This is a genomic window from Desulfuromonas carbonis (genome assembly GCF_054658035.1).
Map to the genome: position 1 here is coordinate 1 of NZ_BAAHXR010000004.1, position 45,266 is coordinate 45,266.

Below are 45,266 nucleotides of genomic sequence, written 5' to 3' on the forward strand. Positions count from 1 at the left end.
CTACTGGGGAATTATAAAATTCAATAAATTGGCTTTCCGGGGTTTCAAACGGCATCGGGCCGAAAATCAGGAGATTATACGGATCCGTATATATGCTGTTTGGCAGATTACCGATCATGACTATCTCAAGCATCGCGAAATACCTTGCCGCGTGGTTCGTCATGTTGCTCGTTTCCATCGCAAATGGCGCCGTTCGGGACTTCACCTATGGCAAGCTAATGAGCGAACTTTCTGCTCATCAACTGTCAACTCTCACGAGCGTTCTGCTGCTGGGCGCGATTATCTTCGCCTTTGTCCACTTCTTCCCGCCCTCTTCTGACCTGGAAGCCGTTTGCATTGGTCTGCTTTGGATGTCACTTACCATCGCGTTCGAGTTTCTCTTTTTCCATTTTGTCGGCGGCCACTCCTGGGCGAAATTGCTGGCCAATTACAACATTCTGGAAGGGCGCGTCTGGGTTGTCGTTCTGGCCTGGGTAGCGGTTGCTCCATACGTTTTCTTCCGACTCCGCCGACCGACCTAACACTTATCAGGCCCCCGGCCGTCAAGGGTAAAAAAGTCCGATAACGAAAAAGGTTTTCCCTCCCGTTCTTTGACATGCGACTGATCACTTAAGAGCCAACCGGGTTCCGGCTTGGGATTCTCTTCTGGCTGCAGACGAATTCTGCTCCAAACACTTATCGAGGCTCTTGATGCAGGGGCCGGTCTTTGTCGACCTGGTTCTCCCTGCCGCCTGGAATCACGCTCGTGCCCTCATGCCGTCCCAATCAAAATAGCGAGGTCCATCTTGGTGCCGATGGCCGCAGTTAGGTGCGGGATCGGGGAAGGGGCAGAATCCGGCGCGGGCCCTTTGGACCATCGCGCAAGCTGTTGGAGCGGGGCGGACCTCCAATCAAAACAAACCGGCTGGCGGAAGTTGGCGGATGATGCGGCCCAAGTCGGGCTGTTGGCCCAGAAGTCTGCGCTTGCTTATGGCCGCCGAGCTTATCTCGCCGCTGTGGTTGCCTCCAGTTAGACGGTCTGGCTGATCCGCCCCCTCCGCGTCAGGCGGCCTTGCGCAGGAACCTGTCCTGGTCGAAGGGCACCTGATTTTTGAGCATGTAATAGACGGCACGACCGAGACGATGGGCCAGGATGGCCAGGGCTTTCCCCTTGCCGTGCTTGCTGGCCAGGCGTTGCAGCATGGTTTGAGCCGGCTTGTTCCCTTTGAGCATCAGCACCACGGCCTCGCCAAAAGCCCAGCGCAGATGGGCGTTGCCGATCTTCTTGCCCGAATGGCCATAATGCTTGCCGTTCGATTCCTTGCCCGGCTTGACCAGCCGGCAATAGGAGGCAAAGTCCTGCTCGCGGGGGAAGCGGGCGATGTCCTCGATCTCGTAGAGCATCACCATGCCGAGGATCTTGCCGACCCCGGGAATCGATTTGAGCAGCGCCAGGTTGATCGGATCATGACCGGTGGCGATGCGCTCCAGTTCCCGCTCCAGTCGATCCAGCAGCTGTTCGTAATGTTCGATGGTGAGCAGGTCGACCTCGACCATGCGACGTACCACCGAATCGGGAAACTTTTTGAGCAGATCACCGCGCTCGCTCGGTTTGGCGATACGTCCCAGCGGCTCGGGGAGGTTGTACTGGGTGGCGGTGTTCTGGATGTGGGCGAAGAGTTCGCCCCGTTTGCGGGCGAGATGATTGCGGCGGCGCAGCAAGTCCCTCGTCGCCCGCATCGGCTTGGGGTAGGTATAGGCCAGCGGAAAAGAACCGCCGCGCAGCAGTACGGCGATCTTGTGGGAATCGATGCGATCGTTCTTGGCCTTGCCGCCGTGAATTGCCTTCATGTAGAGGGCATGACCGAGGACGAAGTCAATCTCCTGCTCGGTGCACAGATCGGCCAGCCAGTACCAGGTAAACATGCACTCGCAGCCGACCACGATGCCGGAGCGGTAGGGTTTGATCAGTCGCAGGAAGTTTTTCGGTTTGGTCGGGATGTTCTGATGAACCACCACCTCGCCGGTCGCATCAAGGATGCAGACGTACATGGCGTCTGCATGCAGATCGACGCCGCAATAGAATTGGTGCTGTTTCGTGTAGAATTTCATGGTGCAGGCTCCTTTCTTTGAGAGGGTTTCTTGTTTCTCAAAGGATACCGGATGGTCCGGTATCTATGGAGGGGGCCTGCACTAGTATCAAATCGTGTAGCGGAACCGGTTCCTTGGACACAAGTTTAGATTATGCCGCCTGACGGATTTCGTCGGGCGACCGGAAGCCATTTTTCTCGACTCGCCATTCGCTGTTGTAGAGTTCGACGAAGGTTTTCACGGCCTCGCGAACATCATCGATGGTACGGAATATTCGGCCATAGATGGCTTGCTCTTTCAAGGTGCGGTTGAATCGTTCAGCAACTCCGTTGGTCTGTGGTTCGGCAACGAAGGCAAAGCTGGGGGTGATTCCCCAGAACTTGATCTGGTTCAGAAAATGGTCTGAGAGGTACTGGGTGCCGTGATCCATACGCAGAGACAACCCTCGGGCAATATCTTTCTCTACGCCCCCATAGATGTTGTCTAACGCCATGGAAAGTGGTTGAAGAGCAGCATAACGGTCGCCGGTCTTGCAAACATGCCAGCCGACACATTCGGCGTTCCAGTGCTCGACGGCGCTAAAGATCCAGACCCAGCCTTCGTCGAGAGTGAATACGCGGGTGCCATCGGTGCCCCACATTAGATTCGGAGCCATGGTGATGATTTTACCATCATGCGCCTTGGCTGCTTTGGGCCAACCCCGGTGAGGTGACAACAGATGATTCTCGCGCATCAACCGCAGAACCCGCTTGCGTGCGATGCGCACGCCGTCACAAATCCGCAGCCTGGCCCAGACCTTGCGGTGTCCTTCGCCGGTGAACGGGGACGTGGCCAGATCGTGACGGATCATGGCGAGAAGATCCTCATCACTGATTGACGGACGTGGGCCACGACGCTTGGGAGTTGATTGCGGAATCTGGCGCGAGGCATGGTAGAACGAGGAGCGAGCCTGCTCCCAAACATTGCAAACCCGCTGGACGCCGTAGGCCTTTTCAGCGCCTGGGGAGATCGTTTGGCTCATTTCGACGACCTCCGTTTGGCTAAAGGGCCGGGTTTTTTAACCCGTTCCCAAAGTAGTTCGTTTTCCATGGTCAATTCGCCGATCCGGGAGGGTGTAAAAAAGATTGTGTAAATGGCCATTCAGGGGTACACCGGGACCCCACCCTCTAAGGAGCCCCCATGGCCATCGAAAAAGATCTGCTGGACCGTCTGCTTGCCGACTACAAGAAGCCCGAAGACCTGATCGGCGAAACCGGCTTGCTTAAACAGCTCACCAAGGCCCTTCTGGAACGAGCTTTGGAAGCGGAATTGACCCAACACCTGGGGCACGAGAAGCATGCTCCCGTGGCCACGAAAGGCGGCAATGCCCGCAATGGCAAGTCGGCCAAAACCATCAAGGGCGAATTCGGCAAACTGCCGATCGAGGTTCCGCGTGACCGGGACAGCAGCTTCGAGCCGCTCATCATTCCCAAGGGCCAGACCCGCTTCGCCGGCTTCGACGGCAAGATCATCTCCCTCTACGCCCGGGGGATGACGACCCGGGAGATCCAGGGGCATCTGGAAGAGATTTATGGCGTCGAGGTCTCTCCCGCCCTCATTTCCAGCGTGACCGATGCCGTCGCGGACGAGGTCAAGATCTGGCAGAACCGACCGCTCGACGCCCTCTATCCCATCGTCTATATGGACGCGGTCCGGGTCAAGGTGCGAGACAACGGCCACGTCAGCAATAAAGCGGTCTACCTGGCCCTGGGCGTCACCCTGGACGGCATCAAGGAGGTCCTGGGCATGTGGGTGGCCGAGAACGAGGGCGCCAAGTTCTGGCTACAGGTGGTGACCGAGTTGAAAAACCGGGGTGTCGAAGACATCTTCATCGCCTGCGTGGACGGGCTCAAAGGTTTCCCCGAGGCCATCGAAGCAGTCTTTCCTCGCACCCAGGTCCAGCTCTGCCTCGTTCACATGGTGCGCCATTCTCTCCGCTACGTCTCCTGGAAACAGCGCAAGGAAGTGGCGGCCGATCTGAAGTCCATTTACCAGGCCGCGACGGCCGAGCAGGCCGAAATGAACCTGACGGAGTTCGAAGCGAAGTGGGATAAAACCCACCCCTCCATCGGCCAGTCCTGGCGGCGGAACTGGGAGAGAATCACCCCGTTTTTCGCCTACCCGGCGGAGATTCGCAAGGTGATCTACACCACCAATGCGATCGAATCGCTGAACATGTCGCTGCGCAAGGTCACCAAGAACCGGGGCTCATTCCCCAACGACGCAGCCATGTTCAAACTGCTCTACCTGGCGCTGAACAATATCGCCAAGAAATGGACCCTGCCGATTCGGGACTGGAAGGCCGCTCTCAACCAGTTCTCTATCTTGTTCGAAGGCAGGTTGCCGGTTTACTGACGACAAAAACCCAAGCCATTTACACAAACTGATTTACACCGCCCGATCCGGCGCATGGCCTGGTTGAGTTCCGCTTGAGTCGGATCGTTCTGACGTTGTTTCAACGACTCATCGATTCCGGTCAGCGCTTTCTCTCGCCACTGCTCCAGGCGGTAGATTTCGATGCTCAACTCGCGGGACAGAGCATCAACCGATTCGCCCCGCAGCAAGCGCAGAACCACTTCACGCTTGCGGGCAGCGCTCCAACGTTGCCCTTCGGCCAAAGGCCCAGTGACTGTTTCGTTCTTGTTGTTTGTTGTCATTATTAATCTCCTTGGACATCGGGATTCTATCCCAAATCAGTGTCCAAGAAAACTGGTGCCGCTATAGACCTAACAAATCGCAAAAAAGCGAACACGGATACAGGGGTTATTTGCCGCTCTGGCTTGCTCGCCACAACAAAGAGGTCTTTGGCGGGCTCTACGTTGCTGGTATTGTCTACACAATTTGGGTGTCGGTTTACGCCGCTACCTATACAATTCACTGCAGGCGGCACAACCCTGACAGGCCGTGGCCTGAACTCAAGCGTCAGACGCCACAACCCATTCCTCCTGTCACCAATTTTTACCAACTCCGCAACCTGGAGACACCCATGCCAAAGCCAATCATTAACATTGCCGATGTCGAGCTTGGGCCGCGCCCTCCCGGCTTCGCCCCTTCCGGATCCGCGGCAGAGAGATTCGACGCCCGGATGGGATTTATTGGCCCGCGCGTTGGCGCACAAAAACTCGTTTACAACATCACCGCTGTGCCGCCGGGGAAACGCGCATTCCCTTTTCACAACCACCGCGTCAACGAAGAGATGGTTTTTGTCCTGCAGGGGACCGGCGAAGTCCGGATCGGCGAGAGCGTCTACCCAATCCGCCCCGGTGACGTAATCGCTCTTCCTACCGGCGGAAAAGAGAGCGCCCACCAGATCACCAACACGGGGGCCGAAGAATTGCGCTATCTCGCCGTGAGTACCAAGCTCTCGCCCGAGATCGCCGAATACCCCGACTCGGGAAAATTTGGCGTCCTGGCCGAGTTCGGTGCAGACTCCGAGGGCAAGGCGCAGCGCTTTGTCTTCGTTGGTCGCGCCGACGCATCCCTCGACTACTGGGAGGGGGAGTGACTCTTACGGCAGCAGACTGCTGCCTCCCGAACCCCTGACCCTCATGCCGACGCTCCATTACCTCGCCTATGGCTCCAACATGCACCCGCTGCGGTTACGCGAACGATGTCCAAGTGCGCTTCCCCTGGGGGTCGTGGAGCTGCCGGGCATGGTGGTGCGCGATGCAAAACGCAGCGAGGACGGTTCGGGGAAGTGCACCTTTATCAACCAGCCGGGGCATCTCGCCTTTGGCGTCCTCTATGCGATGGATGCATTGGAACAACCTCTCCTGGATCGGGCCGAAGGGCTGGGCCAGGGGTATGATGTTCGACCGTTCCGGGTTTCGCTGGCGGGAGTGGTCTATTCCCCCATCGCCTATGTGGTCCGGCCCTCCCACTTCGATTTGTCGCTGCGCCCCTACGACTGGTACCAGGCGATGGTCGTAGGCGGGGCGCGCCATATGGGTATGCCGGAAGAGTACATCGCCGAGTTGGACGCGGTTGAGGCCATTATTGACTTGGACGCAGTACGGCGAGAAAATGAACGGGCACGGCTGCGAAGGATGGGATGCCTGCGATAGCCGAAGTCCTTATCCGCCCAGGACGTGGTGCAACAGCCAGGGCTAAAGCCCAATATCTCTTTAACCTCCAGGTATGGTGACGACGATGTTCACGCTACGGAAAGTGTTGGTCGGGATTTTGTTGCTTGCTGTTTCCCCGGTAACAAGCTCATTCGCGCAACCCGCGGCAGAGGCCGATGCCGAGTCCCTGAACCGCGGCAGGTATCTGGCCAGGATCGCCGGCTGTAACGACTGCCATACGGCCGGGTACGCCCAATCCGGCGGAAATATCCCGGAAGCACAATGGTTGATGGGCGACCAACTCGGCTGGCGTGGCCCCTGGGGTACGACCTATTCCAGCAACCTGCGACTCTACATGCAGAACTTTTCCGAGGACCAATGGGTCCAGATCGCCAGGACAGCCCAATTCCGGCCGCCGATGCCTTGGTTTGCCCTCCGTGACATGACTGAGGGCGACCTGCGCGCCATCTACCGCTTCGTCCGGCAGCTTGGCGACGCTGGCGCGCCGGCACCTTCCTTCGTCCCTCCCGGGCAGGAACCGAAGGGGCCATTCGTGTTGTTTCCAGCGCCGCCATCGGCAAAATGAGGCCGGAATCAACGGCTATACCATCTCTCGCGGCATCGCAGTGGGAGTGCAACGTGCGAATCTTCGGTCTGGTTGTTAGAGGAGGGCATTCGTGCCAGGCCTGCAAACATGGAAATAGGTGGAATATTTGAAGAGGGCAATCGTGTCAGGCCTGCAAACATGGAAATAGCCGAAATTGCACGATTGCAGGCCTGACACGAAAGCTTTGCAAGTACATTGATTTGGGAATTTTTTGCCAAGCACGTGCTGCCATGACAGAAAAGTCGGCGCTGGCGGGACGGCAAGAATATGCCGTGACAGGGAAAATCAGATGCCCGACCTGTCAGCCCACACGGGCGCTGCGCGATAAAGCCACATAGGCCGGTTACTTCTACGTTAGTGAAATGACCCCCAGGATAATTGTGCATGGACGCCAACCGATATCGATATGAATCCCCTGCCGCCCCCGTGGTCTCGGCCATCGCGTTGGCTGCCGGGGCTGGGCTGACCGGGCTGGCGCTGAGACTGGAGGATGCCCCGCTCCTGGTCGAAATCCTCCTCTGGTGTTTCGCCGTTCTGATGGCCCTCGTGCTGCTCGGCACCCTGCTGCGGACTTCAGTGACCGTCAACGGGGAAGGACATTTTCGCATGACCAAAACGTTGGCGGGATTCCCGCTCGGCAAGGTTTGCCTGCACAACGGCGAGGTTCGGGCCGTAGAACTGCACCGCACCCTGACGCCGGGTCTGGAGCACGCCAACACGTTGAGCAGCAGCCCCGACAAGCCGCGCTATCGTCTGGAGATAGTTCACGGCCGGGGGAAACATCTCGTCGCGGCCTCCGCCGGCAAGGGCCTCCAGAGCGAGGCGATCCGGCTGGCCAAGGCGCTCGATTGCCCCCTGGAGAAAACGGGGGACTGGGCACGCTAGGGGAATCTCCGGAATTGCTTTTTGCGGAACCAAATTCCTCACGGTGCCAAGGGGAACCAAACATGCGATATTTCGCTCTACTGTTCGGGATTTTGCTCCTTTTCGGCCTGGGGGGCTGCTCGTCACGGCAGCTCTACGAGTCCGGCCAGAGCTGGCAACGCAACCAGTGCAACCAGATCTTCGATGCGCTGGAACGCAGCCGCTGCCTGGAGAGTACCAGCTCCTCCTTCGAAGAGTACCGCCGGGAATCCGAAGCGGTGAGGAACGCCAGGTAGGAAGCGGTGGCAATCCTCCCTCTTTGAAGAGGCAATCGTGTCAGGCCTGCAAATATGGAAATAGCTGAAATTGCACGATTGCAGGCCTGACAAGAAAACTCTGCCCTGGTTGCTGGATTTGCCGAGGAAGAGGCAATCGTGTCAGGCCTGCAAATATGGAAATAGCTGAAATTGCACGATTGCAGGCCTGACAAGAAAACTCTGCCCTGGTTGCTGGATTTGCCGAGGGGACGGCGGCGGACTGTGGTCTGTGTGTGGTCAGGGGGGGGCGGTTTGGCGTCACGGGTCTGGATTTTCCCGGCCGCGCGGCAAATGTCCTCCAATGGGATGTTCTTTGCCCCTTTGCCGCCGAAGGAAGCTGAAAAGACTAGGAAAAACAAAAAGGCCCGCCAAAGTGGCGGGCCCCTCCATGTGATTCGTCCTGAGGTGCTACTTTACTTTTTTCCCGCTAAAACTGGGTGGCATCGAAGCGTGAAGGTTTTTCCTGCCTAGATTCTAGACATCGCCAGACTCCTCCATCGCCATGCCGTCGAGCACTTCCCGCAGCCGGGCATCCAGCCAAGGCGCGTCAGGGATAATCAAAGCCAGCACGGCATCACCGGCCAGCGGCATGACCGCCTCGAAGATCCCCGAGGCGCGGAATACGTACTCGAACGGCGGGGCCTGGTAGTCGAAGTCCGGCAGGAGCTGTTCGATCGTGTCACCCTCCTCCAGGACGACGATGTGACCGTGCGCCTCGGGATCGTACGCGCCGTCGTCCCCCTCGAACGCCACCATCCGCTGAACAGCTACCGCAGGCAGCATGCTCGCAAGTTCCCGAGCTCGGGCAGCTGACTTCAATTCGATCATCAATCTTCTCCTTCCTCGCGGCCATGAAGTGACAGATGGCGCAGGTTGCGACCTTCTCGACGATGTAAGTTGCGCACCACCAGATCGGGTGCGCCGGCTTGGGCAGGCGAGCGATCACGTCGTCCTCCCTTCGTCGGCAAGAGCGTTCAGCAGGTGCTGGCGCAGGGTTGGATCAGCATCGGGGGGAACGACGACGGTCAGGCCGAACTGGTTGTTGCGTAGCAGCACGCCGACCAGCATGTCGCCGTCGCGGTAGCCTCCCTCCCACGGCAGGCGTTCGGGGGGATGGCCGAGCACGGTGTCGATGGTCTCGGGTGAGTCGCTGGCCTCGACTAGCACGACGTAGCCGTCGTCCTCGGGGGTGTAGTGGTGGGTACCAGTGGTGTGGGCAGAAAACAGGGTGGCGACGGCCCGCTCGACGGCGGTGCGAACCGGGGGTGGCAGGTCGGCCGACGTCACGTCGACCGGCGAAAGAAAGGTGCGCATCGATTCCTCCTTGGCGTAGGCGGCCTGATTGCCAAGGAGGTAGTACGAGCTTTAAAAGTCGGTTGAACTCAGTAAAAAGCCCCGAGCCGTTGGCTCGGGGCTGTGTCGTTGTTCTCTGTTTTTTCGGTGGGGTCGGTGGAGTTGTGGGGTAGGGCTACCTACCGCAAGGGTTTTCCCGTGGTTCCCGGTGTTCCCGCTGCCGCTCTCAGGGCTGAGGCTTCTGCCCCGGCATCTTCGACTTGGTGATCTCGTCGTGCTTGGCAAGCTGGATCTTCATCAACGTCGCCGGCAAACCAAGCGACAAGATGAACGCTGAGATGGCCGTCCCCAAATACACTCGCTCCATCCAGACCGCAACATCGGGAAGCACTTTTCCGACAAGGCTCGCAGCAAGAACGAGCCCCAAGGTCGCAAGGTAGAGGATGAACATCCACTTCTGGCGGACAAGCTGGTTGAAAATTTTCTTGCGGCCTTTTTCGTTGGCGCGCCAACTATGCCCGGCAAAAGCACTTGGGTCTCCCATCATCGTCATGATCGCAACGAGAAAACCAGCCAGGACAGAAAACACCGTGACGATGACATTGATCGCTAAGTCGTTATCATGAATCAGGGGCTGTCCATAGATTGCCCCAGCTGCGCCGGCAAGGATTGAAACACTGAAAAAGATGATACGCGGCCAAGCAATTTGCTCTCTGTCTGTAGCCATACGCTATTGCTCCAGCAATCCGCCATCTCGCAATTCGTAGTAGTACTGCTCCAAGGCCCGCCATGCATCACCGCAGAAAACAGACTTCCCATGTTTAGGGAGGGAGACCGTCTTTCTCAGTGTGATGTCAGCGCCATTGATTTTCTCCCCACCAAGAGTCTCGATGGTAAAGCCGTCGTCGCCATCTTCAATCATCTGACTAGCCAATGACTCAATGCTCTGCCTACCAATAGTGCTGTCTTTTCTGCGACTGTCATATTTCAGTATGACATGTGCGCTGAGGTTTTCCGCCTCTTCGAGCTCTGCGGCATCATGGTCCTCCAAAATCAGGGCCTTGATTTCGTCCATCAGCCTTCCGCCGATCTTTTTCCTTACGGTCGTTCTCTCAAGATGATCCAGAGTTGCGTCAAATAATGTCGCATTCAGGTTGATCGACCGAACCCCTTGGCTCTGGATCAGGCGGACTTTGTCAACATCGGCTTTCTTGCAAAGGCCGAATTTGGAGGCATTGGCGTCGATCTTCGCGGCCTCGATGACCTCCACCATGTAGCGCTCCGCCTTCTTCTCGTGAAGATTGGACGAACAAAGCAGCACATGATTGCCCGCGACCAAGGCCATGATATCTCCATCCATGAACTCGCACTGGTCGGGAGGAGGTGTGGTGGTGACATCAGCCGGTTGTGTGCCGGCGGTCATGGGAACAACAGAAGCATGCTCTCCAGGCGAGTACGCCGCGATGTGGAGAAAAACGCCAAGCGAAGCTTGGTTCTGATGCTTTCTGCATTCCAGAACAGGATGCCCAGGCATTACCACGCGGCGCTGTGCAACGTCAGGCAACTTGGTGTGCGCCTCTGCAAGGTACTGTTCAAGAGTCTTTGCTGTCGGAGCAAAAAACTCAGCCTTGCGGTAGCCCAATGTTTTTTTCTTTTCGTCGGACACGATAACCCCCTGTAGTTTTGTAAAACATCCAAGCTTAGGTAAAAAATTCGGACATCAAGGATTGCATCAATTCTGCTGTCCTTTTCTCGTGTTCAACATGCTGAGAACCAATCGAATGAATGGCTGAGGCTTTTTGCGCAAAGGTCTGCTGCTGGGTAAGCGGGGGAATTGGCAAGCACAATTCCTGCAAGATATCCATGTCAATTTTTTTGGTGCCGTGAGCTGACGAAGATACTTTGGACAGCAAATAACCGTGCTGGCATTGCAACGCCCACCGCAGGTACTTGCCTACGAGTTGGCTCTTCGGAACCATCGCCTTCATGTCTTGATTGATCGTAACCATTGACACATTAGAATAAATCGGCACCGTATGTGCCAGAATCATCCCTCGAACAACGATCAGGACGCTTTCAGGAGGAATTTCCTTCAGAGTGGTTTCCTCCAATGCTTTCTGCGAAATATGATCAATTGCATCGCAAATGTTGTCTGATTTCATGTCCTTGGGAGACACCCACGGGATAAGGCCATCCCAAAATTCAGGACGCTGCTTCGAAGGGGTGCCACCACTCCTGAATTCGACTACATCTCCAAGGGGCTGAGTCTCCCACCCCTTCGGATTGGTCGCCGGGTCGCCGAACATGTCGACGAACAGGGCCGGGATCAACTCCCGCGTCGTTTCCAGGGCCTGCTTCCGCAACCGCCGGATGCTGTCCGCCCGCTTCAGGATGTTTACAATGCGGCGTTGTTCGTCGAGAGGAGGCAGGGGGATACGAAACTTCTTGAGAGCACCTTTGCTAATTTCTTTGAACGTAGTACCACCGGCTTCCCGTAGCATCAGGTCTTTTTGTGTTGGGAGCCAGTAGGCCAAGAATTCCGGGAGAACCCGGTCGCCACAAATGAAGTTCGCAAATCCCTGATTGGTAGAGATTGGCTTTGTTGCAATCGCCGTAAAGCCAATTGTTGCCCTACTCGTAAGAAGAACGGAACACTCCGGCAAAAGCCTTGCACTACTCTTTTGCAAACCAAGTGGGGTTACCGTTTCCTTAGTCTGCGAAATATACAGGCCCTCAAGTGCGGTAACATCTGTGGGCGTCGCCCATAAAACATCGCCACCGAAAAATTCTGGATTTGTCCTTGTTGGCGTCCCTCCACCAACAATCTGGCAAACTTCACCCAGAAGAGCTGTCGGCCATTGACTCACGCCCGCCCCTCCTGAAGAGCATCCCGCAAACCTTCAACCTCCTCCAAAATCTCCCGCTCAATGGCGGCCATTACGTCCAACAACTCCAGCGGACTACGGTGCTCGACCTGCGCCTGCGACAGCGGCCGGTAACGGCTGGCCGACAGGTTAAAGTCGTTGGCGCGGATCGTGTCGGCAGTAGCGAACCACCATTGGTTCGCCCATACCGCCCCTTCGTCCCGGCCCTGCCACTCCTGCCAATTCAGCTCCCGCTGTTGGTAGGCCGTCACCAGCCCCGGCAGGTCGTCCTGCTCGATCGGCGCGGTGTGCTGGGCGTCGAGCTTGTAGCCGTCGTTGTCGGCGTGCAGGAACAACACCCGCCCGGTCTTGCCCCCCTTGCGGAAGACCAGCACCGACGTCTTGACCCCAGAGTAAGGCTGAAATACTCCGCCCGGAAGAGACATAACCGCCTCGACGGTGTTGTTTTCCAGCAGTTGGCGGCGCAGCTCCTTGTGCGCCCCAGTGGAACCGAACAGCACCCCCTCGGGGACAACCACGGCGCAGCGACCGTCGGCCTTGAGGCTGTCGACCATGTAGCGCAGGAATAGCAGCTCCGTAGCCGTGGTGGTGCCAACCTTGACGTCATCGACGATACGGTCCTTGTCGACCCGGCCGGAGAACGGTGGATTCGCAAGGACCACCTTGTAGCCGTCCAGGGGTAGGCCGCGCTCCTGCTTCTGCTGGGCGTCGAGGGTGGTGGTGAGCACGTTGCGACGGCGGATGTAGACCTGCGGCAAGCCGCGCAGGGTCAGGTTCATAGTGGCAAGGCGGACCATCTTCGGGTCGACGTCGTTGCCATAGAAGGTGTTGTGTGCCAGCACCTCCCACTTGGCGGCAGAGAGCATGTCCCCGGGGCCGCGCTGCACCAGCTTGCCGTCGACCTCGACCTGCTCAATGGCACCTGCCGAACTGTTCTGCAATCTCATGTGGCCGTAGGCGGCAACGAGGAAACCGGCGGTACCGGCCGCCGGGTCGTAGACCGTCTCCCCGACCTGCGGGTCAAGAATGCGGACCATGGCGCGGATGACATGACGGGGAGTGCGGAACTGGCCCAACTCGCCAGCCTGACTGATCTGCTTGAGGACATGCTCGAACAGGTCGCCCTTGGTGTCGGCGTCGGCCTGGTCAAGGCGCAGTTCATCGACCAGCCCGACCACCTGAGTCAGCACCGTCGGTTCGTCGATACCAAGTCGCGCCCCCTCCATGAAGTTGTAGGCGGAACGGTTCGCCATCTCGGCGTAGAAGGCAAAGACCTCGTCACGGACGAAGCGCACCAGCCCCTCGCCGGTCATCCCCTTGGCCCAGATCGACCAACGCAGCCGGTCGGCGGGGATGGTCTTCTGCCCCTCGACCGGGGCGTTGAGCGGATTGCGCAGAGTCCAGTTGCCAGCAAAGACGCTGGCGTACTCTTGCTTGGAGATGCGAGCCCGGGCGGCGTTGTCGCGGTCCTGCCCTTCGGAAAGATAGAAATAGAACAGGAACGCCAGCTGCTCGGCGTTGGACATGGGGTCGGGATAGCCACCGCCGTAAAGGTAGTTGCGGATCTGGTCTACCTTCTGACGAAGTTCGGGGGTCAAAGCCATGCTGGAAAACTCCTAGCGGGATTGCTGATCGTGGATGGTTTTCTCGTCGCCGTCAACATCGGCAAAGACGGCTCGGTTGAGACCATCGAGAAGGACGGCCAAGCGCTCTTTGTTGCCAAAGGTAGCCACGGCGCGTTGCAGCCCGCCGATGTGGCTGAAGGGAGGCACCATGAAGTGGTCGGCGGTGAAAACATCGAGCCGGCCGGCGTTGGCCTTCAGGTACTCGCCAACGGTGCGCAGGAAACGCAGCTGTTCCGAGTGGAACCCTCCTTGCTCTGCCAACCATGCCTCGAAACGGGCGGCAACCTGGGCCTGCGCCTGCGCGTCGGCATCGACAAAGATGAAGTTGCCGTTCTCGTCGATCGTCACCCATTCGCGGGTGTTCGGGTCAATATGGTCGTCGATGTCCAGGGTCAGCAGGTTGCGAGGGTTCGACTTGTACTTGGGTCGCCCCTCCTTGACAAGGCCCCCTTCTGCCGTCGTCTCGTCATCGTCGTGGTAGTCGGTGACACCGACAAAGTCAAACATGGTGAAGCGGCTTTTGCCGGGAGCCTTGCGCGTACCCCGACCGCGCATCTGCCGGTAGAGCACCACCGACCGGGTGAAACGGGCCATGACCAGACTGACCACCTCGGGAGCATCGAAACCGGTATCGAGCATGTTGACCGAGACCAGGATTTTCGGGAACGCCTCGCGTTTGAAACGGCGGATCTTGGTTGCGGCATCGAGAGTATCGTCCTTGCCGAAACCGGAGACCACGAAGTCGGCGTAGCGGACCTCGGGGGAAGGTTTCTCGTGGGCGAACGCCTCGTCGAACATCAACGCCAGGGTCTCGGCGTGGCGCTTGGTGACGGCAAAGACGATGGTCTTGCCCGGAACGGGGTAGCGCATCACCCCCTTTTTGTCCTGGTAGCCGTTGGCCAGCACGTCAAGAAACTCGCGGACGATGGCCCGGTTCCGCTCGGGAATGGTAAAGCGCCTCTCCAGAGCGTTAGGGTCGACCTTGACCGTATCGCCATTGGCGAACAGTTCCTCGAATTCGGCGCAGTCCTTCTTCGACATGGCTGACCAGTCAAGCTCGGACTTCTTGACCTCAATGCCGTCAGTGGCGGCAGTCCTGACCGTCTTCGCCTTGTAGATCTGGTAAGGTGCCAGATACCCCTCGTCGACCGCCTGCTTGAGGGTGTAGCGGAAGGTCGGCTTGTCGACCTCGAAGAACCGCAAGGTGTCGCGCACAAACAGGTGGTCCTCGTCGTCCCCGGTCTCGATCTCGCTGGTGAAGGGGGTGGCGGTCAGGCCGACCTGCACGCCGTCGAAGTACTTGAGGATGCCGCCCCACTTGCCGTAGATGCTGCGGTGGCACTCGTCGGTGACGATCAGGTCGAAGTAACCGGCCGAGTAGTCGCGGTAGATGTTGGTCATCGACTGCAGGGTGGTGACGGTGATCAGCTTCTCGTCCTGGAAACGCCTCCCAGTGCGCAGGACATAGCAGGGATAATCCGGGAGGTGCTCGGCGAAGGCGTCTTCGGTCTGCTTGGCGAGGGTGATCCGGTCGACCAGAAACAGCACTCGGGTAACGGCGTTGGCTTCGAAGAGGCGCTTCATGAAAGCGGCAGCGGTGCGGGTCTTGCCGGTCCCGGTGGCCATCTCGACCAGCAGTTTGCGCCGGCCGGTCGCCATCTCCTTACAGAGGGTGTCGATGCAATCCCTCTGGTAGTCGCGTTCGACGATCCTGGTGTCAATCGATTTGGTCAGGGGATCGACCCGCAGCTTGCGGCGGGCAAGGCGGCGTTCGAGGTCAACCTGGCTGAAGAAGCTGGAAACGGGGCGGGGGAAGGCTTCGGTCTCATAGTCCCAGAACAGGATTTGCTCGCCATCGGCTAGAAAGGCATAGGGCACATTGTCGAGCTGAGCGGCGTAGTTTTTAGCCTGCTTGGCTGCTGCCTGCAAAGTCTGACCGGGGCGCTTGGCCTCTATAACGGCCGCCGAGCGGCCATTGCGGTCACATAGCACGTAGTCGGCAAAGGTGCTGTCCGGCAGCTGGTACTCGTAGCGGACGCTGACGCCATCGGTCAGCTTCCAGCCGACCTCCTTGAGCTGCGCGTCAATTTCGACCCGCGCGAAGGCTTCCTTCTTTTTCCCCGGTCCCGCCATAGAATGCCCCCCAAAAGGCCCAGTAAAAACATGGAATTCCGCCCGACAAAGTAGCATTTTTTGTTGCCATAAAGAAGGGAAAAACAGGCCCCTACCCATAACGGGTAGGGGCCTGTTGGTCTTGTCTCGCATTTTTGATGGGGTCGATGGTGTGGTGGGGTAGGCCGAGAAGGTGCAAGGCTTTTCCCGCGTTCCCGACCTTCCCGCTACTATTCCTGCCGGCGCTTCAGCGTCAGGTTTGACGGGATTCGATTGCAGGGAGGCTGTTCAAACTCTTTGTCGGCCACCGGCTTGCGCTTTTCCCGTGCCAATTGGGCCTCGCGGGTGCGCTGGACCAGCATCCTCGGCGCGGGACCTGAGGAGGTGGGGCCTTGGCACGATTCCTGGTCTTTGGGCAGGTTGCAGAATTGCACCCCCCAACCAAATCGATCATGGAGAAACAACCGCCCGCCGCAGCTGTAATTCACTCCGTTGGCAAAACGCAGATCGAGGTGGATCCTGTCGCGCTTTAGAAGCTGGATCATCTCCTCCGGCATGATCTCCGGCTTCCCGGCTTTGCTCAGCTTATCCCGACGAACGATGAAGCCACATTTCTGGTGATTATGGCAGAAATAATTACCGCCAGCGGTAACGACATCACCCTCGCAGACGGGGCATTTTCCGAGCACCATTTTGAGCAGGTTCTCCCTTTCGGTTCTCCGACGGCGCAGAAATTCATTCAGCGCCTGGTGTTTGTCTTTCACAGGTTTTTCCTCCTTGTTCTGGTGAAATGCAGGCGGCCCCGGAGAATTCCGGGGCCGCCGCCGTTGATGTTAGTCGTCGAGACCGAGAGGATCACCGGCTTTAACCATCTGGCCATCCATCTCGCTGTCTTCCGCCTCCCCCAGAATCGACGTGCGGACGGTGAAGAACCGGACCCATTTGCCATCCAGCCAGGCCAGCCGCTGTTTCGCCTGCAGCCGGCTAGGCTCGTGACAGATGAGCAGACCTCGATCACGCAACTCGCGCGCGACCTCCTCGGGGTTGGCATTGCCGGTTGCGGCGATAAGCTGCTCGCGGTCGAACAAATACGCGCCGACGCGAGGATTGAAGAAGCCGCGCGCGCCACTGACATAGAAGAGGCAATCGTGTCAGGCCTGCAAATATGGAAATAGCTGAAATTGCACGTTTGCAGGCCTGACACGAAAACTCTGCCGACACGGAAACTCTGTCTAGTCTCGGCAACTCACGGCTCAAAGAATTGCGCAGCTAACCATTCTCTCAATTTGACTTAACTGTTGCACGGTATCCGTGTAAGCGTTAAAATCTATGCGGAGGGTTCGACAGGGTGATTGCATCATTTGGCGACAAGCTGACGGAAGCGCTGTATCACGGCACCAGCGACAAAGACCTTCGTCGGCTGCCGTTGGAAATCGTCAACCGCACCCTTCGCAAACTCGACATGCTCAATGCCGCCCACGATGTTCTGGATCTGCGCTCTCCCCCGGGTAATCGCCTTGAAGTGTTGCAGGGAGACCTTGCGGGACTGTTCAGTATCCGGGTCAACGACCAATGGCGGATCGTGTTTCGCTGGAAGGGCGGTAACGCCTACGAAGTGCGCCTGACCGATTATCACTAGAGGCGCCAAGGAGAGAAACCATGATCCCTGAAAACCGCATCCCGTCCCATCCCGGGAAAATCCTCAAGGAAGAGTTCCTCGACGAACTCGGCGTCAGCCAAGTTGCGTTCGCCGCGCACATCAAGGTTCCGGTTCAACGCGTCAACGAGATCGTCCGGGGCAAGCGCGGCATCACCTCGGATACCGCCTGGCTACTGGCGCAGGCTCTCGATACCACCCCCGAGTTCTGGCTCAACCTACAGGGGACTTACGACCTGGCACTGAACCGTCCGGAAAGGAGAATCGAGAAACTGCGCATGGCCAGCTGACTTTTCGGGAGAAACAAGAGGGGCAGGGTCAGGTCTCAACCTTTGACACATTCAGCTTCTTTGATAGAGGTCATTAGTGAACGAGCGGCTGGAGGCAAACCTGAGGAGTGTCAAAAGTTGAGATCTGAGACCCCTATGTGCTGATTCGGGCGGAGGATGGCATGGACAGGAATCTGGAAAAACGCAAACTGGCGCGGTCCCGAAGCGACAAGATGATCGGCGGGGTCTGCGGCGGGATTGCGGAATATTTTGGCTGGACCCCGTGGGTGGTGCGCTTCGTCTACGTCCTGGTGAGTATCCTCAGCGCCGCCTTTCCGGGCATCCTCATCTATCTGCTGCTCTGGGTGCTGATGCCGAAAGCCGAGGAGTAGCGGCGCCAGGGGAGGGGGGGCAGAATCAAGAGGCCGCCGGTCCGGAATGCTCCGGGCGGGCGGCCTGTTTCGTTCTTGGGGGGAAGGAAACGGGGCGCTGCTGGGCGGGCAGGGCTAGCGGCGGCTCCCTTTCTGCTTTTTCAGTTTGCGCTCCTCGGTGGCCGGTTCCTGCCGGCGCCCGGCCAGGGTTTTGATCGCGTACCAGTTGAGCCAGAGGACGCCGGCGACACCGAGGGCGCCGACATACTCGAGGTTGCTCTTGACGCCGGTCTGGAACAGGTCGAGGAGAAAGACGCCGTAGAAGCAGAGGGCGATCAGCTTGTTGGCCCACAGCGCCCAGCCGCCGCTCAGGCGCCAGACCGCGCTGAGGATGTAGATGTTGCCGAGGCCGTAGCCGATGGCGACGTAGCCGAAGACCCGGTCCCACTGGGGCACGCCGCTGGCGTTGAGCAGGCCGAGGGCATAGTAGACGAAGATGAAGGAGGTGACGGCGCTGAAGAGGGCCAGCCCCTTTTCGAAGGTCGTATTCGCTTTGCTCATCAGTTGGCCTCGGTCTCGGGTCAGGGCGTGGCGCCCGGGGATCGGACGGTGCCACAGTTTAGCAACCCGGTTGCCGTCGGTTCAAGCCGAATCATCCATTTATCTGCCCTTCTTCCCCCTTGCCTGATGCGGCGATCCCTTTTATAGTAGGCATTCCTATCCCTTATCCTCTCTCGCTCCCGGAGGTTGCTCGTGCTTTCCAGCAAGTATCGTATCCATGCCATGCTGATCCTGGTCGCCCTGGTGATCATCTTTTTTCCACAGTTCAGCGAGCGCCCCCCCAAGGAAAAGGCGGCGGCAGCGCGGACGGCGGCAGCGGCCTTCCTGCAGCAGGTCGACCAGGACGCCTTCGCCGCGAGCTGGCAGAACGCCGCCAGCCTGCTGAAAGAGAAGGTCACCGAGGCAGAGTGGGTCGACAAGCTCAACAAGATCCGCTCGATCGCCGGCCCGATGGTGACGCGGACCGAGGACTCGATCTCCTACAGCACCACGGCCAAGGAGAGCCCGGACGGGGAATATATCCTCCTCACCTACGACACCACCTACAAAGCCCGGGGGAAGGCCAGCGAGATCGTCACCGTGATGCTCGACAAGGACGGAACCTGGCGGGTTGCCGGCTACTTCGTCAAGTAAAGCGCTAAACCGGTTTATTCGCCTTCCGTAACGCTGAGTATAGAGTTTCCGGCACCCTCCAGGTTTTTACGGTCGAATCAAGGATACCGATGGCAGCCAGTGAACTGCAATTTCTGATGGACCTGCAGGGGCCGATGGCCGCGATCATCAATGCCAGTCACAATGGCATTATGATCCTGGACGACCGGGGCATCGTCACTTGCTATAACTTGGCTGCGTCCCGGATTTTCAACGAACCGACGGAGACGATTGTCGGCCAGCATTTTTCCCGGGTTCGACCCGAGGCCTGGCCCGACCTGAAACGCGTATTGGAGACGGGCGAGCCCCAGTTGGGCCGCAAAATCACTCTTCCCCAGGCGACGATCATCGTCAATCGCAGTCCAATCGTCCTTGCTGGAAAGATTGTTGGTGCGTTGTCGATCTTCCAGGATATCTCCGCATACGAATCCATCATCTCCAAGTTACAGGGGTATCAAACCCTGCACCGCGAGTTGGAAGCCATTTTCGAGTCTTCCGAGGATGGTCTCTATATCGCCGATGGCAAGGCGGTTACTATCCGCGTCAACAGCGCTTACGAACGAATCACCGGCCTTTCCCGGGCCAATCTGCTTGGTAGAAACATGCAAACCCTGGTCTCCGAGCAGGTCTTTGACTGTTCGGCGACGCTCGAAGTTCTGGCGAAACGCCGCCAGGTCAATATGCTCCAGCATATCCGCGGGGGCAAACAGGTGATGGTGACCGGGACACCGATCTTCAACGATGACGACGACATCGTCCTGATTGTGACCAACGTTCGGGACATCACCGAGCTGAATCATCTGCGGGCCGAACTCGATGACAGCCGGCTGCTCAGCAACCGCTACTACCAGTCGATTTTGGAACAGGAAGAGCTTGGGCAGATGCTCAAGGATATGGTGGTCAAGAGCAAGTCGATGGTTCAGGTGGTTCACCGGGCAGTTAAGGTAGCAGCTTCTGACATCTCGGTCCTCCTCAGTGGTGAATCGGGTACCGGGAAGACCATGCTGGCCAAGGCGATTCACCAGATGAGCCGGCGCAAGGATCGCCCCTTCGTGAAGATCAACTGCGGAACCATCCCGGAATCACTGATCGAAAGCGAGCTTTTCGGCTATGAGAAAGGGGCATTTACCGGGGCCCGTGGCGAGGGGAAGGCCGGCTTAATCGAGGCTGCCCATAGCGGAACCCTCTTCCTCGATGAAATTGGCGAACTTAAGCCGGATCTGCAGGTCAAGTTGCTGGAGGTGATCGAGGAGCGGACGTTTACCCGCGTCGGCGGCACCAAGCCGGTGACAGTTGATGTCAGGATCATTGCCGCGACGCACCGCGACCTTCCGGAGATGATGAAGAATCACCAGTTTCGGGAAGATCTTTTCTACCGACTCAATGTGGTTCCCATCGAGATTCCGCCGCTGCGTGCCCGGCGGGAGGATGTCCCCCCGCTGGTCCAGAAGTTTCTCGAAGAATTCAATAAGAAAAACGCCACCAACAAACGCTTGACACCGACCGTTCTCAACACCCTGCAGAGCTTCTCCTACCCGGGGAATGTCCGCCAGTTGCTCAACATTCTCGAGCAGATGGCGGTCATGTCCGAGAATGAAACGATTGGAGCGGAAGACCTGCCGCTCGAACTCGACTCCGGAATTTCGACCGACGCAGGCGGCGGTTTGCCCTTGAGTCTGAAGGATGCCCTGGACCGGCTGGAAAAGCAAATGATCCAGGAAGCCCTGAAGAATGCTCCCACTGAAATGGCAGCGGCCCGGGCTCTCGATATTCATACCACCACCCTGTGGCGCAAGGCGAGTAAGCACGGCTTGAAGTAGCATTGCATATTTGCAATGACCTTTTCATTCCCGCAATAATCCCTCCCTAGCATCCCGATAAATAAGGCCAAATCCCCACCGACACTCCCGCCTTATTCTGTGGGCTATTGCATGTTTGCAATAGTCATTTTCGCGTCAGTCAAAAAAAATATAGTTTTATATGTAAAAACAAGATGTTGCAATATTTCGAATTGGTGGCACGCTCATTGCTAAAACATTGATTGATTATTTTCAGGGGGCTCTCACCAAGGATTCGCCCCTGGCATTGTGCGAGGACCGATGCCGGCAATTTCGCCACCAACGGCCGCGCGCCCCAGTTCTCATGGAGGAAAACATGGTACAGCGAACTCACAGTGGTAAACGTCTCCTGTCTCGTTTGGCAAGCTTGCTTCTGCTTCCTGTCCTGTTCATCGGCCTTCCCGCCGCAGCGGATGCAGAAGAGGGGAGCTTCAATCTCGGGCTGGTCACCTTCCTTTCCGGCGGAGCCGCAGGGCCCTTTGGAGTGCCGGCGCGCAATGCCGCTGAACTGGTGATCGAGGCGATCAACAATGGCACTCTGCCAGCTCCCTACAACAGCAAAGGAGTCGCTGGCCTGCCGATCGACCCGACCATCATCGACGAGGCCGGTGGTGGTACCAAGCAGGTCGGAGAGTTCCGCAACCTGGTGCAGCGCAAGAATGTCGATGCGGTCATTGGTTACATCTCCAGCGGCGATTGCCTGGCGATCGCGCCAGTTGCCGAGGAACTCGGCGCCTTAACCATCTTTTTTGATTGTGGTACCCCGCGGGTTTTCGAAGAGAACGCCTACAAGTATGTCTTCCGTACCGGTCCCACCTCGACGATGGACAATGTGGCTGCCGCCCGTTACGTTCTCGATCTCAAACCCGATCTCAAGTCGGTGGCTGGTATTAACCAGAATTACGCCTGGGGCCAGGACTCCTGGAATGACTTCAAGGGCGCGCTGGAGGTTCTGAAGCTGGGCGTTGAAATCAAGACCGAGCAATTCCCGAAGATCTATGCCGGGCAGTACGGTTCGGAAATTTCCGCCCTGATGGTCAGCCATCCCCAATTCATCCATTCAAGTTTCTGGGGCGGTGATATGGAAGGGCTGGTTTTGCAGGGTGCCGCTCGTGGCCTGTTTGAAGATCACACTGGAGTCTTTACCTGTGGAGAAACGGCAATGTATCGTCTCTCTGACCAGATTGCCGAAGGGACAGTACTCGGCGGGCGTGGACCGTTCGGGGTTTTCGCTCCGAGCAATGCCCTTAATGACTGGTTTCGTACCAACTACATCGCCCGCTTCGGTACCCCACCAACCTATCCCTCCTACAAGATGGCCCAGGCCTTACTTGGGTTGAAAACCGCTGCCGACAAGGCATCTGCCGGCAAACCAGGCAAGCCGAACAAGGACCAGATTGCCGCCGCCCTGACCAATCTCGAATTCGAGGCACCGAGCGGAACGGTACGCATGGCGCTTGGCAACGGGCATCAGGCGGTTCAGGAGATGGTCTATGGCCAGTACACCAAGAAGAGTGGCAAGCCCGAAGTCTACAACGTCAAGCGGTACCCGGCCGAATGTGTCAACCCGCCTGAAGGGGTGACCAGTGCTGAATGGATTAAAACTTCGCTGAAAGCGACTCCCTGCAAATAACCCGCAGTCACCTGGAGGCGGGGGGCCGCCCGCCTCCAGGATCAAACTTCCGAGCGAGTCTTATCCATGGACACACTGCTAGTCATACTCATTGACGGTCTGGTCTACTCCTCCTGGCTTTTTATTGTCGCTGCCGGCCTGACCCTGGTTTACGGGGTCATGAAGATTTTAAACATGGCTCATGGCAGCCTCTACGCCATTGGTGCCTATACGGCAGCCTCGCTGGTCGGCTGGTACTTCAATGGCGGCCATCCCCCCTGGGGGAGCTTCGCCCTCTTTATCGGTGGCGCGGTTCTCGCCGGGATGCTGACCGGTCTGGTCGTCGAACGGGGGCTGCTGCGCTGGATGTACGGGCGCGACGAGGTCGTGATGATCCTGGTGACCTATGGTGTGCTGCTGATCCTCGAGGATGTCACCAAACTTTTCTGGGGAGTGGATGCCTATTTTGCCTATCAGCCCTACAGCCTGCTTGGCAGAATCCGCCTCAGCGGGATCTCTTTCGCTACCTATGACTTGATCCTGATCCTGGTCGCCGGTCTGGTCGGTCTGGCCCTCTGGTTCTCGCTCAACCGGACCCGGCAGGGGAAACTGTTACGGGCCGTCATTCACGATCGGGAGATCAGTCAGGCGATGGGCATCAATGTCAACCGGGTCTTCATTGTTACCTTTGTTATCGGTAGCGGTTTGGGAGCCCTCGCTGGGGGATTGACTGCGCCGGCTCTCTCGGTAGCGCCTGGAATCGGCATTGAAATCATTATTCTGGCCTTTGCGGTGGTTGTTATCGGTGGTCTTGGCAGTGTCGGCGGCGCAGCAATCGGCGCCCTGTTGGTCGGGCTTTGCCGAGCCCTGGCCGTGCATACTTTTCCACAATTCGAGTTGTTCGTTATCTACGGGGTTATGGCTGCGGTACTGGCCGTCCGCCCGCAGGGACTCTTTGTTGTTGCTGCTGCAAGGAAAATCTGATGCTGATTCCTGACAAGACCTCACGCAATCTATGGATCGCCCTGGCGGTCCTGCTGGTTCTGGCTGCCGTATTTCCCAACTGGCTCGGATTCATTACCACCGTTGCTCTGGCAAAGGGACTGGTCGTGCTCGGCCTGGTGCTTTTGATGCGCACCGGGCTGGTCTCCTTTGGCCAGGGCCTTTACTTCTGTCTCGGCGGCTATGTGGTCGGTATCGCCGGCAGCCGCTGGGCGATTACCGACGTCGCACTGCTGCTCGTTATTTCCGTGCTGGTGGCATTGTTGGTGAGCGCCTTGCTCGGATTGCTCCTCAGTCGCTATCGGGACATTTTTTTCGCCATGCTGACCATGGCTTTTTCGATGATTCTCTATGGAGTCCTGGTGAAAAGCGTAGCCCTCGGCAGCACCGATGGTTTCAATATCGAGCAGGCCAGCCTGTTCGGGTGGCACCCGGCGACCGAGAGTCTTGGCACCTGGGTCTATTTGCTGACGGTAATGCTGGCAATAGTCCTTCTGCAGATTATGCATCGCTATGTCCGCTCCCCCCTCGGTTACGCCGGGGAGGCGATCCGGGAGAATGAAATACGGGTTGAATATCTCGGCATGTCCCCCCGGCAGATCATCTATCTGAAATATGTAATTGCGGCGGTCCTGGCTGCCGTCGGCGGCGCCTTGACGGCCCTGGCCGCCGGGCATGTCGATCCGGAAATGGCTTTCTGGACAACTTCTGGCGAATTCGTCTTTATTGCCCTTCTTGGCGGCACCGCGCACGTGGCGGCACCGTTGATAGGGGCATTCATTTTTGAAATCATCCGTACCTTTGCTTTCGATCTTGCCCCCTATAGTTGGCAGATGATCCTTGGCGGGGTGTTGCTGATGATTATTTTCTTTCTGCCGAAGGGGCTCTGGTCGCTGCTGCCGGCACAAAAGTCGGGTAACCAATCATGACGGCGATTCTGGAAACCAGGGGATTGACAAAAAGCTTTGGTGCGGTGACCGCTGCCGCAAACATCAATGTGGTCATTCATGAGAGCGAAGTAGTAGGCGTCATTGGTTCGAACGGTGCGGGCAAGACGACTTTTATCAATATGGTGACTGGCTATCTGAAGCCGAGCGAAGGGGAGATTCTCTTTCGGGGTAAACGCATCAACGGCTGCTCCCCCAGGCAGGTGACGCGGACCGGGATCTGCCGGTCCTTTCAGGTTGCCCAGCTCTTCCCGGAGCTGACTGTGCTGGAAAATATGCTGATTGCCTGCCGGATGCTTTCTGGGAAACGGCTCGGCGGTTTTGCGCCGCTGAAAACGGAGGCCTCCCTGCAGTCCGCCCGGGCGGCCCTTGTCGATTATGGTATCGAGGAATACGCCGAGGCGGTTGTTGCAACCCTCCCCCAAGGGGTCCGGAAACTTCTCGATATCGCCATGGCGATGGTCGGTCGGCCGGCGCTGCTGCTGCTGGACGAACCGACCAGCGGGGTCGCCATTGATGAAAAATTCGGGCTCATGGACACCGTCATGAACGCCGTCGGCCGTTCCGGAGCGGCCAGCCTTTTTGTCGAGCATGATATGGAAATCATCAGCCGCTATGCGACCCGGGTGATTGCCTTTTATGACGGTCATGTGATTGCCGATGCGCCTACCGCTGAGGCGTTGGAGCATCCCGATGTCCGGGAATACATCATCGGTGCCGAACTTCATCGACAACCGGCGGAGAACCACCATCATGCTTAAAATCGACAAACTTAATGTCAATATCCAGAAAACCCCGATCCTTCGAGATGTGACCCTTCACCTCGGCGAGGGGAAACTGGCCGGGCTGATTGGTCGCAATGGGGCCGGCAAGACCACCCTGTTGCGCACCGCCATGGGACTGATGTCACCAGTCTCTGGTTCGATCTTCTGCGGTGGGCAAGACATGGCAAAAGTGCCGGCATACGTTCGGGTGAAAATGCACGTCGGGTACATGCCGGAAGACAGGCGGCTGATCCCGGAGTTGAGCGTTCAGGAGAACATTCTGGTTCCTGCCTGGTCAGGACGTTTGCCCGACAGCGCTGCACGACTCTCCTGGATTTACGAACTGATGCCCGAGGTCGCGGGATTCCGTTCCCGCAGGGCACTGCAATTGAGTGGCGGTCAGCAGAAACTGGTCGCCCTGGCCCGGGCGCTGATGTGTGGCACCCGACTGCTGCTCCTTGACGAGCCCTTTGAGGGGGTCGCTCCGGCCCTCTCGCGGCGCCTGGCTGAGGTTCTTCATACTCTCAAGACGGAAGGGTTGTCGGTTCTGCTGTCCGAGTCGGATTATTCGCACTCTGCCGGCCTGATCGACAAGCTCTATGTCATTGAACGGGGCCAGGTTGTCGAAAAAAAACTTTCCTGAATTTCTGCTGGCTGTCGGTTCGCGACTGCGACTGATCTGGAGATGACGCCATGAACAATTTCATTTTTCAAACTACCGCCACCATCATCAATGAGCCCGGGGTCACTTCCCGATTGGGGGAAATTGCCGCCAGCCTTGGCATGCACCGGGTACTGCTGGTCAGCGATCCCGGAATTGCCAAAATTGGGCTGCTGGAACTGGCGGAATCCGGGTTGCGCACCGGCGGTATGGAGGTAAGCGTGTTTGCCGAAGTACTGGCCGACCCCCCGGTCGATAACATCATGGCCGCCTTGAACCAGGCCAGGGAATTTAATGCCGACGGTGTAATCGGGTTCGGCGGCGGCAGCTCGATGGATGTCGCGAAGCTGATTGCTTTTTTGAGCAACTCGGAACAGGGTCTGGCCGAGATTTACGGGGTCGGAATCGCCCGGGGGAAACGGTTGCCACTGATCCTGGTGACAACGACCGCGGGGACTGGTTCGGAAGTGACGCCGATTGCCATTGTCACGACTGGAGAGAACGAAAAAAAAGGGGTGGTCTCTCCGCTTCTGCTCCCCGATATTGCCATCCTTGACGCTGAGCTGACCGTCGGACTTCCACCACGGGTCACTGCCATGACCGGAATCGATGCCATGGTACATGCCATCGAGGCCTATACGACCAGGGTTAAGAAGAACCCGATCTCGGATACCTTGGCGCGGCAGGGGCTCAAGCTGCTCTTCGAAAACATCCGGGCGGCAATCGCCAATGGGCATGACCTTGGGGCGCGCTCCAAGATGCTGGTCGGCGCCCTGCTTGCCGGGCAGGCCTTTGCCAATGCTCCGGTCGGCGCGGTTCACGCCCTTGCCTACCCGATTGGCGGGCAGTATCATGTCGCGCATGGGTTAAGCAATTCCCTGGTTCTGCCGCACGTGATGCGGTTTAACCTGCCGGTCGCCAGCAGGGAGTACGCGGAGCTGGCCCGGGAGCTGTTCAGTGATCTCGGCACCACCAGCGATCTGGCCGCAGGTGCCAGATTAATTGGTGCACTGGAGCAGTTGATGGTCGACGTCCAGTTGGAAACCCGGTTGAATCAGGTGGGAATTGGCAAAGAAGCACTGCCAGTGCTGGCCGAGGCCGCCATGCTGCAGACTCGACTTCTGGTCAATAACCCGCGAGACGTTGGATACGAGGATGCCCTGCAGATTTACCGGGATGCCTGGTAAGGAAGCGACCACTGGTCCGCAGTGGCAGGACGCTGGTACTCAGAATCTCTCACAAGGATGCGGTATGACATCGATTACGCTCAAAGAACAGGGGTTGTTCCGTCAGCAATGCTATATCGACGGCGAGTGGTTGGATGCAGACAATGGTGTCACGCTGGAGGTGACCAACCCGGCGACCAATGCCATTCTCGGCACCATCCCGAAAATGGGCGCCACCGAGACGCGGCGTGCTATTGAGGCGGCCCACCGTGCTCTCCCCGCTTGGCGGGCCAAGACCGCCCAGGAACGATCGAATATCCTGCGCAAATGGTATGAGTTGTTATTGCAGCACCAGGACGACCTGGCAGTGCTGATGACCGCCGAGCAGGGGAAGCCGCTGGCCGAATCAAGGGGCGAGATTGCTTACGCGGCCTCCTTTATCGAGTGGTTCGCCGAAGAAGGGAAGCGTGTCTACGGCGATGTCATCCCGCCGCACCAGGCCGACAAACGGATTGTAGTGCTGAAAGAACCGATCGGTGTCTGCGCCGCCATAACCCCCTGGAACTTTCCCTCGGCGATGATTACCCGCAAGGCTGGCCCGGCCCTGGCTGCCGGCTGTACCATGGTGGTCAAACCTGCTACCGCCACCCCCTACTCAGCGTTGGCCCTGGCTGAACTCGCCCGGCAGGCCGGTGTCCCGCGGGGGGTCTTCAGCGTGGTCACTGGCTCCTCGGCCGAAATCGGCGGCGAACTGACCGCCAATCCAATAGTGCGCAAGCTGACCTTCACCGGTTCCACCGAGGTTGGCAAACAGCTGATTGCGGCCTGCGCCGGTACGGTAAAGAAGGTCTCCATGGAACTGGGGGGCAACGCCCCCTTTATCGTCTTTGACGATGCCGATCTTGATGCCGCGGTGGAAGGTGCAATGGTGTCAAAATACCGCAACACAGGACAGACCTGCGTCTGCACCAACCGCTTCCTGGTTCAGGAGGGGGTCTACGACGCCTTTGCCGAAAAATTGGCGGCGGCGGTGCGGAGGATGACGGTTGGGGACGGGCTCAAAGGGGAAACCCAGCAGGGACCGCTGATCGATATGGGGGCACTGGAGACGGTAGAGAAGCACGTCGCTGATGCCGTCGCCAAGGGTGCCCGGGTGGTGACCGGCGGCAAGCGCCATGCCCTGGGTGGTAGTTTCTACGAGCCGACCGTGCTCGCCGAAGCCACCCCGGGGATGTTGATCGCCAAAGAGGAGACCTTCGGGCCGGTGGCGCCACTCTTTCGTTTTCAGACCGAAGAGGAAGCGATCCATATGGCGAATGACACCGAGTTTGGTCTTGCTTCGTATTTCTACAGCCGGGATATCGGGCGCATCTGGCGCGTTGCCGAAGCAGTTGAATACGGCATCGTCGGTGTCAACACCGGACTCATCTCTACCACCGTCGCTCCCTTTGGCGGGGTAAAGGAGTCGGGGACTGGCCGTGAGGGGTCAAAATATGGCATTGAGGATTTCCTCGAGATCAAGTACCTGTGCATGGGTGGAATCGGCAAGGTGAATTAGACGTAAGGCTTCTCTCTGCTAAAAGTGCTGGCCGGGGGATTTCCTTTGCTGCCGGCCAGGGCTCGCACTTTTGGCAAATTAACTCTAACCGGTCTGCCAAGAAGGTTGACTGCTATTCAGAATTGGCACATTAACCACGAAAAGTGGAGGACTTGCCGATGCCCTTCGTAAATATCAAAATCACCCAGGATGGTGCGACGGCTGAGCAGAAGGCCGAATTGATCCAAGGGGTTACGAAGCTCCTAGTCGATATTCTCGGAAAAAATCCTGCAACCACTGTCGTCGTTATCGAAGAGATTGCGACCGACAACTGGGGAATCGCCGGGGAGACTGTTACCGCAAGACGCTTGAAATGCCCCTAGTTCGCTTGGGCATACCCCCCCCCGGAGGACTCCAGCATGACCACAAAAAGCCCACAGCGCTCCGAATACAAAGCGTTTTTTCCCATTGCCACGCGCTGGATGGATAATGACCTGTTCGGGCATGTCAACAATGTCGTCTATTATTCGTACTTCGATACTGTGGTGAACCGATACCTGATTGAAAACGCAGGGTTCGATATTCACTCGGCCCAGGTCGTCGGTTATGTCGTCAATTCCGGGTGCAATTACCTTTCACCAGTGGGATACCCGGACGCTCTGGTTGCCGGGCTTCGTGTTGACCGGCTAGGAAACAGCTCGGTTCATTACGGGCTTGCCATATTTCGAGAGGATGAGGTGGCAGCCTCAGCCTATGGTCATTTTGTTCATGTCTTTGTCGATAGGCAAGTGAACCGTCCGGTTCCGTTGCCACCTGCCATCAGAGCAGCCCTCGAAAAAATTTCTATATGAGCGTTTGCACGGGGGGGCTGGTGGGAGATCTCTCCCACCGGCCGGCCTCGCCTCTCCCTCACAGCTTTGGTTTTCCCTTTTCGTTTCCCTCCATCCGTTCCACTCCCTGAATCTCACAGTATCTCCAAGGATGGTATTGTTGTGGCGGAGGTTCGCCATTTTCTCTCTTGTCGGGGTGAAGCGAGGCCCTGTATACTTCGATTTCTGCCGGTTTTCCGCCGGGGAAAAGTTTCTTGGAGCTTTTATGGAAAAAATTCTGATTGTCGACGACGAAGCCTTTATCCGCGAAAACCTGGAGCGGATCCTCGCCGAGGACGGCTACCGCCCGATCTCCACCGAGAGTGGCGAAGAGGCCCTGAAGCAGGTCGGCGAGGAGGAGATCGACCTGGTCCTGCTCGACCTCAACCTCGGCAGCAAGAGCGGGCTCGACGTCCTCAAGGCGCTGCGGGAGGTCGACCCGGAGGTGCTGGTGATCATCATCACCGGGTACGGCACCGTGGAGAGCGCCGTCGAGGCGCTGAAAATGGGGGCCTACGATTACATCAAGAAGCCCTTTAAGGCCGACGCCATCCGCCTCATCGTGCGTCTGGCGCTGGAGACCCAGAACCTGCGCCGCGAGGTGCGCCACTTAAAGCGGGGCGGACAGGAGAAAGGGCTCCCCGGGGCCGACATGGTCGGCGCCAGCGAGGCGCTGCTGCAGGTCTACCGCCAGGTGCGCGAGGTGGCCAAGCACGAGACGGCGACCGTCCTGATCAGCGGTGAGTCGGGGACCGGCAAGGAGCTCGTCGCCCGCGGCATCCACAACCTTTCGCCGCGCAAGGACCGCCCCTTCATCGAGATCAACTGTGGTTCGCTCCCTTTCAACCTGCTCGAGACCGAGCTCTTCGGCCACGAACGGGGGGCCTTTACCGACGCCAAGAGTCGCAAGCTCGGGCTTTTTGAAGAGGCGAACGGTGGGACCATCTTCCTCGACGAGATCGGCGAGATGGACATGAACCTGCAGGTCAAGCTGCTGCGGGTACTCGAGGATCGCAAGATCCGGCGCCTGGGCGGGGCGCGCAGTATCGATATCGACGTGCGGGTGGTCGCCGCCACCAACCGCAACCTGAAGAGAGCGATCGAGGAGAAGACCTTCCGCGAAGACCTCTACTACCGCCTCAATGTCTTCCCAATCCATGTCCCGCCGCTGCGGGAGCGGCGCGACGACATCCCGCCACTCCTCGACTATTTCCTCAAGCGTTTCAGCCGCGACTTCAACAAGCGCATCCGCGAGGTCTCCCGCGACGCCCTCGACCTGCTGCTGCGCTACCACTGGCCCGGCAACGTGCGCGAGTTGCGCAACGTGGTGGAGCGCATCTGCATCATGACCAACGAGGAGGTGATCCGCCCCGAGCTTCTGCCGGGGGAGATCTTCGGCAGCACCCCACAGAAAAGCTCGCCCTTTGCCTACGAGATTCCGCCGGAAGGGATTCTCCTCGAGGAGATGATCGGCGAGATCGAAAAGGAGCTGATCGGCAAGGCGCTGAAGATCACCGGCGGCAATATCGCCAAGACCGCACGCCTGCTCAACGTGCCCCGCGGGACGCTACGCTACAAGGTGGAAAAGTACGGCCTGGAGGGGAATAATTAGCATTCAACCCCTTCGTTGCTACACCGGTGGCGGTCCATTCCTGGCGGGGTGGGCCGCCATCGGTGTTTGCGGTAAAAGCATGATCCTCCGCCGGAATCGGCCGAAATTGGCCAGTCGACCCTCGGGCTGAGTGCATTCAAAGGGATGGATCGTGACCGAATTGGTCGATAACGGGATTTTGAATTTCCCGGATAACCGTTCGATAATGCGCCGCTGTCTGTCGCACTCGGATCACGGCGGATAATTTTCGTTGGCGGTTGGCACCGCCGTTGCTATTTCCGGAATGCGGTTTTAAAACTCTCCGACGGGTCTTCCCGCCGGGCAACCGGGAGGAGTGCAACGACGATGTTGATGACGATGTGGAACCGTCTCTGGTACTGGCACGACGAAACCAGGGGGCTGCTCCTCTTCAGCCCCCTGGCCCTGCTGAAGGGGATCGGGCGCAGGAATCTCCAGTTCAAGTCCCGGCAGGAAGGGCACGAAGAGGAGATCGACCAGGCCGACGAAATGGACGAAGCACCGGCGGAGCACATCCAGCGGATCAGTACCGGTCCCGGCGGGGTCCAGGAGGAAGAGCCGCGCGCCTACACCGGCCGCCAGAAAATCGGCCTCTGGCTTGGTCCGCTCCTCTTCCTGGCCATGCTGCTGCTGCCGACCCCGGCCGGAATGACTGTCGAGGGGCAACGCATGGCAGCGGTCGCCCTGCTGATGGCGACCTGGTGGATGTGCGAGTCGATGCCGATTCCGGCGACCAGCCTGCTGCCGATCGCGCTCTTCCAGCTGCTCGGCATCACCAGCACCCAGCAGGCGACCGCCCCCTACGCCAATCACCTGATCTTCCTCTTCATGGGCGGCTTCATTATTGCCCTGGCGATGCAGCGCTGGGAACTGCACCGGCGCATCGCCATGAATATCGTCAAGGTAGTCGGCTTTTCGCCGGGGCGGCTGATCTTCGGCTTCATGGCGGCGACCGCGGTCCTCTCCGCCTTCGTCTCCAACACCGCCACCGCGGTGATGATGATGCCGATCGGCCTGGCGATCATCAACCATGTCATCGAGGAGGGGAAGAAGGAAGGGCTCGACCGCGAGATCGATTTTTCGCCCGAGAAGTTCGCTTTTGGCCTCAACCTGATGCTCGGCATTGCCTACGCCGCCTCCATCGGCGGCGTCGCGACCCTGATCGGCACTCCCCCCAACACCGTTCTCGCCGGTTACCTGCAGAAGACCTACGGCTACGAGATCACCTTCGCCCGCTGGCTGCTGGTCGGTGTCCCGCTGGTGCTGATTCTCCTCCCGCTCTGCTGGTTGTGGCTGACCCGGGTCGCCAACCCGATGAAGCTGAAGAAGGTTCCCGGCGGCCGCGAGCTGATTGCTGCCGAGCTCAAGGCGATGGGAAGGATGGGCCCGGGTGAGCGCTGGACCGCCCTAATTTTTGGTCTGACCGCGCTGGCCTGGATTTTCCGCGGTCAGCTCAGCTTCCTCTTCCCCAATCCGAAGCTCGTTACCGACGCCGCCATTGGCATGACTGGTGCCCTGCTCCTCTTTTTGATCCCGGTGAACCTGAAAAAGAACCAGTTCGTCATGGACTGGCACTGGGCGGCAAAAATGCCCTGGGGGGTACTGATCCTCTTCGGGGGCGGCCTGGCGCTGGCCGGCGGCTTCAAGGAGACCCGGCTGGCGGAATGGATCGGCGGCCAGGTCAGCCTGTTGGAACATGCGCCGGTGCTGGTGCTGGTGATCGCGGTGACCACCCTGATCATCTTTCTCACCGAGCTGACCTCCAACACCGCCACCGCGGCGATGGTGATGCCGATCCTCTCGGCGGTCGCCATCGGCCTCGGCCAGAACCCGCTGCTGCTGGTCGTCCCGGCGGCGATTGCCGCCTCCTGCGCCTTCATGCTGCCGGTGGCGACGCCCCCCAACGCCATCGTCTTCGGCTCCGGCTACGTCACCATCCCGCAGATGGTCAAGAGCGGTTTCGGCCTGAATATCATCGGCGTCATCCTCACCGTGGCCCTGACCTATGCCCTGGTGATCCCGGTTTTTGACGTCGTCCTCGACTTACTGCCGGCCTGGGCGACCCTTCCCCGCTAGCCGGCGCCCGATTCCTCCTAGCGCCTGCTTCCCCGGCAGGCTTTTCGCCCCGTTCCGGCCTCCCCGGGAACGGGGCATTTTTTTCGTGGTTTTTTACCGGGAATCATTCTTCGCTGCCATCCTGTCCGCCGGTTACTGTCAACGTTGCCTTTTGCCGGCGGGAGGTGGTAAAAGAGGTGACCTGGAGGTGCCATGGAACGAGCAATGCAACGGCAGCGGATCACCATCGAGGGGATCGTCCAGGGGGTGGGGTTCCGCCCCTTTGTCTTTCAGATCGCCCGCAAGTGGGGGATCAGCGGCTGGGTCCGCAATGACAGCCGCGGCGTGACGGTAGAGGCGGAAGGCCCCCTGCCCAAGCTCGCCGGGTTTCTCTGGAGCCTGCGTTCGGATATTCCTCCTCTTGCCGCGATCAGCCGCTTCGAACTGGCGGAGATTCCCGCCACCGGGGAGCGCGGTTTCGCCATTCTCGCCAGCGCCGCTGGTGCCGACCTGGGGGCCCAGATTGCGCCGGACAGTACGGTCTGTCCCGACTGCCTCGCCGAGCTGCTCGACCCCGCCGACCGCCGCTACCGCTATCCCTTTATCAACTGCACCAACTGCGGACCGCGCTACAGCATCGTCACCGGCGTCCCCTACGATCGTCCCCGCACTACCATGGCCGCCTTCACCATGTGTCGCGACTGCCGCGCTGAGTACGACGATCCGGCCTCGCGGCGCTTCCACGCCCAGCCCAACGCCTGCCCGGAGTGCGGCCCCCGGCTGCAACTGCTCGATACTTCCGGGAACCGGCTGACGGGCGACCCGCTGGCGATGACGGTGGAGCTGCTGCGTGCCGGGCGGATCGTCGCTATCAAGGGGCTCGGCGGCTACCATCTCGCCGTCGATGCCGGTAACGACGGGGCGGTGGCCGCACTGCGCCGCCGCAAGGCGCGGGACGAAAAGCCCTTCGCCCTGATGTCGGCCAGCAGCAGCGCGGTGCTGGATTATGCCGAAGCGGACGATGCCGAGCTGCGGCTCCTCGCTGGACCGGAGCGGCCGATCGTCCTGCTGCGCCAGAAGCCGGGGCATGATATTGCCCCGCAGGTGGCGCCGCACAACCGCTACTTCGGGGTCATGCTCGCCTACACCCCGCTCCACCACCTGCTCCTCGCATCCTTCCCGGCGCTGGTGATGACGAGCGCCAACCGCAGCGACGAGCCGATCGTCTATCGTGACGGTGAAGCTGGCGAACGGCTCGAAACGATCGCCGATGCCATCCTCGGCCACGATCGGGAGATCGAGACCCGCTGCGATGATTCGATCGCCCGCATCATGGCCGGGCAGGCGGTGCTGCTGCGCCGCTCCCGGGGCTACGTGCCGCGCAGCATCTTTCTCCCACGGTCGCAGCCCCCTCTGCTCGCTCTCGGCGCCGAGCTGAAGAGTACGATCTGTCTCACCCAGGAGGATCGCGCCTTTCTCAGCCAGCATATCGGTGACCTGCAGCATGAGGAGGTGCAGGATTCCTTTGCCGCCACCATCGATCACCTGCAGCAGATGCTCGGGGTCACGCCGCAGCTCGTCGCCCACGACCTCCACCCGGACTACTGGTCGACGCGCTTCGCCGAGGCGCAACCGCTGCCGCGGCTGGCGGTGCAGCACCATCATGCCCATCTCGTCAGCTGCCTGGCCGAACATGGGGTCGAAGAGGAGACGATCGGGGTGATCTTTGACGGCATCGGTTACGGCAGCGATGGCCGTATCTGGGGCGGGGAGTTTCTGGTTGGCAATGCGGAGGGATTCCGCCGCGTCGGGCACTTTCGCGAGCTGGCGATGCCCGGCGGCGATGCGGCCACCCGCGAGCCGCTGCGGATGGCTCTCAGCCTCCTCTATCAGGCCTACGGCCGAGAACTGCCGGACCTGCCGCTGCTGAAGCGGATTCCTGCGGCTGAGTTACCCCTGTATCTGCAGATGATCGAGCAGGGACTCAACGCGCCGCTGACCTCGAGCTGCGGCCGCCTCTTCGATGGCGTCGCGGCGCTCGCCGGGATTCGCGACCGGGTCAGCTACGAGGGGCAGGCGGCGCTGGAACTGGAGATGGCTGCCGTTCCCGGCGCGGTCGAGGGGTATCCCTATGACGTGCGGGAAGAGGAGGGGAGGCTGATCTTCGATCCGGCTGCTCTGACCCGGGGGATCGTCGCCGATCTGCAGGCCGGGGTCGCGGCCGGAGTTATCAGCAGCCGCTTTCACACCACCCTCGCCTGGATGGTGGCGGAAGTCTGCGCCCTGCTCCGCAATGCCAGCGGCCTGGAACGGGTCGCCCTCTCCGGCGGGGTGTTCCAGAACCGGCTGCTGACCGAAACCCTCGTCCCCCTGTTGCGGCGAGCCGGCTTCAATGTTCTCTGCCATCGCCTGGTACCGCCCAACGACGGTGGTCTGGCCCTCGGCCAGGCGGTGATAGCCGGGGCGCACCTGCGTCGATTGGCCCCCTGAACAGGCCGCCGCCGGCGCTTGCACGAGAGCGGGAGGATGGCTCCGCGGTGGCGACGACCTGGCGACAGGCGTCGAGAAAGCTGCCGAGTTCCTGATAGGCGCACTCGTCATCGATGCCGGCCGCTTCGAGTTCGGCGACCCGGTCGACCACCAGGGCTTCGATGGCAGCGTAGAGGCGCCGGCGGGTAGGGGATGACCGGTCCGGCAGCAGGGCGGCGAGGTCGTTGAGCAGCGCCGGCAGCTGGCGCGAAGGTTCAGCGGCCGGGTCCGGCCAGGTCGGCGCGGCCAAGCGACAGTAGCGGCTCATCGCCGGCTCCGCCGGGCGTGACGGGCGTGCTGCACGGCCCGGCGCCGCAACTGGTACTGGAGAAAACAGCCGACCTGCACCAGCAGCGCCAGGCCGAGGAGCAGGCCGAGGCCGACGGCCCAGAAGCGATGGTCGGCGGAAAGGTTGCTGGCGGCCTCGACGGGACTGGCGGCCAGGAGCAGAAGCAGAAGCAAAAGCGGATTCAGGCGTTGCATGACGGTACCTCCTTAGAAGTCTGGTGCAGGGAAAAGCCCCTGCAGACGTCGTGGAGGCTAGACCTTCCCTCATCCGGCGGGTAGCGGAGTTTTCGCATGAACGATGACTCATCAAGGCGGCAGTCTCCTGTGGGTCGGCACAGCTGTGGCGCCGTATTTGCCAACGCCTGATCGATTTTTCCTTTGTCATTGCAAGGGATTTAAGTTAATAATAGAGACGCCTGGCCTGCTTTCCCAACCTCTGGCACCACCCCCCCTCCGGTGCCATTGGTCGATTGTAGGCCAGGCACTTTTCCTGCCGGAGAAGGTCTGATGGTGGGACCGGCGCCGAGGGGCGATGATAACGAGGTCACTGAAGGGGATCGACATCCATGAAATGGACGACGCGACTGCTGCTGGGAGGTCTCTGCCTGCTGCTGTTGGTTCTGCCGGACGTGGCAAGGGCGGCGAGCAAGGGCTATTATGAGAACGGCAACCTGAAGTGGGAATATATCTATTCCGGCGGTGAGTTGACCGAGGCCCGCTTTTACAATGAGGACGGGCAACTGAAGTCGGTCAATGTCTACCAGGGTGGCGAATTGACCGAGGCCCACGGCTACGAGCCGGGCGGCAAGCGCAAGTGGCAGACCCTCTACCAGGGTGGCAAGATGGTCACCGGTCGTGAGTACTACGACAGTGGTGAAATCGAAAAGGAATATGCCTACCAGGGGGACAAGGTCAACGGCAGCTACAAGAAGTTCGACAAGAGCGGCCAGTTGCGGGAGGAGTTCACCTACAAGGATGGCGTCCTCGATGGCCCGGGAAAAACCTGGTACGAAACCGGGGAACTGAAGAGCGAGTTCAATTATCGCAACGGCGAACTCGACGGCCCCTTCAAGCAGTATTTCGCCAATGGCAAGGTGCAGGGGGAGTTTCTCTACAAGAACGGCATCCTGCAGTAGCCGCTGGACGATAAGGCAAAACTTCCAACGACAGCGGGCCCGGTGCGATTACCGGGCCCGCTGTCCTTTTTTCGGCCGGAGAGGGTCAGTGCCCGAGGACCGACGCCAGGGCGAGGATGCTTTCGTCGATCGGCCGGCGCCCGGCGGTGGCGACCGTCTCGAGGTCGCTGGTCGTCAATTTGCCGCAGGAGAGACCGATCATCTTGCCCGCTGCCCCGTCCAGGAGGAGCTCGACCGCGGCAACCCCGAAACGCGCGGCAAGGAGCCGGTCGAAGACGCTCGGCGCGCCGCCGCGCTGATAATGGCCCAGGACCATGATGCGCGTTTCAAAACCGATGCTGTCCTTGATCAAATCGGCGATCTCCTGGGCCCGGCCGGCCCCCTCGGCGACCATCAGCAGTGAGTTGTCGCGCCCTTCGGTAAAGCGCTGGCGCAGGACGCGGCAGATCTGTTCGAGGTCGAAGGGAACTTCGGGGATCAGGGCAAATTCGGCGCCGCAGGCAATCGCCGAGGTGACGGCCAGATAACCGCAGTTGCGGCCCATGGTTTCGACGACGAAGGTGCGGTCGTGGGACGACGCGGTGTCCTTGAGGCAGTCGACGGCATGGATAATGTTGTTGAGCGCGGTATCGACCCCGAGGGACATGTCGGTAAAAGGGAGGTCGTTGTCAATGGAGGCCGGAACCCCGATGACCGGTACGCCGAGGCGATGCAGGGCGAGGGCGCCGCGCAGGGAGCCATCGCCGCCGATCACCACGACCCCTTCGATTCCGGCCGTGGCCAGGTTGGCGACCGCCCGCTGCTGTCCCGCAGGTTCCAGCATTTCGCGGCAGCGCGCGCTCTGCAGGAAGGTGCCCCCCCGTTGCAGCATGCCACTCACCGACCGGGTGGTCAGGCGCTCCCACTGCCCCTCGATCAGTCCCTTGTACCCCTTGTGAATACCAATGACTTCCACCCCATGGACCAGGGCGCCGCGCACGACGCCACGGATGGCGGCGTTCATGCCCGAACAATCGCCACCACTGGTCAATACCGCCAGACGTTTCATTGCTTCCCTCTTTTCGGGTGACCCTGCCGTGGCAGGCTGAAAATCTGGGTGAGTTAACCACTTGCAGCGCTGCTTGTCAAAGGGTATCCACGCTTGCTTCGGCCCGGGCGGCTGTTAAGCTTGGAGCACCGCGAGCGCCCGGAGATTTGCCCGCGCCGGCGGCCGGAAGGAGTCGATGATGGAGGGATTCGCCCCGGAACCCGAGCAGTTCCCGGTCTATCCGATGCGGGAGCAGGTGAGCTTTCCGCACATGGTCTTTCCCCTCTTTGTCGGCCGGGAGGAGATGGCGCTGCTCGATGCGGCCCTGCGCGCCGACCATCTGCTCGTTATCGTCACCTGCTTCAGCACCAGGCTTCCCTGCGCCTGGCACGACCTCGCCCCCATCGGTACCCTCTGCCGGATCAACCGGATTTTCCGCCTCCAGGATGGCAGCTGCAAGGCGACGGTGGAGGGGGGGCAGCGGATTCGCCTGCGCGAGTGTTGCCAGCACTCTCCCTTCTTCGTCGCCCGCTGTGAACCGATCGTGGAAGAGCGGCAGCCGGGGCTGGTGGCCGAGGCCCTGGTCCAGAGCGTTCACGCCCTGCTCAAAATCGCCCTGGCCAGTGGCCGCCCCCTCCCCGGCGATGTCCTGAAGATGATTGACCAGGTCGAAGATCCGGGGCGCCTGGCCGACCTGGTGGCGGTCTACCTCAACCCCGGCTTGCGGGAAGCGCAGCGGATTCTCGAGATTCTCGCCCCCCTGGAGCGCCTCAAGGAGGTCTATCTCCTCCTCACCGCCGAGGTTCAGAAGCTCCAGGTCCAGGGGGAAATCCAGGCCGGGGTCAGCAAGCGGGTCGGCCGCTCGCAGAAGGAATACCTGCTGCGCGAACAGATGCGGCAGATCCAGGAGGAACTCGGCGATGACGACCCCCGGCAGTCGGAACTGCAGGAGCTGCGGCGCCGCATCGAAGCATGCAACCTGCCCGATGCAGCGCAGCGGGTTGCCCTGCGGGAATTGAGCCGGCTGGAGCATATCAACCCCGGTTCGCCCGAATATACCGTCGCCCGCACCTACCTCGAAACCCTCAGCAACGTCCCCTGGCAGACCGGCAGCGACGACCAGCTCGATGTCGCCCACGCCCAGCAGGTCCTCGATGCCGACCACTTCGGGCTCACCGAGGTCAAGGAACGCATCCTCGAATACCTGGCGGTGCGCAGCCTGCGCCCCACCAGCCACGGCCCGATCCTCTGTTTCGTCGGCCCCCCGGGGGTCGGCAAGACCTCGCTGGGGCGTTCCATCGCCCGGGCCCTGGGGCGCCAATTTATCCGCATCTCCCTCGGCGGCATGAAGGATGAGGCGGAGATCCGCGGTCACCGGCGCACCTATATTGGCGCGCTGCCGGGGCGGATCATCCAGGAGATCTGCCGGGCCGAGGTCAACAACCCGGTCTTCATGCTCGACGAGGTCGACAAGATCGGCCAGGATTTTCGGGGCGACCCGGCGTCGGCGCTGCTCGAGGTCCTGGACCCGGAGCAGAACGATTCCTTCACCGACCACTACCTCGACATCCCCTTCGACCTGTCGCGGGTGATGTTCATTACCACCGCCAATCTGCTCGAACCGATTCCCCACGCCCTGCGCGACCGGATGGAGGTGATCCACCTCTCCGGGTATGCCGACCGCGATAAGCTGGAGATCGCCTTTCGCTACCTGATTCCGAAACAGTGCGAGGAGAATGGCCTGGCCGGGCACGATCTCGAGTTCTCCCGCGCGGCGGTCGCCAAGCTGATCCAGGACTACACCCGCGAGGCCGGGGTGCGCGGTCTGGAACGGCAGCTGGCGGCCATCTGCCGCAAGCTCGCCCGGCAGCTGGCCCAGGGGGAGAGCGCTCCGCACCGGATCGAAGCGGCCGATGTCGAGGAGCGGCTCGGAGCGCGCAAATTTTTTACCGATGCCGCCGCCGGGGAGGATCGGGTCGGTGTGGTGACCGGCCTCGCCTGGACCGAGGCCGGCGGCGACATCATCTTCGTCGAGGCGACGCGCATGGCCGGGAAGAAGGATCTGCAATTGACCGGCAGCCTCGGCGAGGTGATGCAGGAGTCGGCGCGCACCGCGCTCTCCTTTATCCGTTCCCGGGCCGCTGACTTTGCGATCGATCCCTCCATATTCGAGCGCAGCGACCTCCATATCCACGTCCCCGCGGGGGCCATCCCCAAGGATGGCCCTTCGGCCGGGATCACCATTGCCGTTGCCCTGATCTCGCTCCTGAGCGGACGCCCGGCCCGGCGCAGCGTGGCGATGACCGGCGAACTGACCCTCACCGGGCGGCTGCTGCCGGTCGGCGGGGTCCGGGAGAAGGTCCTCGCGGCCCACCGCGCCGGGGTGAAAACGGTGCTCCTCCCGGCGCTCAACCGCGAGAACCTCGCCGACCTCGAGCCCGAGCTGCTGACCGAAATCCGGGTCGTAACGGTCGCCTCCCTGGAGGAGGTGGTCGAATGGAGCCTCCTCCCCGCCCCCGCGGCGGCGAGCCGCCCCTTTGCGCCCGCCAGCGGCTCTTTTGCGGCCGGTTGACGCGAAGAGGACTCGACCCCGGCCAGGCGACCGGTGTATAATCCAGCAACCTGCGGGTCCTGCACGGTCCGCCCACCCTATCCGGAGAGATGCCGTGAATCCCCATTTTCGTCGCTTTTTGCTGGCCGCCTGTTGCGGCCTGCTCGTTTTTGTCAGCGCGGCCGGCGCCCAGACCCTGAGCGACAAGGTCCGCCAGGCGACCCTCGACAACGGTCTCAAGCTGCTCGTGGTCGAACGCCATGATGCCCCGACCTTTACCGCTTATCTCACCCTCGGCGTCGGCGCTGTCGACGAGACGAGCGCCACCCGGGGGGTCGCCCATCTGCTTGAGCATATGCTCTTCAAGGGGACCAAACGCATCGGTACCCGCGACTGGCAGCAGGAAGCGCCGCTGCTGGAGAAGATCGAGGAAGTCGGCAGCCGCATCGACGCCCTCAAGGACGACCCCCAGGTCAACGCGGTCGAACTCGCCCGGCTGCGCGCGACCCTCGCCACCCTCCAGGCCGAGCACCGCCAGTACGTGGTCAAGGACGAGTTCTCGCGCATCTATGCCGAGAACGGCGGGGTCGGCTACAACGCCTTTACCAGCAAGGATATGACCACCTACCTGGTCTCGCTGCCGGCCAACAAGCTCGAGCTGTGGGCGGCGCTGGAGTCGGATCGCATGCAGAACGCAGTGCTGCGCGAATTCTACACCGAGCGCGAGGTGATCAAGGAGGAGCGCCGCCGCTCCTACGAAGCGAGCCCCGGCGGCATGCTCTACGAACGGCTGATCGCCAATGCCTTCACGGTGCACCCCTATCGGAATCCGATCATCGGCTGGGAGTCGGACATCGATCATTTGACCCTGGCGGAAACCCGGCAGTTCCTGCATGCCTACTACGCGCCGACCAACGCGGTGATCACCCTGGTCGGGGATATCGACTTCGACCAGGCCAGGGCCCTGGTCGAGCGCTACTTCGGCGGCATTCCGGCTGGAACCGAGGTAGCGCCGGTGACCGCCATCGAGCCGCCGCAGGGGGGGGAGAAACGGCTGCGGGTCGAATTCGACGCCGAGCCGCAACTGGCGATCGCCTTTCACAAGCCGACCCTGCCGGACAAGGCCGATTACCTTTTCGACCTCATCGACCAGATTCTGGCCCAGGGGCGCACCTCCCGCCTCTATCGCGCCCTGGTCGTCGAGCAGCAGCTGGCGACCTCGGTTTCGACCTATGGCGCTCCCGGGTCGCGCTATTCGAACCTCTTCGTCATCAGCGCCGTCCCGCGCTATCCCCACACTGCCGCGGAGGTCGAGGCCGCCATCTATCATGAACTGGAGCGCCTTGCCAGCGAGCCGGTCAGTGCCGATGAGCTGGAGCGGGCCCGCACCCGCCTGCAGACCGACCGGCTGCGCTACCTGAAGGGGAATGAAGGCCTGGCCCGGATGCTCAGCTATTACCAGGTCGTCGCCGGCGACTGGCGCTACCTGGTCGATTACGATGCGATCGTCGCCGGCCTCGACGCCGAGCAGGTGCGCCAGGCGGTTGCCACCTACCTGGTACCGGCGAACCGGACTGTGGCGATCCTCGACAAGGACGGGGGGCTGCAATGAAATACGTCTCCGTGACCACGCTCCTCGCCTGCTGGCTGCTGCTCAGTCTGGTCGCCTGTACCCCCGTGCCGCCGCCGGGGGATGTAACCAGCCTCCATTACCCGCCGCTGGTGTTCCAGGTGCCGGAAGTGGAGAAGCTGACCCTTCCCGGCGGCATCCGCCTCTATCTCAAGGAAGACCACGAACTGCCGCTGGTCGAGGTCACGGCCATGGTCGGCGCCGGCGACATCGGCGATCCGGCCGACCGCACCGGCCAGGGGGGGCTCTTTGCGGCCCTGCTCCGCACTGGCGGCGCCGGGGAACGCGGGCCACAGGCCTTTGATGACGAACTGGAACGCCTCGCTGCCGATCTCAGCGTCGAGATCGGGACCTACGCCACCACTTGCGATCTTTCCCTGCGCAGCAAGGATCTCGATTCCGGGCTGCAACTGCTGGCCGATCTGCTGCGGCGGCCACGCTTTGACGGCGAGCGGCTGGAACTGGCCCGGCGCCAGGCCATCGAAGGGGTGCGGCGGCAGGACGACCTGCCGGCGGCGATCGCCCAGCGCACCCTGATGCAGGCCCTCTACGGCGACCACCCGCTGGGGCGGACGCCGACGGTGGTGACCCTGTCGGCGGTCAGCAGGTCCGATCTACAGGCCTTTCACCAGCGCTTCTTTACGCCGGACAACCTCTGGTTGGCGATCACCGGCGATTTTCAGCGCGACGCGCTGCTGGCCAGTCTGGAACAAGTCTTTGGCGACTGGCAGGCCGGACCGGCGCCCCGCCAGGAGATCCCGGCCCTGCCGGCGGCCGCGCCCCCCGCTCTCTGGCTGGCGACCAAGCCGGTGCCGCAGACGACGATCCTTGCCGGCGAGGTCGGCATCGACAAGGACGCTCCCGATCTCCAGGCGGTGCGGGTGATGAACTGGATTCTCGGCGGCGGCGGCTTTAATTCCCGCCTGATGCGCGAGGTCCGTTCCAATCGGGGACTCGCCTACTCGGTCTATTCCTATTTCCAGGTCGGGCGCCGGCTCCCCGGGCCCTTCATCGCCGGTACCGAGACCAAGAGCGCCACCACCCTCGCGGTGATCGGGCTGTTCCGCGCCGAGATGGAACGGATGCGCCAGGAACCGGTGACCGCGGCGGAACTGGCACTAGCCAAGGAGAGCCTGATCAACTCCTTCGTCTTTGCCTTCACCGACAGCCACGAAGTGGTCAGCCAGCAGCTGCGCCTCGATTTTTACGGTTACCCCGCCGACTACCTGCAGGGCTACCGGGACCGACTCGCTGCAGTGACGGCGGCCGACGTGCAGCAGGCGGCCCAGGCCCATCTGCACCCGGACCGGCAGGCGCTGGTGGTGGTCGGTGACCCGGCCGCCTTTGACGGCGACCCGGGCGGCCTCGGCCTGCCGGTAACGCCGGTCCTTCCCGCCGCGGCGGACAGCCCGACGGCCAAAAATGGGCCGGAAGTCAAAGAGACCGGGCGCTGATGGATCTCCTCCTGAGTTTCGCGATCCAGCTCTTCATCGTTGTCGACCCGATCGCCGGCTTGCCGGTCTTCCTGGCGATCACGCCGCGCAACAGCGCGCAGGAGCGGCAGGCCATGGCGCGCCGCGGCTGCCTGGTGGCGTTCTTGCTGGTCGTCTTTTTCCTCCTCGGCGGCCCGATTCTCCTCGCCTACCTGGGGATTTCGACCGCCGCGGTGCAGATTGCCGGGGGATTGCTCCTCTTCGCCATTGCCCTGGAAATGCTCTATGGCCGACCGACCGGGACCGGGACGACCCGGCGCGAGGAGCGCCTGGCCGAAGCCAAGGCCGACATCTCGATCACGCCGCTGGCGATCCCGCTCCTCGCCGGCCCCGGCGCCATTGCCAACTGCCTGATCTTTGCCGGCCGCGCTGCGGGGGGAGGGGATTACCTCCAGCTCCTGGCCGCGGCAGCTGCCGTTTTCGTCGTCACTTACCTTCTGCTGGCACGGGCGAATCTCCTCGCCGGCTGGCTCGGCCGCCTCGGGACCGCGATCACCACCCGGGTGATGGGGCTGATCCTCGCCTTTCTCGCCGTACAATATGTCATCGACGGCCTGCATGCTGCTCTGGAAGGGTGAAAGAATGGACCTCGGCCAGTTTGATCAGCTCCTGACCGACTATCGCCAGCTGGTGAACCGGATCGACCGCCATGCCGCAGCCGTGGCTTCGGCCTGTGGCGACCAGCTCGCCTGTCACCCCGGTTGTGCCGGCTGCTGCCGGCAGATCACCGTCTCTGCCATCGAGGCGCTCGCCCTCTGGCGTGCCCTGCAGGATCTTCCGCCCGCTGCGGCCGCCGCGCTGCGGGCGGCGGCGGTTGCCGCCGAGGCGAGTGAGGAATGCCCGCTCCTGGAAGGGGGACTCTGTCGCCTCTATGCGGCGCGGCCGCTGATCTGCCGCACCCACGGGTTGCCGCTGCTGGTCGAAGATGAGGCCGGCCGCCGGGTCGATTTCTGCCCGCTCAACTTTACCGCCGGCGGGACCCTGCCCGGAGCCCTGGTCCTCGACCTGGAACGGCTCAACACCCTGCTGGCCCTGCTCAATCGCCAGTTTCTCGAAGTGCTGGCGTCCAAACAGATCGAACTCCCGGACCGGCTCAGCCTGGGCGTCGCGCTCTCCCTGCAACTGTGAAAAATCATTGCGATACAG

At 60.5% G+C, this 45,266-nt stretch carries 45 protein-coding genes and 1 pseudogene; 30 read left to right on the forward strand and 16 right to left on the reverse strand.

The genetic code is table 11. The annotated features are described in order from the left end of the window. Nucleotides 1–116: 116 nt before the first annotated feature. Nucleotides 117–521, forward strand: a complete 405-nt coding sequence (locus ACYQ8E_RS17310; protein ID WP_066729732.1) for a hypothetical protein — start codon at nt 117–119, stop codon at nt 519–521. A gap of 520 nt (nt 522–1,041) precedes the next feature. On the opposite strand, the gene ACYQ8E_RS17315 is transcribed toward ACYQ8E_RS17310, so the two are convergent. Together ACYQ8E_RS17315 and ACYQ8E_RS17320 are read right to left on the reverse strand one after the other, a co-directional pair. Continuing rightward, a complete protein-coding gene (locus tag ACYQ8E_RS17315; protein WP_066723639.1) occupies nt 1,042–2,091 on the reverse strand; it encodes an IS110 family RNA-guided transposase in 1,050 nt (349 codons plus the stop codon). A 130-nt stretch (nt 2,092–2,221) separates the two neighbouring features. Then, entirely contained in the window at nt 2,222–3,091 is an 870-nt protein-coding gene (locus ACYQ8E_RS17320; RefSeq protein WP_066726432.1) for an integrase core domain-containing protein, read from the reverse strand. A gap of 158 nt (nt 3,092–3,249) precedes the next feature. Here ACYQ8E_RS17320 and ACYQ8E_RS17325 point away from each other — a divergent pair, with 158 nt between their 5' ends. Continuing rightward, nucleotides 3,250–4,464: an IS256 family transposase gene (locus tag ACYQ8E_RS17325; RefSeq protein ID WP_066722594.1), complete on the forward strand. Its 1,215-nt coding sequence runs from the start codon at nt 3,250–3,252 to the stop codon at nt 4,462–4,464. Nucleotides 4,465–4,505: 41 nt separating this feature from the next. On the opposite strand, the pseudogene ACYQ8E_RS17330 reads toward ACYQ8E_RS17325, so the two are convergent. Further along, a pseudogene (locus ACYQ8E_RS17330) lies at nt 4,506–4,766 on the reverse strand (hypothetical protein); the annotation flags it as partial. Nucleotides 4,767–5,095: 329 nt separating this feature from the next. Between ACYQ8E_RS17330 and ACYQ8E_RS17335 the strand changes: the two are divergent. The 5 genes from ACYQ8E_RS17335 to ACYQ8E_RS17355 all read left to right on the forward strand — a co-directional run bounded on the left by ACYQ8E_RS17335 (nt 5,096) and on the right by ACYQ8E_RS17355 (nt 7,940). Beyond that, complete coding sequence (locus ACYQ8E_RS17335; protein ID WP_066726497.1) at nt 5,096–5,614, forward strand: cupin domain-containing protein; 519 nt, start codon at nt 5,096–5,098, stop codon at nt 5,612–5,614. A 43-nt stretch (nt 5,615–5,657) separates the two neighbouring features. Next, nucleotides 5,658–6,173, forward strand: a complete 516-nt coding sequence (locus tag ACYQ8E_RS17340) for a gamma-glutamylcyclotransferase family protein (protein WP_066726499.1) — start codon at nt 5,658–5,660, stop codon at nt 6,171–6,173. 85 nt (nt 6,174–6,258) lie between these two features. Next, nucleotides 6,259–6,759: a cytochrome C gene (locus ACYQ8E_RS17345; protein ID WP_066726501.1), complete on the forward strand. Its 501-nt coding sequence runs from the start codon at nt 6,259–6,261 to the stop codon at nt 6,757–6,759. Nucleotides 6,760–7,164: 405 nt separating this feature from the next. Next, nucleotides 7,165–7,665, forward strand: a complete 501-nt coding sequence (locus tag ACYQ8E_RS17350; RefSeq protein ID WP_459859775.1) for a hypothetical protein — start codon at nt 7,165–7,167, stop codon at nt 7,663–7,665. A 62-nt stretch (nt 7,666–7,727) separates the two neighbouring features. Continuing rightward, nucleotides 7,728–7,940, forward strand: a complete 213-nt coding sequence (locus tag ACYQ8E_RS17355; RefSeq protein WP_066726510.1) for a hypothetical protein — start codon at nt 7,728–7,730, stop codon at nt 7,938–7,940. A gap of 495 nt (nt 7,941–8,435) precedes the next feature. Here the strand turns inward: ACYQ8E_RS17355 and ACYQ8E_RS17360 are convergent, their stop codons facing one another. The 9 genes from ACYQ8E_RS17360 to ACYQ8E_RS17400 all read right to left on the reverse strand — a co-directional run bounded on the left by ACYQ8E_RS17360 (nt 8,436) and on the right by ACYQ8E_RS17400 (nt 16,964). After that, on the reverse strand, nt 8,436–8,789 hold the full coding sequence (locus ACYQ8E_RS17360) for a hypothetical protein (protein WP_459859774.1): 354 nt from the start codon (nt 8,787–8,789) through the stop codon (nt 8,436–8,438). Nucleotides 8,790–8,903: 114 nt separating this feature from the next. Further along, nucleotides 8,904–9,275 carry a hypothetical protein gene (locus tag ACYQ8E_RS17365; RefSeq protein WP_459859772.1) on the reverse strand — a complete coding sequence of 124 codons (372 nt, stop codon included), beginning with the start codon at nt 9,273–9,275 and terminating at the stop codon, nt 8,904–8,906. A 205-nt stretch (nt 9,276–9,480) separates the two neighbouring features. Next, entirely contained in the window at nt 9,481–9,981 is a 501-nt protein-coding gene (locus ACYQ8E_RS17370) for a hypothetical protein (protein ID WP_459859770.1), read from the reverse strand. Nucleotides 9,982–9,984: 3 nt separating this feature from the next. Beyond that, nucleotides 9,985–10,920 carry a hypothetical protein gene (locus tag ACYQ8E_RS17375; protein ID WP_459859769.1) on the reverse strand — a complete coding sequence of 312 codons (936 nt, stop codon included), beginning with the start codon at nt 10,918–10,920 and terminating at the stop codon, nt 9,985–9,987. Nucleotides 10,921–10,954: 34 nt separating this feature from the next. Next, on the reverse strand, nt 10,955–12,121 hold the full coding sequence (locus ACYQ8E_RS17380) for a restriction endonuclease subunit S (RefSeq protein ID WP_459859768.1): 1,167 nt from the start codon (nt 12,119–12,121) through the stop codon (nt 10,955–10,957). Next, the gene (locus ACYQ8E_RS17385; RefSeq protein ID WP_459859767.1) at nt 12,118–13,743 is read right to left on the reverse strand and encodes an HsdM family class I SAM-dependent methyltransferase; all 1,626 of its coding nucleotides are present in this window, start codon (nt 13,741–13,743) and stop codon (nt 12,118–12,120) included. Before ACYQ8E_RS17385 ends, ACYQ8E_RS17380 begins: the two co-directional genes overlap by 4 nt. Nucleotides 13,744–13,755: 12 nt before the next feature. Continuing rightward, nucleotides 13,756–15,897, reverse strand: a complete 2,142-nt coding sequence (locus ACYQ8E_RS17390; RefSeq protein WP_459859766.1) for a DEAD/DEAH box helicase family protein — start codon at nt 15,895–15,897, stop codon at nt 13,756–13,758. A 209-nt stretch (nt 15,898–16,106) separates the two neighbouring features. Beyond that, a complete protein-coding gene (locus tag ACYQ8E_RS17395) occupies nt 16,107–16,640 on the reverse strand; it encodes a hypothetical protein (protein ID WP_459859764.1) in 534 nt (177 codons plus the stop codon). Between the two features lie 69 nt (nt 16,641–16,709). Beyond that, a complete protein-coding gene (locus ACYQ8E_RS17400; protein WP_459859763.1) occupies nt 16,710–16,964 on the reverse strand; it encodes a hypothetical protein in 255 nt (84 codons plus the stop codon). A gap of 260 nt (nt 16,965–17,224) precedes the next feature. Between ACYQ8E_RS17400 and ACYQ8E_RS17405 the strand changes: the two genes are divergently transcribed. The 3 genes from ACYQ8E_RS17405 to ACYQ8E_RS17415 all read left to right on the forward strand — a co-directional run bounded on the left by ACYQ8E_RS17405 (nt 17,225) and on the right by ACYQ8E_RS17415 (nt 18,194). Further along, entirely contained in the window at nt 17,225–17,515 is a 291-nt protein-coding gene (locus ACYQ8E_RS17405; RefSeq protein ID WP_459859762.1) for a type II toxin-antitoxin system RelE/ParE family toxin, read from the forward strand. Between the two features lie 20 nt (nt 17,516–17,535). After that, nucleotides 17,536–17,823, forward strand: coding sequence for a HigA family addiction module antitoxin (locus ACYQ8E_RS17410; protein WP_066726512.1), 288 nt, complete (start codon nt 17,536–17,538; stop codon nt 17,821–17,823). Nucleotides 17,824–17,984: 161 nt separating this feature from the next. Continuing rightward, the gene (locus ACYQ8E_RS17415) at nt 17,985–18,194 is read left to right on the forward strand and encodes a PspC domain-containing protein (protein WP_066726513.1); all 210 of its coding nucleotides are present in this window, start codon (nt 17,985–17,987) and stop codon (nt 18,192–18,194) included. Between the two features lie 114 nt (nt 18,195–18,308). Here the strand turns inward: ACYQ8E_RS17415 and ACYQ8E_RS17420 are convergent, their stop codons facing one another. Further along, nucleotides 18,309–18,734 (reverse strand): hypothetical protein, encoded by a 426-nt coding sequence (locus ACYQ8E_RS17420; RefSeq protein ID WP_066726515.1) that lies wholly within the window; start codon nt 18,732–18,734, stop codon nt 18,309–18,311. Between the two features lie 192 nt (nt 18,735–18,926). Here ACYQ8E_RS17420 and ACYQ8E_RS17425 point away from each other — a divergent pair, with 192 nt between their 5' ends. The 14 genes from ACYQ8E_RS17425 to hypF all read left to right on the forward strand — a co-directional run bounded on the left by ACYQ8E_RS17425 (nt 18,927) and on the right by hypF (nt 35,956). Further along, nucleotides 18,927–19,367 carry a DUF4019 domain-containing protein gene (locus ACYQ8E_RS17425; RefSeq protein WP_066726517.1) on the forward strand — a complete coding sequence of 147 codons (441 nt, stop codon included), beginning with the start codon at nt 18,927–18,929 and terminating at the stop codon, nt 19,365–19,367. An 89-nt stretch (nt 19,368–19,456) separates the two neighbouring features. Beyond that, complete coding sequence (locus ACYQ8E_RS17430) at nt 19,457–21,205, forward strand: sigma-54 interaction domain-containing protein (RefSeq protein WP_066726519.1); 1,749 nt, start codon at nt 19,457–19,459, stop codon at nt 21,203–21,205. A 334-nt stretch (nt 21,206–21,539) separates the two neighbouring features. Further along, a complete protein-coding gene (locus ACYQ8E_RS17435) occupies nt 21,540–22,856 on the forward strand; it encodes an ABC transporter substrate-binding protein (RefSeq protein ID WP_066726522.1) in 1,317 nt (438 codons plus the stop codon). A 66-nt stretch (nt 22,857–22,922) separates the two neighbouring features. Continuing rightward, nucleotides 22,923–23,819: a branched-chain amino acid ABC transporter permease gene (locus ACYQ8E_RS17440; protein ID WP_066726526.1), complete on the forward strand. Its 897-nt coding sequence runs from the start codon at nt 22,923–22,925 to the stop codon at nt 23,817–23,819. Beyond that, on the forward strand, nt 23,819–24,766 hold the full coding sequence (locus ACYQ8E_RS17445; RefSeq protein ID WP_066726527.1) for a branched-chain amino acid ABC transporter permease: 948 nt from the start codon (nt 23,819–23,821) through the stop codon (nt 24,764–24,766). The genes ACYQ8E_RS17440 and ACYQ8E_RS17445 overlap by 1 nt, the downstream gene beginning before the upstream one ends. Further along, a complete protein-coding gene (locus ACYQ8E_RS17450) occupies nt 24,763–25,545 on the forward strand; it encodes an ABC transporter ATP-binding protein (protein ID WP_066726530.1) in 783 nt (260 codons plus the stop codon). The genes ACYQ8E_RS17445 and ACYQ8E_RS17450 overlap by 4 nt, the downstream gene beginning before the upstream one ends. Next, a complete protein-coding gene (locus tag ACYQ8E_RS17455; protein WP_066726532.1) occupies nt 25,538–26,191 on the forward strand; it encodes an ABC transporter ATP-binding protein in 654 nt (217 codons plus the stop codon). The genes ACYQ8E_RS17450 and ACYQ8E_RS17455 overlap by 8 nt, the downstream gene beginning before the upstream one ends. 50 nt (nt 26,192–26,241) lie before the next feature. Then, nucleotides 26,242–27,396, forward strand: coding sequence for an iron-containing alcohol dehydrogenase (locus ACYQ8E_RS17460; RefSeq protein ID WP_459859760.1), 1,155 nt, complete (start codon nt 26,242–26,244; stop codon nt 27,394–27,396). Nucleotides 27,397–27,460: 64 nt separating this feature from the next. Beyond that, a complete protein-coding gene (gene gabD, locus ACYQ8E_RS17465) occupies nt 27,461–28,933 on the forward strand; it encodes an NADP-dependent succinate-semialdehyde dehydrogenase (RefSeq protein WP_066726538.1) in 1,473 nt (490 codons plus the stop codon). Nucleotides 28,934–29,091: 158 nt separating this feature from the next. Continuing rightward, nucleotides 29,092–29,295, forward strand: a complete 204-nt coding sequence (locus tag ACYQ8E_RS17470) for a 2-hydroxymuconate tautomerase family protein (protein ID WP_066726540.1) — start codon at nt 29,092–29,094, stop codon at nt 29,293–29,295. 36 nt (nt 29,296–29,331) lie between these two features. Next, entirely contained in the window at nt 29,332–29,763 is a 432-nt protein-coding gene (locus tag ACYQ8E_RS17475; RefSeq protein ID WP_066726541.1) for an acyl-CoA thioesterase, read from the forward strand. A gap of 244 nt (nt 29,764–30,007) precedes the next feature. Then, complete coding sequence (locus tag ACYQ8E_RS17480; protein WP_066729734.1) at nt 30,008–31,393, forward strand: sigma-54-dependent transcriptional regulator; 1,386 nt, start codon at nt 30,008–30,010, stop codon at nt 31,391–31,393. 345 nt (nt 31,394–31,738) lie between these two features. Beyond that, nucleotides 31,739–33,487, forward strand: a complete 1,749-nt coding sequence (locus ACYQ8E_RS17485) for an SLC13 family permease (RefSeq protein WP_459859759.1) — start codon at nt 31,739–31,741, stop codon at nt 33,485–33,487. A gap of 192 nt (nt 33,488–33,679) precedes the next feature. Then, on the forward strand, nt 33,680–35,956 hold the full coding sequence (gene hypF / locus ACYQ8E_RS17490; RefSeq protein WP_066726543.1) for a carbamoyltransferase HypF: 2,277 nt from the start codon (nt 33,680–33,682) through the stop codon (nt 35,954–35,956). On the opposite strand, the gene ACYQ8E_RS17495 is transcribed toward hypF, so the two are convergent. Both ACYQ8E_RS17495 and ACYQ8E_RS17500 read right to left on the reverse strand, forming a co-directional pair. Next, a complete protein-coding gene (locus ACYQ8E_RS17495) occupies nt 35,856–36,263 on the reverse strand; it encodes a hypothetical protein (protein WP_157471835.1) in 408 nt (135 codons plus the stop codon). The genes hypF and ACYQ8E_RS17495 overlap by 101 nt on opposite strands. Beyond that, nucleotides 36,260–36,478: a hypothetical protein gene (locus ACYQ8E_RS17500; RefSeq protein ID WP_066726545.1), complete on the reverse strand. Its 219-nt coding sequence runs from the start codon at nt 36,476–36,478 to the stop codon at nt 36,260–36,262. The genes ACYQ8E_RS17495 and ACYQ8E_RS17500 overlap by 4 nt, the downstream gene beginning before the upstream one ends. Before the next feature lie 371 nt (nt 36,479–36,849). Between ACYQ8E_RS17500 and ACYQ8E_RS17505 the strand changes: the two genes are divergently transcribed. After that, entirely contained in the window at nt 36,850–37,419 is a 570-nt protein-coding gene (locus tag ACYQ8E_RS17505; RefSeq protein WP_066726547.1) for a toxin-antitoxin system YwqK family antitoxin, read from the forward strand. Nucleotides 37,420–37,504: 85 nt separating this feature from the next. Here ACYQ8E_RS17505 and pfkA read toward each other — a convergent pair whose 3' ends face one another. Beyond that, complete coding sequence (pfkA, locus tag ACYQ8E_RS17510) at nt 37,505–38,467, reverse strand: 6-phosphofructokinase (protein WP_066726549.1); 963 nt, start codon at nt 38,465–38,467, stop codon at nt 37,505–37,507. A gap of 175 nt (nt 38,468–38,642) precedes the next feature. Between pfkA and lon the strand changes: the two genes are divergently transcribed. The 5 genes from lon (at nt 38,643) to ACYQ8E_RS17535 (ending at nt 45,248) form a co-directional block, all read left to right on the forward strand. After that, a complete protein-coding gene (gene lon, locus ACYQ8E_RS17515; RefSeq protein WP_066726551.1) occupies nt 38,643–41,018 on the forward strand; it encodes an endopeptidase La in 2,376 nt (791 codons plus the stop codon). A gap of 94 nt (nt 41,019–41,112) precedes the next feature. Continuing rightward, nucleotides 41,113–42,609: a M16 family metallopeptidase gene (locus tag ACYQ8E_RS17520; RefSeq protein ID WP_066726553.1), complete on the forward strand. Its 1,497-nt coding sequence runs from the start codon at nt 41,113–41,115 to the stop codon at nt 42,607–42,609. Further along, complete coding sequence (locus ACYQ8E_RS17525; RefSeq protein WP_066726555.1) at nt 42,606–44,081, forward strand: M16 family metallopeptidase; 1,476 nt, start codon at nt 42,606–42,608, stop codon at nt 44,079–44,081. Before ACYQ8E_RS17520 ends, ACYQ8E_RS17525 begins: the two co-directional genes overlap by 4 nt. Continuing rightward, nucleotides 44,081–44,698, forward strand: coding sequence for a MarC family protein (locus ACYQ8E_RS17530; RefSeq protein WP_066726557.1), 618 nt, complete (start codon nt 44,081–44,083; stop codon nt 44,696–44,698). Before ACYQ8E_RS17525 ends, ACYQ8E_RS17530 begins: the two co-directional genes overlap by 1 nt. 4 nt (nt 44,699–44,702) lie before the next feature. After that, nucleotides 44,703–45,248, forward strand: coding sequence for a YkgJ family cysteine cluster protein (locus ACYQ8E_RS17535; protein ID WP_066726559.1), 546 nt, complete (start codon nt 44,703–44,705; stop codon nt 45,246–45,248). Nucleotides 45,249–45,266: the final 18 nt, after the last annotated feature.

Bases quoted from the DNA above. Each gene is read 5' to 3' on its own strand.
- ACYQ8E_RS17435 (WP_066726522.1), top strand. From the start codon at position 21,540: ATGGTACAGCGAACTCACAGTGGTAAACGTCTCCTGTCTCGTTTGGCA.
- ACYQ8E_RS17530 (WP_066726557.1), top strand. From the start codon at position 44,081: ATGGATCTCCTCCTGAGTTTCGCGATCCAGCTCTTCATCGTTGTCGAC.
- ACYQ8E_RS17345 (WP_066726501.1), top strand. From the start codon at position 6,259: ATGTTCACGCTACGGAAAGTGTTGGTCGGGATTTTGTTGCTTGCTGTT.
- ACYQ8E_RS17525 (WP_066726555.1), top strand. From the start codon at position 42,606: ATGAAATACGTCTCCGTGACCACGCTCCTCGCCTGCTGGCTGCTGCTC.
- ACYQ8E_RS17410 (WP_066726512.1), top strand. From the start codon at position 17,536: ATGATCCCTGAAAACCGCATCCCGTCCCATCCCGGGAAAATCCTCAAG.
- ACYQ8E_RS17350 (WP_459859775.1), top strand. From the start codon at position 7,165: ATGGACGCCAACCGATATCGATATGAATCCCCTGCCGCCCCCGTGGTC.
- ACYQ8E_RS17430 (WP_066726519.1), top strand. From the start codon at position 19,457: ATGGCAGCCAGTGAACTGCAATTTCTGATGGACCTGCAGGGGCCGATG.
- ACYQ8E_RS17500 (WP_066726545.1), bottom strand. From the start codon at position 36,478: ATGCAACGCCTGAATCCGCTTTTGCTTCTGCTTCTGCTCCTGGCCGCC.
- hypF (WP_066726543.1), top strand. From the start codon at position 33,680: ATGGAACGAGCAATGCAACGGCAGCGGATCACCATCGAGGGGATCGTC.
- lon (WP_066726551.1), top strand. From the start codon at position 38,643: ATGATGGAGGGATTCGCCCCGGAACCCGAGCAGTTCCCGGTCTATCCG.
- ACYQ8E_RS17505 (WP_066726547.1), top strand. From the start codon at position 36,850: ATGAAATGGACGACGCGACTGCTGCTGGGAGGTCTCTGCCTGCTGCTG.
- ACYQ8E_RS17340 (WP_066726499.1), top strand. From the start codon at position 5,658: ATGCCGACGCTCCATTACCTCGCCTATGGCTCCAACATGCACCCGCTG.
- ACYQ8E_RS17335 (WP_066726497.1), top strand. From the start codon at position 5,096: ATGCCAAAGCCAATCATTAACATTGCCGATGTCGAGCTTGGGCCGCGC.
- ACYQ8E_RS17310 (WP_066729732.1), top strand. From the start codon at position 117: ATGACTATCTCAAGCATCGCGAAATACCTTGCCGCGTGGTTCGTCATG.
- ACYQ8E_RS17370 (WP_459859770.1), bottom strand. From the start codon at position 9,981: ATGGCTACAGACAGAGAGCAAATTGCTTGGCCGCGTATCATCTTTTTC.
- ACYQ8E_RS17390 (WP_459859766.1), bottom strand. From the start codon at position 15,897: ATGGCGGGACCGGGGAAAAAGAAGGAAGCCTTCGCGCGGGTCGAAATT.
- ACYQ8E_RS17385 (WP_459859767.1), bottom strand. From the start codon at position 13,743: ATGGCTTTGACCCCCGAACTTCGTCAGAAGGTAGACCAGATCCGCAAC.
- ACYQ8E_RS17535 (WP_066726559.1), top strand. From the start codon at position 44,703: ATGGACCTCGGCCAGTTTGATCAGCTCCTGACCGACTATCGCCAGCTG.
- ACYQ8E_RS17495 (WP_157471835.1), bottom strand. From the start codon at position 36,263: ATGAGCCGCTACTGTCGCTTGGCCGCGCCGACCTGGCCGGACCCGGCC.
- ACYQ8E_RS17470 (WP_066726540.1), top strand. From the start codon at position 29,092: ATGCCCTTCGTAAATATCAAAATCACCCAGGATGGTGCGACGGCTGAG.
- ACYQ8E_RS17450 (WP_066726530.1), top strand. From the start codon at position 24,763: ATGACGGCGATTCTGGAAACCAGGGGATTGACAAAAAGCTTTGGTGCG.
- ACYQ8E_RS17420 (WP_066726515.1), bottom strand. From the start codon at position 18,734: ATGAGCAAAGCGAATACGACCTTCGAAAAGGGGCTGGCCCTCTTCAGC.
- ACYQ8E_RS17445 (WP_066726527.1), top strand. From the start codon at position 23,819: ATGCTGATTCCTGACAAGACCTCACGCAATCTATGGATCGCCCTGGCG.
- ACYQ8E_RS17325 (WP_066722594.1), top strand. From the start codon at position 3,250: ATGGCCATCGAAAAAGATCTGCTGGACCGTCTGCTTGCCGACTACAAG.
- ACYQ8E_RS17475 (WP_066726541.1), top strand. From the start codon at position 29,332: ATGACCACAAAAAGCCCACAGCGCTCCGAATACAAAGCGTTTTTTCCC.
- ACYQ8E_RS17355 (WP_066726510.1), top strand. From the start codon at position 7,728: ATGCGATATTTCGCTCTACTGTTCGGGATTTTGCTCCTTTTCGGCCTG.
- gabD (WP_066726538.1), top strand. From the start codon at position 27,461: ATGACATCGATTACGCTCAAAGAACAGGGGTTGTTCCGTCAGCAATGC.
- ACYQ8E_RS17365 (WP_459859772.1), bottom strand. From the start codon at position 9,275: ATGCGCACCTTTCTTTCGCCGGTCGACGTGACGTCGGCCGACCTGCCA.
- ACYQ8E_RS17485 (WP_459859759.1), top strand. From the start codon at position 31,739: ATGTTGATGACGATGTGGAACCGTCTCTGGTACTGGCACGACGAAACC.
- ACYQ8E_RS17440 (WP_066726526.1), top strand. From the start codon at position 22,923: ATGGACACACTGCTAGTCATACTCATTGACGGTCTGGTCTACTCCTCC.
- pfkA (WP_066726549.1), bottom strand. From the start codon at position 38,467: ATGAAACGTCTGGCGGTATTGACCAGTGGTGGCGATTGTTCGGGCATG.
- ACYQ8E_RS17315 (WP_066723639.1), bottom strand. From the start codon at position 2,091: ATGAAATTCTACACGAAACAGCACCAATTCTATTGCGGCGTCGATCTG.
- ACYQ8E_RS17320 (WP_066726432.1), bottom strand. From the start codon at position 3,091: ATGAGCCAAACGATCTCCCCAGGCGCTGAAAAGGCCTACGGCGTCCAG.
- ACYQ8E_RS17455 (WP_066726532.1), top strand. From the start codon at position 25,538: ATGCTTAAAATCGACAAACTTAATGTCAATATCCAGAAAACCCCGATC.
- ACYQ8E_RS17415 (WP_066726513.1), top strand. From the start codon at position 17,985: ATGGACAGGAATCTGGAAAAACGCAAACTGGCGCGGTCCCGAAGCGAC.
- ACYQ8E_RS17360 (WP_459859774.1), bottom strand. From the start codon at position 8,789: ATGATCGAATTGAAGTCAGCTGCCCGAGCTCGGGAACTTGCGAGCATG.
- ACYQ8E_RS17460 (WP_459859760.1), top strand. From the start codon at position 26,242: ATGAACAATTTCATTTTTCAAACTACCGCCACCATCATCAATGAGCCC.
- ACYQ8E_RS17480 (WP_066729734.1), top strand. From the start codon at position 30,008: ATGGAAAAAATTCTGATTGTCGACGACGAAGCCTTTATCCGCGAAAAC.